At 34.6% G+C, this 41,376-nt stretch carries 28 protein-coding genes; 22 read left to right on the plus strand and 6 right to left on the minus strand.

Translation table 11 applies throughout. The features are described from left to right. Nucleotides 1–724: 724 nt before the first annotated feature. The gene (locus tag NJT12_RS20420; protein ID WP_271337797.1) at nt 725–1,732 is read right to left on the minus strand and encodes an LLM class flavin-dependent oxidoreductase; all 1,008 of its coding nucleotides are present in this window, start codon (nt 1,730–1,732) and stop codon (nt 725–727) included. Nucleotides 1,733–2,016: 284 nt separating this feature from the next. On the opposite strand from NJT12_RS20420, the gene NJT12_RS20425 reads away from it, so the two are divergent. From NJT12_RS20425 to NJT12_RS20465, 10 genes are all read left to right on the plus strand, one after another. Continuing rightward, complete coding sequence (locus NJT12_RS20425) at nt 2,017–3,360, plus strand: sigma-54-dependent transcriptional regulator (RefSeq protein ID WP_271337799.1); 1,344 nt, start codon at nt 2,017–2,019, stop codon at nt 3,358–3,360. Nucleotides 3,361–3,778: 418 nt separating this feature from the next. Then, nucleotides 3,779–4,060, plus strand: a complete 282-nt coding sequence (locus NJT12_RS20430) for a DUF7674 family protein (protein WP_089352131.1) — start codon at nt 3,779–3,781, stop codon at nt 4,058–4,060. Between the two features lie 167 nt (nt 4,061–4,227). Next, nucleotides 4,228–4,305, plus strand: coding sequence for a K(+)-transporting ATPase subunit F (gene kdpF / locus NJT12_RS25195; RefSeq protein WP_016362011.1), 78 nt, complete (start codon nt 4,228–4,230; stop codon nt 4,303–4,305). 107 nt (nt 4,306–4,412) lie between these two features. Beyond that, nucleotides 4,413–6,134, plus strand: a complete 1,722-nt coding sequence (gene kdpA / locus NJT12_RS20435; protein WP_271337804.1) for a potassium-transporting ATPase subunit KdpA — start codon at nt 4,413–4,415, stop codon at nt 6,132–6,134. 152 nt (nt 6,135–6,286) lie between these two features. Further along, nucleotides 6,287–8,320 (plus strand): potassium-transporting ATPase subunit KdpB, encoded by a 2,034-nt coding sequence (kdpB, locus tag NJT12_RS20440; protein ID WP_271337806.1) that lies wholly within the window; start codon nt 6,287–6,289, stop codon nt 8,318–8,320. Nucleotides 8,321–8,446: 126 nt separating this feature from the next. Next, on the plus strand, nt 8,447–9,013 hold the full coding sequence (locus NJT12_RS20445) for a K(+)-transporting ATPase subunit C (RefSeq protein WP_271337807.1): 567 nt from the start codon (nt 8,447–8,449) through the stop codon (nt 9,011–9,013). Between the two features lie 732 nt (nt 9,014–9,745). Continuing rightward, on the plus strand, nt 9,746–10,822 hold the full coding sequence (locus NJT12_RS20450; protein ID WP_271337809.1) for a porin: 1,077 nt from the start codon (nt 9,746–9,748) through the stop codon (nt 10,820–10,822). 218 nt (nt 10,823–11,040) lie between these two features. Continuing rightward, on the plus strand, nt 11,041–12,168 hold the full coding sequence (locus tag NJT12_RS20455; protein WP_271337811.1) for a sensor protein KdpD: 1,128 nt from the start codon (nt 11,041–11,043) through the stop codon (nt 12,166–12,168). 102 nt (nt 12,169–12,270) lie between these two features. After that, nucleotides 12,271–13,992 carry a sensor histidine kinase gene (locus NJT12_RS20460; protein ID WP_271337813.1) on the plus strand — a complete coding sequence of 574 codons (1,722 nt, stop codon included), beginning with the start codon at nt 12,271–12,273 and terminating at the stop codon, nt 13,990–13,992. A gap of 802 nt (nt 13,993–14,794) precedes the next feature. Then, complete coding sequence (locus NJT12_RS20465) at nt 14,795–15,556, plus strand: phosphatase PAP2 family protein (RefSeq protein WP_271337815.1); 762 nt, start codon at nt 14,795–14,797, stop codon at nt 15,554–15,556. A gap of 315 nt (nt 15,557–15,871) precedes the next feature. Here the strand turns inward: NJT12_RS20465 and NJT12_RS20470 are convergent, their stop codons facing one another. Then, complete coding sequence (locus NJT12_RS20470) at nt 15,872–16,645, minus strand: XRE family transcriptional regulator (protein WP_072965029.1); 774 nt, start codon at nt 16,643–16,645, stop codon at nt 15,872–15,874. An 85-nt stretch (nt 16,646–16,730) separates the two neighbouring features. On the opposite strand from NJT12_RS20470, the gene dinB reads away from it, so the two are divergent. The 6 genes from dinB to NJT12_RS20500 all read left to right on the plus strand — a co-directional run bounded on the left by dinB (nt 16,731) and on the right by NJT12_RS20500 (nt 24,505). Continuing rightward, on the plus strand, nt 16,731–17,912 hold the full coding sequence (gene dinB, locus NJT12_RS20475) for a DNA polymerase IV (protein WP_271337817.1): 1,182 nt from the start codon (nt 16,731–16,733) through the stop codon (nt 17,910–17,912). Between the two features lie 3 nt (nt 17,913–17,915). Continuing rightward, nucleotides 17,916–20,978: a DNA polymerase III subunit alpha gene (locus NJT12_RS20480; RefSeq protein WP_271337819.1), complete on the plus strand. Its 3,063-nt coding sequence runs from the start codon at nt 17,916–17,918 to the stop codon at nt 20,976–20,978. Nucleotides 20,979–21,026: 48 nt separating this feature from the next. Next, nucleotides 21,027–22,406, plus strand: a complete 1,380-nt coding sequence (locus tag NJT12_RS20485) for an exonuclease domain-containing protein (protein WP_271337821.1) — start codon at nt 21,027–21,029, stop codon at nt 22,404–22,406. A 47-nt stretch (nt 22,407–22,453) separates the two neighbouring features. Next, nucleotides 22,454–23,254 carry an exodeoxyribonuclease III gene (xth, locus tag NJT12_RS20490; protein WP_271337822.1) on the plus strand — a complete coding sequence of 267 codons (801 nt, stop codon included), beginning with the start codon at nt 22,454–22,456 and terminating at the stop codon, nt 23,252–23,254. Nucleotides 23,255–23,261: 7 nt separating this feature from the next. Continuing rightward, nucleotides 23,262–23,888, plus strand: coding sequence for an alpha-ketoglutarate-dependent dioxygenase AlkB family protein (locus NJT12_RS20495; RefSeq protein WP_271337824.1), 627 nt, complete (start codon nt 23,262–23,264; stop codon nt 23,886–23,888). Between the two features lie 155 nt (nt 23,889–24,043). Next, nucleotides 24,044–24,505 (plus strand): DUF1810 domain-containing protein, encoded by a 462-nt coding sequence (locus NJT12_RS20500; RefSeq protein ID WP_271337826.1) that lies wholly within the window; start codon nt 24,044–24,046, stop codon nt 24,503–24,505. A gap of 283 nt (nt 24,506–24,788) precedes the next feature. Here the strand turns inward: NJT12_RS20500 and NJT12_RS20505 are convergent, their stop codons facing one another. Continuing rightward, on the minus strand, nt 24,789–26,198 hold the full coding sequence (locus NJT12_RS20505; RefSeq protein ID WP_271337828.1) for an APC family permease: 1,410 nt from the start codon (nt 26,196–26,198) through the stop codon (nt 24,789–24,791). 615 nt (nt 26,199–26,813) lie between these two features. Here NJT12_RS20505 and NJT12_RS20510 point away from each other — a divergent pair. The 4 genes from NJT12_RS20510 to NJT12_RS20525 all read left to right on the plus strand — a co-directional run bounded on the left by NJT12_RS20510 (nt 26,814) and on the right by NJT12_RS20525 (nt 30,100). Further along, on the plus strand, nt 26,814–27,245 hold the full coding sequence (locus NJT12_RS20510) for a hypothetical protein (RefSeq protein WP_271337829.1): 432 nt from the start codon (nt 26,814–26,816) through the stop codon (nt 27,243–27,245). Nucleotides 27,246–27,350: 105 nt separating this feature from the next. Then, nucleotides 27,351–27,761: a DUF5958 family protein gene (locus NJT12_RS20515; protein ID WP_271337831.1), complete on the plus strand. Its 411-nt coding sequence runs from the start codon at nt 27,351–27,353 to the stop codon at nt 27,759–27,761. Nucleotides 27,762–28,296: 535 nt separating this feature from the next. Next, a complete protein-coding gene (locus NJT12_RS20520; protein WP_271337833.1) occupies nt 28,297–29,718 on the plus strand; it encodes a sensor histidine kinase in 1,422 nt (473 codons plus the stop codon). Further along, on the plus strand, nt 29,708–30,100 hold the full coding sequence (locus NJT12_RS20525; protein WP_271337835.1) for a response regulator: 393 nt from the start codon (nt 29,708–29,710) through the stop codon (nt 30,098–30,100). The genes NJT12_RS20520 and NJT12_RS20525 overlap by 11 nt, the downstream gene beginning before the upstream one ends. Nucleotides 30,101–30,102: 2 nt before the next feature. On the opposite strand, the gene NJT12_RS20530 is transcribed toward NJT12_RS20525, so the two are convergent. The 3 genes from NJT12_RS20530 to NJT12_RS20540 all read right to left on the minus strand — a co-directional run bounded on the left by NJT12_RS20530 (nt 30,103) and on the right by NJT12_RS20540 (nt 37,052). Next, nucleotides 30,103–31,536, minus strand: a complete 1,434-nt coding sequence (locus NJT12_RS20530) for a peptidoglycan endopeptidase (RefSeq protein ID WP_271337836.1) — start codon at nt 31,534–31,536, stop codon at nt 30,103–30,105. A gap of 355 nt (nt 31,537–31,891) precedes the next feature. Continuing rightward, nucleotides 31,892–34,156: an aconitate hydratase gene (locus tag NJT12_RS20535; protein WP_271337839.1), complete on the minus strand. Its 2,265-nt coding sequence runs from the start codon at nt 34,154–34,156 to the stop codon at nt 31,892–31,894. Nucleotides 34,157–34,280: 124 nt separating this feature from the next. After that, complete coding sequence (locus NJT12_RS20540; RefSeq protein WP_271337843.1) at nt 34,281–37,052, minus strand: bifunctional aconitate hydratase 2/2-methylisocitrate dehydratase; 2,772 nt, start codon at nt 37,050–37,052, stop codon at nt 34,281–34,283. Between the two features lie 454 nt (nt 37,053–37,506). Here NJT12_RS20540 and NJT12_RS20545 point away from each other — a divergent pair, with 454 nt between their 5' ends. Both NJT12_RS20545 and xrtN read left to right on the plus strand, forming a co-directional pair. Then, complete coding sequence (locus NJT12_RS20545) at nt 37,507–40,005, plus strand: XrtN system VIT domain-containing protein (RefSeq protein WP_271337840.1); 2,499 nt, start codon at nt 37,507–37,509, stop codon at nt 40,003–40,005. Continuing rightward, nucleotides 40,005–41,240, plus strand: coding sequence for an exosortase N (gene xrtN / locus NJT12_RS20550; protein WP_271337841.1), 1,236 nt, complete (start codon nt 40,005–40,007; stop codon nt 41,238–41,240). The genes NJT12_RS20545 and xrtN overlap by 1 nt, the downstream gene beginning before the upstream one ends. Nucleotides 41,241–41,376 lie beyond the last annotated feature (136 nt).

Genomic DNA, 41,376 nt, shown 5'->3' on the forward strand with positions numbered 1-41,376 from the left:
TTTCCTTTTCTTCTCATTTCCTAACCAATCTATCAATGAACTTCCGTTGTTTTGCGGGGTGCAAATGTAACATCTGTTTTCAAATCTCACAAGCTTTTCGAAATCTTTTTTAGAAAATAAATTTTCGTTTTGATTAGTAAGGCTTGTCAGTATTTCAGTGAACGTCTGTCGTTGTTGCGGGTGCAAAAGTAGGTAGTTTGTTTAGTAAAACAATACCTTTTTCAAAGTATTTTTAATCTTTTTCTTAAGTTACTGGTTTGGTGTTTTTTACAATCCGATTTCTTTTGAGTTTTCTCCAGATTAACTGGTTTATGCTGGTTTTACCGTAAAGGCGTTGGTTTTGCCACGAAGACGCTAAGACGCAAAGCCTGCTTTTCCTTGTGTTTTCTGGTTTATCGGAATTCCGATTGCTATCTCTGGTAAAACGTTAAGTTCTCTTTATACTTATTGCAAATGTTCTTCTCATGAAAACTACTGCCCTAGCCCCGATAGTAGTGAAAATCCTTTTGTGTCGGGGTTCGGCACAAAAGATTGGAACGGATAGCGGGAAATAGCTCTGGATCTTTATTAAACCCGAAATTCTAAAAAAGCAGGCTTCGACTTTGCTCAGCCGGACATGGTCACTCTTTATATGGCTCATAAAAATAAACCCGACAGGTTTTGGAAACCTGTCGGGCTGGATGATGGAAATCTTACCTTATATATAGGATAGAGAAAAGTGTCCTTATATAGTGTTTATACTATCGATTACTTCTTTTGTAATGTGGATGCTTTTGAGTTTAGCCTGATGATCGAAAATTGGGCCTGTTGCCATTAGCTCGTCTACTTTTGAGTAATTGATGAATTTTTTAAGATCTGTTATCAGTTGCTCTTTGTTTCCTGTGAATGTACATGCGGTCATTTGATTGACATGAAAACGTTCTTCTTCGCTCATGATATCATCCAGAGAATCTACAGGCGGTTGCAAGCCTTTACGATCACCTCGAATTAAGTTTAGAAACATTTGGTACAAACTTGTAGATAATCTTTCGGCTTCTTCATTTGTATCGGCTGCAATGATATTGACGCAAGCCATTGTTTTTGGTTTATCTAAAACGTCTGAAGGCTGGAAATTTTCGCGGTAAAACTCAAAAGCCTGAATCATTTGGCGTGGTGCAAAATGTCCGGCGAAAGCATACGGTAATCCATAAGCTGCAGCTAGGGCAGCACTTTCTGTACTTGAGCCCAGAATCCAGATTGGGACATTTGTACCTTCGGCGGGAAAAGCTCTCACTTTTGCGGTTGCATTTTCGGCAGAAAAGTAATCCTGAAGTTTCGTTACGTTTTGAGGAAAGCGTTGTGCCTGTTCAAAAAAGTCTTTTCTGATGGCTTCGGCCGTTGGCTGATCTGTTCCCGGCGCTCTTCCTAAACCTAAATCAATTCGGTTTGGATAAAGTGTTTCCAGGGTTCCGAATTGTTCAGCTACTACTAAAGGAGAGTGATTCGGCAGCATGATTCCGCCTGAACCTACACGAATGCTTTGAGTCTGACTGGCGATATAACCAATCAAAACTACCGTTGCTGAACTGGCAACGTGTGCCATATTGTGATGTTCTGCCAACCAAAAACGTTTATAACCTAAGTTATCTGCAAGTTGGGCTATTTCTTTTGTTTTTTGAAATGTTTCGCTTGCGTTGCTATCTTGTGTAATGATAGCTAATTCTAATATTGAGATTGAAATTGAGTCTTTCATATATAATGTAGCTTTTATACAAAATTAATTCATTTACTACAAAGCTTAAATTTTTTCATGTTAATAGAATTATAAATTTATCAGTGTTAAATGTTTTAATGCTGTTATATGTAATTGAAATATCGCCATTTGATAGCTTAAAATTTAATTTTATAATAGAAGCCACAACTTTACGATCTTAAAATTATTTTTTCGCAAGAATTTCCTATCGATCAAAAAGTTGAATGATTTAAAACCTAAATTTGTATCTCAAAAATCAATTTCTATCCTAGACTTTTCCTCAAATGACACATAAAATTTTAATTATAGACGACGAAGAAAAACTCAGAAGTCTGTTGGCACGCATTATTAAATCAGAAGGATTTGAAGTTATTGAAGCTAAAGATTTAAAATCCGGTTTTAAGAAACTCGAGCAAACTGATATTGATGTTGTTTTATGTGATGTAAAATTACCTGACGGAAATGGGGTTGATTTTCTGCAAAACATAAAAGGGAGCTTTCCTTTGATTGAAGTTATTTTATTAACGGCTTTTGGAAATATTCCTGATGGTGTTCAGGCGATGAAAAACGGCGCTTTTGATTATATCGTAAAAGGGGATGATAACGACAAAATTATTCCACTTTTATACAAAGCTGTTGAAAAAGTCCATTTGCAGAAAAAGGTGAAGCAACTCGAGAAACGTATTGGAGATAAATATTCTTTTAATACCATTATTGGAAAATCAAAAGGAATTGAACAAGTTATTGACCTTGCAAAAAAAGTTGCCAAGACTGATTCGACCGTTTTGCTTGCCGGCGAAACCGGAACCGGAAAAGAAGTTTTTGCGCAAGCGATTCATGAAAACAGTAATCGCGTTGGGAAATCTTTCGTAGCGCTAAACTGTAGTACTTTCAGTAAGGAAATTCTGGAGAGTGAACTTTTTGGTCATAAACAAGGTGCTTTTACCGGAGCTTTGAAAGATAAGAAAGGGTTTATTGAAGAGGCTAATGGCGGAACTTTATTCCTGGACGAAATTGGAGAAATGCCAATTGAACTGCAAGCCAAACTATTACGCGTTTTAGAAACCAGCGAATATATCCCAATTGGTGATACAACTCCCAAAAAATCAAATTTCAGGTTAATTGCTGCTACTAACAGAGATTTGAAAACAGAAAGTAAGGAACACCGTTTTCGTTCTGACTTGTATTTTCGTTTGAATATTTTTGAGATTACTCTTCCGCCTTTGCGCGAAAGAATAAAAGATATCGCACCTCTGACCCACTCGTTTGTCAAACAATTTTCTGAGAAGACTAATAAAAAGACTTTAGATATTGCTGACGATTTTCTTCAGAAACTAGAAAATTATTCCTGGCCGGGAAATATTCGTGAACTTAAAAATGTTATCGAAAGATCTGTAATTTTAAGCAGCGGTAGTATTTTAACCTCGGATGTTTTACCTTACGAAATGCAGCATCAGCCAGAAAAAGCCACCAAATCAATGTCGGCTTTCTCTATGCAAAGCATTGAGAAGTTGCATATCCAGAAGGTTTTGAATTACACTAAAGGCAATAAAGCGGAAACTGCCCGATTACTGGAAATTGGAATTGCAACTTTGTATCGAAAACTAGAAGAATATAGTATACAATAGACAGAGTAAAAATTCCAAAAATTAAATTCCAAATTCCAATAGCAATGGTAATGGCAAATTTCAACTTTAAATTTCTATAAAAGCTCCAGTGGAACGATGTCTTAATTTTTCTTTTGAAACCAAAGTATGTCATCCGCCGCGGCGGGTTATATGAACGTAATCTATATTTTTCTATAAATATTGCATCCGTCTGGGATTTAAATTCTAAGTTTCAATCACCAGTAATGACATTTTTAATTCCTGATTTTTAATAAAACAAACCTATCATTTTAATAAAAGCTTATCATTTTGATAGGCTTTTTTTATGGCCACTTTTTGGCACAAAACCTCAACGCCTTTATGGGCAATACTTTATCTATTACTACCATTTTTCGGTCTGACTTTTGGCATAAGTGGGAAGAACACAAAATTCATTCTCATGAAAAATCAAGTCACCTCAATCTACAAACAAGCAGAACGTTTTGCAGAGATCACCAAAAAATCTATTATTTCGGGTAATATCGTACGGGCAAAAAAATGCCTAGCTCTTGCTGAACGTCTATTTATTACCGGAAGTATCGAAACTAAAAATGCTATTTCTAATGTGTATGTTTTCTCTGTTTCTTCTTTTATGGAAGTACGTCATTGCAACATTTCACACCTTTTTCCTCAAACGCTTAAAGCAGAATATATCAAACAAATTAATACTTCGGGCGTGTAAAATGTTTAATCGGTTAACTGGTAATCGCAAAAGCCCTAAATCTATAATCTACATTCTAAAATCTAAAATCATCTAATATGTTAATCACTTTTCTTTTACTCGCATTGGCTGTTTTGCTTTTTGCTATTTGTTTTAAATCAGTTGAATTTTTTGAAAAAATCTAAATCATGACTGCACTATTTATTATTGCCCTCGCCGTTTTTGGCTATTTGGTTTATGTATTAATCAAACCCGAAAAATTTTAATGATGTAAAGTTGAATGTTAAGAGTTAGAAGTCAGCTGATGTTTCAACTTTCATCTACATCTTTCATTTTACAAATTACATCTCACAACAAAAATAATCTCAAAATTATGAACACAGAATTACTTGGCGTCATTAGTATTTTTATCATTTCGATAGTTTTAGCCATTCCGCTAGGGAAATATATTGCTAAAGTTTATTTGGGTGATAAAACATTTCTTGACCCGATTTTCAATCCAATTGAAAAACTTATTTTTAAAATCAGTGGAATCAATTCTACTGAAGAAATGAACTGGAAGCAACACTTAAAAACACTTTTAAGTATTAATATGGTTTGGTTCTTTCTTTGCTTTTTTATCTTATTGTTTCAGGGATCGTTATTCTTAAATCCTGATAACAACCCATCGATGAGCCCGGATTTGGCCTTTAATACGGCTATCTCTTTTATAGTGAATTGTAATTTACAGCATTATTCAGGTGAAAGCGGTGTCTCTTATTTATCTCAAATATTCCTGATGTTCCTGCAATTTGTTTCTGCTGGTGTGGGAATGGCTGCTGCAGCAATGGTTTTTACAGCAATGAAGGAAAGAACTACTGATAAATTGGGTAACTTTTATAATTATTTTATTAAAAGCTGTACCCGTATTTTATTACCACTTTCAGCTATTGTAGCTACTGCCTTGGTATTTAGCGGTTCACCAATGACTTTTGAAGGTAAAGATGCTATTACTACTTTACAAGGTGATCATGTTGAAGTTTCCCGCGGACCAGCTGCTGCATTTATTGCCATCAAACATATAGGAACAAATGGTGGTGGTTTCTTTGGTGCCAACTCGGCACATCCATTAGAAAATCCTACTTACTTTACGAATGCTGTCGAATTATGGGCACAATTAATTATCCCGTTTGCGATGATTTTTGCCTTAGGTTTTTATCTAAAGAAAAGAAAATTCTCCTATGTAATTTTCGGAGTTATGACCCTTGGATTCTTATTACTGGTTGTGCCAACTGTTATGAGCGAAATTAACGGGAATCCTGCAATCGAAAGAATGGGAATTGCACAGGCAACGGGAGCGATGGAAGGAAAAGAGGTTCGGTTTGGACCTGCTATTTCAGGATTCTGGAGCATTGCTACAACGGTAATTTCTACAGGTTCTGTAAATAGTATGCACGATAGTTCAATGCCGGTTTCCGGTGCTATGGAATTGCTTGCCATGATGGTTAATGCTTTTTATGGCGGTTGTGGTGTCGGGATTCTGAACTTCTACATTTTTATCATTCTGGCTGTATTTATTTCCGGATTAATGGTGGGTCGAACTCCTGAGTTTTTAGGAAAGAAAATCGAAGCGCGGGAAGTTAAAATTGCTGCTTTTATTGCAATTCTTCACCCTTTATTAATCTTATCCGGGACAGCTTTGGCTTCTTATTTTGCTGCGCATGATACCGCAATGGGATATTGGTTTAACGGAAACGCAACGGGTTGGCTGAACAATCCCGGACATCACGGATTCTCTGAAATGTTATATGAGTATACTTCTAGTGCGGCCAATAACGGTTCTGGTTTTGAAGGCTTAGGAGATAACAATCCGTTCTGGAATATCACTACAGGAATTGTGTTGTTGTTAAGTCGTTTCATTCCTATCATTGGTCCATTGGCTATTGCAGGATTATTGGCTAATAAAAAATATATCCCTGAAAGTGCGGGAACTTTAAAAACTGACACTTCAATTTTTGGAGTAATGGTTTTTGCTGTAATCGCAATTATTGCTGCCTTATCCTTCTTCCCAGCGTTGGCTTTAGGTCCATTAGCGGAATACTTTACTTTAAAATAATGCTCAACAAACATAGCCCGTGGTTTCAACCACGGGGACAAATTATGATATACGTTGCTCTCCAACGGTTGAAACCGTTGGCTATGTTTTATCCTCTAATTGTTTTTCAACGCATAACATTTAACAAATAACATTTAACTTTTTACAAGAAAATGACAACTAATAAATCCAATTCATTGTTTGAAAGTAAGCAAGTAAAAGAAGCCCTAGTGCAATCTTTTGTGAAGCTGAATCCAAAAATGATGATCAAAAATCCGGTAATGTTTACCGTAGAAATAGGAACTGCCATTATGTTCGCCGTTTGTATTTCCATTTTAATGGGAGCAACAGATCAGGGTAGTTTTGTCTATAATTTAATTGTGTTTTTAATTTTATTAGCAACGCTTTTGTTTGCCAATTTCGCCGAAGCTATTGCCGAAGCACGAGGAAAAGCACAAGCTGATAGTTTGAGAAAAACACGGGAAGAAACTCCTGCCAGACAAATTTTGCCAAACGGAGATATCAAAAACATCAGTTCATCAGAACTGAAAAAAGGAGATGTTTTTATTTGTGAATCAGGTGATCTAATTGCAACAGATGGTGAAATTATCGAAGGTTTGGCTACTATCGACGAAAGCGCCATTACGGGAGAAAGTGCTCCTGTAATCCGGGAAGCCGGTGGTGATAAATCATCTGTAACCGGAGGTACAAAAGTATTGTCTGATAAAATTAAAGTAATCGTAACCTCTGAACCTGGCGAAAGCTTTCTGGATAAAATGATTGCTTTGGTTGAAGGTGCAAGCCGTCAGAAAACACCAAACGAAATTGCCTTAACCATTTTATTAGCCGCATTTACTTTAATATTCGTGATTGTGTGCGTTACGCTAAAACCGTTTGCCGACTATGCAAATGCACCCATCACGATTGCGGCTTTTATTTCTTTGTTTGTATGTTTGATTCCAACTACAATTGGAGGTTTACTTTCTGCTATTGGTATTGCGGGTATGGACAGAGCGTTGCGTGCCAACGTAATTACAAAATCCGGAAAAGCAGTTGAAACTGCCGGAGACATTGACGTATTGCTTTTGGATAAAACCGGAACAATCACGATTGGTAACAGAAAAGCAACTAATTTTTATCCTGCAAAAGGCGTATCTGAAGAAGATTTTATAAAATCTGCTGTATTAAGTTCACTAGCAGATGACACTCCGGAAGGGAAAAGTATCGTGGAATTGGCAGGAGCCGAAACTGCCAATAAATTATCTATTGAAGGTGCTACTTTAATCAAATTTACCGCTGAAACGAGAACTTCCGGAGTTATTTTAAAAGACGGAACCAATATTAGAAAAGGAGCTCAGGATGCTGCAAAAAACATTTCGCTTCAGGCTGGAAATACTTTCCCTGAAGATACTGCTCAAAAAGTAATTGATATTTCGTCTAAAGGAGGAACTCCATTAGTGGTGGTTAAAAACAATCAGGTACAAGGTGTTATCGAATTACAGGATATCATCAAAACCGGAATGAAAGAACGTTTTGACCGTTTGAGAAAAATGGGGGTTAAAACGGTAATGGTTACGGGAGATAATCCACTTACGGCGAAATTTATTGCTGAAGCTGCCGGTGTTGATGATTTTATTGCCGAGGCGAAACCTGAGGATAAAATGAACTATATCAAAAACGAACAGAATATGGGTAAACTTGTTGCCATGATGGGTGACGGAACGAATGATGCTCCTGCCCTAGCACAAGCCAATGTGGGTGTTGCGATGAACAGCGGAACTCAGGCTGCAAAAGAAGCCGGAAACATGGTCGATCTTGACAATGACCCAACAAAACTTATTGAGATTATCGAAATTGGGAAACAGCTTTTAATGACTCGTGGAACTTTAACTACTTTTTCTATTGCAAATGACGTTGCGAAATATTTTGCTATTGTTCCTGCTCTTTTTATTACTGCGATTCCTGCGCTTGAAGGCTTGAATATCATGCATTTGCACAGTCCGGAAAGTGCGATTTTATCAGCAGTGATTTTTAATGCGATCATCATTCCAATATTGATTCCATTAGCGTTGAGAGGTGTTGATTATAAACCAATCGGGGCAAGTGCTATCTTAAAAAGAAACTTATTGATATATGGTTTAGGCGGGTTGATCATTCCTTTTATCGGTATTAAATTAATTGATTTGGCTGTAGCACTTTTTATGTAGCTACTAAGGCGCTGAGTTGCTAAGTTTCTAAGTTTTTTTCTTAGTGTCTTAGAAACTTACCGCTCAGAATCTTCAAAAAAAATATTAAAAACTTAGAGACTTAGTCCCTTAGAAACTTAAAAAAAAATGAAAAATATATTTTCAATATTAAAATTCACCCTTCTTATGGTGGTTCTGTTGGCCATTATTTATCCCTTAGCCATTTATGGAATTGCACAATTTGCTCCGAATCAGGGAAAAGGAGAAACTATTTCGGTTAACGGAAAAGTGGTTGGGTACCAAAAAATTGGTCAGAAATTCGATAAATCCAATTATTTCTGGGGACGCCCTTCGGCTGTAGATTATAATGCTGCCGGAAGTGGTGGTAGTAACAAAGGACCAAGCAATGCTGAATATCTGGCTGTGGTTCAAAAAAGAATTGATACTTTTCTGATTGTTCATCCTTATTTAAGAAAATCAGAGATTCCTGCTGATATGGTTACGGCTTCGGGAAGTGGTTTAGATCCTAATATTTCTCCTCAAGGTGCTTTGATTCAGATAAAACGTGTTGCCAAAGAAAGAAATTTATCCGAAGATAAAGTGAAAGCCTTAGTTGAATCTAAAATTAATACTCCAAAAGTTATGGGAACTCCAACAGTTAATGTGTTGGAATTGAATGTGGCTTTGGATGAGCTTTCTAAGAAAGGTTCTTAGGTTCTGAGTCGCTAAGATTCTAAGGTTTTTATCCTGACAGGTTTTCAAAACCTGTTAGGTATGACAAAGTGATGCGTTCATCAATTCTGAGGTTTTCTCCTGCAAGGTTTTCAAAACCTTACAGGTATGAAAAATCAGCATCAACCATTATTCATAGAGTACCACAAACTTCGTCATCCCGAGGAACGAGGGATCTCGACTAGAAACTCGACAAAAATGGCAACGTAGTTTATGGATTATCCTAACAGGTTTTTAAAACCTGTTAGGTATGACAAAGTGATGCGTTCATCAATTCTAAGGTTTTCTCCTGCAAGGTTTTCAAAACATTACAGATATGAAAATCAGCGTCAACCATTAATCATAGAATAACCACAAACTTCGTCATGCGGAGGAATGAAGATCTCCGCTAGAAACTCGACAAAAATGGCGACGTACTTTATGGAGCTTCTTGCAGAGATCCCTCGTTCCTCGGGATGACAAATCTGTGCGTTGATCTATTGGAACGCTAAAATTAAATACCTAACAGGTTTTAAAAACCTGTTAGGATACTAATCACCCTTTTTAGCCTCAAGTGCCCTAGCCCCGATAGTAGTGGAAATCCTTTTTCTTTTTTCTTTAAAAAGAAAAAGATTGAAACGGATAGCGGGATTAGCTCCAAAAAAACCTACTAATAAAATTAATTAAACGTGATAAGTTTAGAGAACTGTCGGGTTTGAATACCACATTAAAAAAATGAAAAAAATTATACTTACGGCTTTAATTGCCTTTGGTTTTACCAATTTACACGCTCAGGAAGAAACAAAAAGTCCATTTACGTTTTCAGGATATGTAGACGTTTATTATAGTTATGATTTCGGGAAACCAGACAATCATACTCGCCCGAGCTTTTTTTACAATTATAATAAAAGCAATGAAGTGAATATCAATTTAGGTTTGGCAAAAGTGAACTATCAAAAAGATAATGTTCGTGGAAATTTTGCCCTAATGGCAGGAACTTATGCCGAATACAACATGGCAGCAGAACAAGGTTTATTGAAAAATATTTATGAGGCAAATGTGGGGGTGAAAATTTCGCAAAGTCATAATCTATGGATTGATGCGGGAATTATGCCGGCACACATAGGTTTCGAAAGTGCTATTGGGAAAGATTGCCCTACTTTGACTAGAAGTATTCTGGCTGAAAACTCACCTTATTATGAAACGGGAGTTAAAATTGGTTATACATCAGAATCTGGAAAATGGTATTTGGCCGGAATGTATTTGAATGGCTGGCAACGTATTGAAAAAGTAAAAGGCAATCAAACGCCTGCTTTTGGAACGCAGGTTACTTACAAACCAACGGACAGGGTGGTTTTGAACTGGAGTACTTATGTGGGAAATGAACAACCGGATATTGACAAAAAATGGCGCTACTTTAATAACTTTTACGGACAATTTAAAGTAACGGATAAAACAAATGTTACGGCTGGTTTTGATATTGGTTCTCAACAAGCGGCTAAAAACAGTACTAAATACGATACGTGGTTTTCGCCTGTTTTGATTTTGCAATACAAACCAACGGATAAAATTCAGCTTGCAGCGCGTGGTGAATATTATAGTGATGAAAAAGGAGTTATTATCGCAACAGGAACTCCAAATGGTTTTAAAACTTACGGATTTTCAGCTAACTTTGATTACTTAGTTACTGATAATGTAATATTTAGATTAGAAGCAAGAAATCTTTCAAGTAAAGATGAGATATTTACAAAAGACAATCTGCCTACGAATACGAATGCGTTTGTAACGACTTCGTTGGCGATTAGTTTCTAGTATTATCAGCCACAGATTTCACAGATTAAACGGATTTTTTTCGCCACGAATTACACATATTTTCACTAATTTTTTATTTAAATATAATTCGCGGAAATTTGTGTAATTCGTGGCAAATAAATCTACACAAAGCCATTTAAAAATCCTTTTAATCTGTGAAATCTGTGGCTAAAAAAAATTAAAAAACTTTATGTCTTAGCGTCTTCGCGGCGAATACTATGGAAAAGGAAAAAGAAAATAACGCACAGCACTTTCTCGATTTAATTCAGAAATCACGAAAAGGAAAGTTTAAGGTCTACATTGGCATGAGTGCCGGTGTGGGTAAAACGTATCGGATGCTGCAGGAAGCACATTCGTTATTGAAGAACGGAATTGATGTGAAAATTGGTTACATCGAAACGCATATGCGAAAGGAAACGCATGAGCTTTTATCTGGTTTGCCTGTGATTCCACGGCGAACCATTTTCTATAAAGGGAAAGAGCTCGAGGAACTCGATGTGCAGGCGATTATCAATCTAAGACCTGAAGTCGTAATTGTCGATGAATTGGCACATACGAATGTTGAAGGAAGCAAAAACGAAAAACGCTGGCAGGATGTTCTTGAAATTCTGGAAGCAGGAATCAATGTGATTTCGGCAGTAAATATTCAGCATATCGAGAGTTTAAATGAAGATGTAAAACGGATTACGGGAATTGATGTTCAGGAACGCATTCCGGATAATGTTTTGCGATTGGCAGACGAAGTGGTGAATATCGATTTGACGGCTGAAGATTTGATCGCACGTTTGAAAGAAGGAAAAATTTATACGGCTGATAAAATTCAGACAGCTTTGACAAATTTCTTTAAATCAGATCAGATTTTGCAATTGCGTGAATTGGCTCTGAAAGAAGTAGCCAGTCAGGTGGTTCGAAAAGTCGAAAGCGAAGTGCCTAATCTACATGCTTTACGACATGAAAAACTTCTGGCTTGCATTAGCAGTAATGATAAAACAGCTAAAATTGTAATTAGAAAAGCGGCACGTTTGGCAAGTTATTACAACGGATCGTGGTATGTTTTATATGTAGAAACACCTAAAGAAAGCAGCATTAAAATTGCATTAGACAAACAACGTCATTTAATCAATAATTTTAAATTGGCGGTGCAATTAGGTGCCGAAGTTATTAAATTAGAAAATAAAAATATTGCAGAAGCGATTTTGATTGCGGTTGAAGAAAAACATATTACAACTGTTTGCATCGGGAAACCACATTTGAATTTATTTAAAGTAATTTTGTCTACAACGATTTTCAGACGATTATTGAATAGTCTGTCTTTATCGAATGTAGACCTTGTTATTTTATCGTAATTTTTTTTACCATTAAGAGATTAAGAAAGATTAAGCTTTGACTTTATGCAACTTAATAACTTAATGGTTCATATATAAAAAACTTGTTTTTAAATAAACGTCATGAGAATTAAAACTAAATTGAATCTGGGAGTTGGATTGTTATTTTTAATGATTATCATACTTTCATTAGTGAGTGGATATTCTGTTTTTTTGATAAAAGCAGACACGGAAAATATTCTGAAAGCGAATTATAATACGCTTGAATATTCGAGAAATATGATTTTGTCTTTGGATGAAACTAAAATGACTACAGATAAGAAGCTACATACTTTTAGAGAATATCTTGCAAAACAGACTCAAAATGTTACTGAACCCGGAGAAAAAGAAGCAACAGCTAATCTAGAGAAAAGCTTTGCTCTTTTAGAAAAAAACAGTTCTAACGAGGCTCTAAAAACACAAATCAGACAAGATATTTTTGCGATTATGAAACTCAATCTCGATGCCATAAAGCAAAAAAGTGATATCGCCAAACATACTGCAGAAACTGCCAATTTATGGATTGCCATTGTGGGAACTTTGTGTTTTTTAATTGCCTTTAATTTACTGATAAATCTACCTAATAATATCGCCAACCCAATTAAGGAATTGACTCAGAGTATTAAAGAAATTGCAAATAAAAATTATTCGGAACGTGTGCATTTCACCAATCACAACGAGTATGGTGATCTGGCAAAATCGTTTAATACAATGGCACAAAAACTCCAGGAATACAACAATAGTAATTTGTACAAATTATTCTTTGAGAAAAAACGACTCGAAACGCTTATTAACAATATGCACGATCCTATCATTGGGCTGGATAATGAAGGTACTATTTTGTTTGCAAATGATGAAGCGCTAAAAATTATCGGAATGAAATCTGAAGATGTTATTGGCCATTCAGCTTCGACATTGGCTTTATCGAATGACTTGATTCGTTCTTTGATTTTGAAAGAATTAGCAACTGATTCTCAGAAAAAACAACCAATGAAAATTTTCGCCCACGGAAAAGAAAGTTATTTTGATAAAGAAACCATCAACATCACAATAACGCCAACCGGAGAAGAAAAAGAAATCAATATTGGCGATGTTATAATTCTGCGAAATATTACCTTATTTAAAGAACTTGATTTTGCAAAAACGAATTTTATTGCAACGGTTTCACACGAATTAAAAACGCCAATTGCGTCTATAAAACTGAGTTTACAATTGCTTGAAAATGCAAAAACAGGTGATATGAACGACGATCAGAAACAATTGGTCGAAAGCATTAAAGATGACAGTCAAAGATTATTGAAAATAACTGGCGAATTACTAAATCTATCGCAATTAGAAACAGGAAATATTCAGCTGAATATCGAAAAAAGTAATCCGTATGCAATTGTAAATTATGCTACCGAAGCCGTAAAAGTTCAGGCAGATCAAAAACAAATTAAACTGATTATTGATGCCGATGAAAATCTGCAAGATGTGAAAGCTGACAGTGAAAAAACGGGCTGGGTTTTGATTAATTATCTTTCAAACGCAATTACCTATTCATCTGAAAAAAGTACAATTATTATCAAATTAAAAAATGAAAATAATCAGATTGTATTTCAGGTGATCGATACCGGAAAAGGAATCGAAACAAGATTTAAAGACAAGATTTTTGATAAATATTTTAAGATACCCGGTAGTCAGAAATCAGGAACCGGATTGGGATTGGCCATCAGCAAAGAATTTATAGAGGCTCAAAATGGTACCGTTGGCGTTGAAAGCAATTTAGGTTTAGGAAGTACTTTTTGGTTTTCGTTGAAGGTTTAGTTTTTTTCTGTAAAACTTTGCAAGGTGTAGTCCCTACGGGACATTTTTACTGATCGCTGTTTTTTTCTACCAATATTTAACTCCTAACGGAGTATATCTCGGAGAGATTTATATTTGGTACAAAATATTTCGTTGTTTTTTCTACCAATATTTAACTCCTAACTAAGTATATCTCGGAGAGATTTATATTTGGTACAAAATATTTTGTTGTTTTTTCTACCAACATTTAACTCCTAACTAAGTATATCTCGGAGAGATTTATATTTGGTACAAAATATTTCGTTGTTTTTTCTACCAACATTTAACTCCTAACTAAGTATATCTCGGAGAGATTTATATTTGGTACAAAATATTTTGTTGTTTTTTCTACCAACATTTAACTCCTAACTAAGTATATCTCGTAGAGATTTATATTTGGTACAAAATATTTCGTTGTTTTTTCTACCAATATTTAACTCCTAACTAAGTATATCTCGGAGAGATTTATATTTGGTACAAAATACTTCGTTGTTTTTTCTACCAACATTTAACTCCTAACTAAGTATATCTCGGAGAGATTATATGTTGGTAGAAAAAATCACCAACCATATATTTGTTCCGTAGGAACTACACCTTTTCAATTGAACATGTTTACTTTGATATTGTCATTGATATTGAACATTTCACCTCCCAATATTTAGCCAATCTTAATCAAACTATCTCATTTAAAACCAAGAAATTAATATTCGCTTAAGGTTAGATTAAGTCCAAAATAGTTAGATCATACATTCGTTATTATTGCAACTTATAACAATAACGCAAGATGTTTTACAAAGCGATTTCTCTGGTATTTTTATTTGGTGTTTTGAATACAAATGCACAACAAAACGACTCCATAACAAAAATTGACAGTACGTCACATCAATTAAAATTCAATTACAAACAATTGATTATTCCCGGTGTATTGATTGGATACGGTGTTATTGGTATTGCAAACGATCAGCTCTTAAGTTTCAATCACCAAATCAAAAATGAAGTTACCGAAGATATTGATAACAAAATCACTATTGATGATTTCTCTCAATATGCGCCTGCAGCTTCTGTTTATGCTTTGAACGCTTTTGGTGTAAAAGGCAAAAACAATATGCGCGATCGCTCTGTCATTTTTGTGACTTCGTATGTTATCATGGCTTCGACAGTTTTAGGATTAAAATCGATTGTTCATGAAGAACGTCCGGACGGAAGCTCGAATAATTCTTTCCCTTCAGGTCATACTGCAACTGCTTTTGCCGGAGCTGAGTTTTTATGGCAGGAATACAAAGACAAATCAATTTGGTATGGAATCGCGGGTTATGCCGTAGCAACCGGAACGGGATTATTTAGAATTTACAACAACCGCCATTGGTTAACAGATGTTGCCGCCGGAGCCGGAATCGGGATTTTGAGTACTAAATTGGCGTATTGGATGAATCCGTATATTACCAGAAAATTATTCAAATCATCCTCTGAAAATAAATCAACTTCTATGGTAATGCCTTTTTATAATGGACAACAATATGGATTGGGTTTTGTGAAGGTTTTTTAGAATTTTTTGCCACAAAGGAGCTAAGGCACAAAGTTTATTTAAAGCTACTCCCGATAGCTATCGAGCAATGTCATTAAGTTAAGCTTTTAAAAAATAAAATCATTGCAGATCAAATCCGTTTTTATCCGCGTTTTTACGAAGTAAATCTGTTTTATCCGCGTCAAAATTAGACGCTGATTTTACTGATTCGCTAAAGCGAAAACGCTGATAAAAACAGATTTTTCTAATTACTTTCTTGATTAAACGGTTAAGTAATTTTACAGATTTCTCCTTAACTTAATGACATTGAGCTATCGGGAGTGGCAAAAAACTTTTCTATGTATTCGACGTATTATTCTTAATCTCCATCACTTCCCTTTTCACCTCCAAAAGTAAATCTTTCATACTTTGAGATTCTGTTTGTTCATGACGTTTATCACTACGGCCAATGTTGCATTCGTATTCCCAGATTTCTAAAATATCTGAGGCTTTTACTTCATAATTCGGGTAAAAACGATTGTCTGATTCCAAAACCAAAGCATTCTTTTTGTTTTTATTGAGACGTTTGTAGACCATTCCCTCATTTTTGGTAATCAGGATATACGTCCTGCCATCCATTACTTCTCCTAACCTTTCTACATAACGGCCAATGATAATCGATCCGTCTTCGTGTGGCGGCATCGAATCTCCTTCTACAGGAAATCCTCGATGTTTTCCCGGTCCTAAAAACGGAAGGGAAACCTGCTGCAGACTCTCTATATATTCCGGATCTGCATATCCGTTTAGATAACCCGCTTTTGCTTTTTGGGATACAATTTCGATATAATTCTCGCCAAAACTATCTACTTGTATGGGCAAAATAAGTCGGTTGCCTTCTAATTTTATCAGGTTTTCTATATTGATTTTACGTATATCCACAGACAGTAGTAAATCAATACTCATATGAAAATATAAAGCAATCTGCTTTAAGATATCATATGGTGCTTCGGAGGTTCCATCTTCGTACTTAACGTATCTTCCTCGGGTAATTCTAAGGTTTTCAGCTAATTTCTCCTGAGATATTTTATGCTTAACCCTCAATGCTCTGATGTTATCTGAAAATAAGGACATAATTAATTTGTTATAATTTGGAACAACAAATATACAAAAAAATGTTATCATCTGTACTAATTTTGTTTCATACAAAAACAAGGAGATGACAAGGGCAATTGTACACATGGATTTGGATACTTTTTTTGTATCCTGCGAAAGACTAACCAACTCAGAATTAAGAGGTATTCCGCTTATCATTGGTGGTGGTGATCGTGGTGTTGTCGCTTCTTGTTCATACGAAGCACGTTATTTTGGAGTACGTTCTGCAATGCCTATTCATATGGCGATGAAACTTTGCCCGCAAGCCAAAATAATGAAAGGTGATATGGAATTATATTCTCGATTGTCACATGATGTTACGCAGGTTATTCAGGAAAAAGCACCGATAATGGAGAAAGCCAGTATCGATGAATTTTATCTCGATATTACCGGTATGGATAAATTTCATGGGAGTTATAAATGGACAGATGAATTGGCACAATCGGTTATTAAAGAAACCGGATTACCCATTAGTTTCTCCTTATCTGTTAATAAAACGGTTTCTAAAATTGCAACCGGCGAAGGCAAACCAAAAGGAAATCTGGAAATTCCGCAAGGAAATGTACAAGCCTTTTTAAATCCGTTATCGATCCAGAAAATCCCTATGGTTGGCAATGTCACTTTTCAGCTTTTATCACGAATTGGCGTTCGTAAAATTCAGACTTTATCTGAAATGCCTCCCGAAGTTTTACAGCAAATGATTGGTAAAAACGGTTTGGATATCTGGAAAAAAGCGAACGGAATTGACAACACGCCCGTGGAACCATATACCGAAAGAAAATCTATTTCTACAGAACATACTTTTTCTCAGGACACAATAGACATTATCATGCTAAAATCGATATTGGTTGGAATGGTCGAAAAATTAGCTTATCAACTTCGATCAGAACAATGGCTAACTTCAACCATCACGGTAAAAATACGTTATGCCAATTTTGATACTGAAACCAAACAATGCAAAATCGCTTATACATCAGCAGATCATATACTGACCAAAAATGTAATGGAGTTATTTGATAAAGTGTATCAGCGTCGTATGCGATTACGTTTGATTGGTATTCGCTTTAGCGGATTGGTTCGCGGAACATATCAAATTGATCTTTTTGAGGATACTCAGGAAATGTTATCGCTTTATGCAGCGATGGACAAAATGAAAAGCCGTTATGGTTTTGATGCTGTAATGCGTTGTGCCGGTGCTTCTTTTAAACCAAATACTAAAGATGAAATTTTAAAACGTATCAAATAAATCATGTATCTCAATTGTCATTCTTTTCATTCGCTTCGCTATGGCACGATTCCTCTTGATAAACTTATCGAGCAGGGCGTTTCTTACGGTGTAAAAGCTATGGCACTTACGGATATTAATACTGTAACCGGAATTTATGATTTTATAAGAGCCTGTGATAAAGTTGGAATTAAACCTCTTGTGGGAATGGAGTTTCGATGTAATCATCAATTTAGATATATTGGTCTGGCTAAAAACGCTGAAGGATTAGGGGAAATGAATCGCTTTTTAACGGAACATAATTTTAGTGGAGAACCTTTACCTGTAATTGCTCCGGAATTTGATTCGGTTTTTGTAATTTATACTTTAGAAAATGCTCCGAAAATACTTCGTGAAAATGAATTTATCGGAATGCGACCTGAGGAAATTTCCAAGCTTTTTACTTTAGAATTTAAAAATAGAATTTCCAAAATGGTAATTCTTCAATCTGTAACTTTTACAAACAAAAGAGAATTTAATCTGCATAAAATTCTACGAGCGATTGATACCAACATCATATTATCGAAGCTAACTGAATCTGATTACTGCAGAACTTCTGAAAAAATGTTGGTTTTAGAAGATCTTTTACCTTATTATGAAAGTTATCCTGAAATTATAGCGAACACGCAGCTAATAATAGATTCATGTCATTTCGAATATGATTTTAAATCTCCAAAGAATAAGAAATTTTACACTAAAAATCGTCAGACTGATATTGCAAAACTCACTCAATTGGCTGAGGAAGGTTTGATTTGGCGATATGGTAAAAACCATACTTTGGCAAAAGCCCGCATTGAAAAAGAGCTTAAAGTAATCGATGAATTAGAATTCAGCGGTTATTTTTTAATTACCTGGGATATCATTCAGTATAGCAACAGCCAGGGTTTTATGCACATTGGCCGGGGCAGCGGTGCTAATAGTATTATTGCCTATTGTTTAGGAATTACCGACATCTGTCCGCTGGAACTGGATTTATATTTTGAACGTTTTTTGAATTTAAACAGAAAAAGTCCACCTGATTTTGATATCGATTGGAGCTGGAAAGAACGCAATACTATTTTAGAATATATCTTTGGTAAATATGGTCGCAATCATGTGGCTTTTTGCGGCACGAATGTCGAATTCAAACACCGGTCAATTTTTAGGGAAGTCGGAAAAGTATTTGGTCTTCCAAAAGAAGAACTGGACATGCTGGCAAAAAATCCCATGGCATTACACGAAACAAATTCTATCGTAAAGTTGGTTCAGGAATACAGTATGATGATGAATAAATATCCTAATCAGCGTAGTATGCACGCTTGCGGAATCATTATTTCTGAAGAACCTCTTACCAATTATACACCTCTTGAAATGCCTCCAAAAGGTTTTCCTATCGTGCTTTTTGATATGCATATTGCCGAAGAAATTGGTTTTGAAAAATTTGATATTTTAAGTCAGCGTGGAATTGGTCATATTGATGACAGCGTAAAACTAATCGAGAAAAACCGAGGAATTAAAGTGAACATTCGGGATACTTCGATCTCTAAAGATGAAGCTGTATGCAATGTTTATCTGGCACAAGGCAAAACCATTGGTTGTTTCTATATCGAAAGTCCGGCCATGCGTGGATTATTGCGCCGGCTTAATTGCGATAATTATAAAATTCTGGTTGCTGCATCTTCTATTATTCGTCCCGGCGTGGCACAATCCGGAATGATGAAAGAGTATATTTTTCGTCATAATTTTCCGGATCAGTTTCAATATTTTCATGAAGTTTTTAAGGAACATCTTGGTGAAACCTATGGTATTATGGTCTATCAGGAAGATGTTATTAAAATTGCTCAACATTATGGCGGTCTTCCGGCTGCTGATGGCGATATTCTGCGTCGCGCCATGTCAGGAAAAGGACGTTCTCTCGAAGCACTTCAAAAAGTAAAAGATAATTTCTTTGCCAGTTGTGCCCAAAAAGGACATCCTGAAGGTCTGAGTCTGGAAATTTACCGCCAGATCGAATCTTTTGCAGGATATTCCTTTTGCAAAGCACACTCGGCTTCATATGCTGTAGAGAGCTATCAAAGTTTGTACTTAAAAGTTAATTATCCTGTAGAATTTATGACCGCGGTTATCAACAATCAGGGCGGCTTTTACAGAACCGAAGTGTATGTACACGAAGCACGTATGTCTGGTGCTACAATTCTTAATCCATGTGTCAATAAAAGCGAATATCAAACTACAGTTTACGGAACTGATATTTATCTCGGTTTTATGCATTTGCAGAGTCTAGAATCGAAAACGGCTCATTTAATTGAATCGGATCGGGAGAAAAACGGTGACTTTCTTTCTTTGGAGGATTTTATCAATCGTATTCCAATTGGGATTGAAAGCATAAAAATTTTGATTTTTATAGATGCTTTTCGCTTTACAGGAAAAACCAAAAATCAGCTTTTGGTTGTTGCCAGTTTACTTTTAAACAATTTCAAACCCGAAAACAGAAGTTTGATGCTTTTACAGGAACCTGTTAAAGAATATAAGCTCCCAACTCTAGAACGTTCTTTATATGAAGATGCTTTTGATGAAATTGAATTACTGAGTTTTCCTGTTTCTTGTACTGTTTTTGACCTTTTGCAAACCAAACATCGCGGCGATATTATGGCTAAAGATTTAGTGGTTCATCATAAAAAACAAGTTCGAATGCTGGCGTATCTAATCTCAAGAAAACAAGTTCCTACTAAAAAAGGAAACATGTATTTTGGGACTTGGATTGATCATGAAGGTACTTATTTTGACACGGCACATTTTCCTGATTGTCTGGCAAAATTTCCTTTTGAAGGTGGCGGTTGTTATCTTTTATTGGGAACTGTCGAAGTTGATTATCATTTTCCGACTATCACGATGACTAAAATGGCCAAAATGCCTTTTATTCCTGATCCTCGTTATATGGATGCTAAAGATCAATACAAAACACAACGAATGATCAAGGAAGACGTAAGTCCTACGCATCGGGAACCTTATCCGCAGGCACATGAAATTAATTTACCCAGACACCGAATGAAATTTCAAAAAACATAATTGAAAATTTGACAAGAATAAGAATCAGTTTTACGTTATATAAATAAGATGAAAAAGCAAGAATATGCCATAGTAGATATTGAAACCACCGGTGGAAACGCCAGTGGCAGCCGCATTACCGAAATTGCCATTATCATTCATGACGGAGAAAACGTGATTGATCGCTATGAAACGCTTGTTAATCCGGAAAAAGAAATACCTATTTCGATTTTTGCCTTAACAGGAATTAATAATGAAATGGTTCGTAATGCACCAATCTTCGATGACATTTCAGATAAAGTTTTAGAAATGCTTACAGATCGTGTTTTTGTGGCACATAATGTCAACTTCGATTATTCTTTCGTTCGCCATCAACTTGAGCAAGCAGGTTTTAAATGGACCGCAAGAAAATTATGTACTGTTCGCGCAGCAAGAAAAATCAGACCTGGTTTTGCATCGTATAGTTTAGGTAAACTTTGCATTTCGCTCGACATACCTTTAGAGAATCAGCATCGTGCCGGCGGCGATGCAGATGCGACTGCAATATTATTTTCACGATTACTCGAATGGGATGATGAAGGCCATATCGAAAAAATGATCAAAAACACATCACAAGATCAGCGTTTACCTCCTAATTTACCTCCTGAAGATTTTAATAACTTACCGGAAAAACCGGGCGTATATTATTTTTATAATGAGGTAAAAAAAGTAATTTATGTAGGGAAAGCAATTAATCTAAAAAAACGCGTGGCTTCTCACTTTAGCGGTCATAAGATCAATCCGCAAAGACAGCATTTTTTAAGGGATATACATTCCATTTCTTTTGAAGTCTGTGGCAACGAATTAATGGCGCTCTTGTTAGAATGTACAGAAATCAAGCATCTATGGCCAACCTATAATAGAGCATTAAAACGGTTTGAACCAAAATTTGGATTGTATCAATATGAAGCCCGCAACGGATACAAATATCTCGCACTTGGGAAACTCAATAAATTTCAGTCGTGCATTGAGCATTTCAGCAGTATAAATGAAGGGACAAATATATTGCGGAGTCTGACAGAACAATTTGAAATTGATTATAGATTTTGTAAATATCTAAGGCCTGAAGACGGAGAATTATTTCAAAATAATGATATAAAAGACTTGCCGGATGTTTCGCACCATAATGAGCAAGTCGACAATGCTATTGATTTTTTATTAAACAACAGGCCTACTTTTGCGATTATAGAAAAAGGAAGAACATCACACGAACGAAGCTGTATCTGGATCGAGAATGGTCATTTTTATGGTATGGGATATATTCCTTTAGATGTTGCGATTACAGATCTGCTAGAAGTAAAAAATTATGCTACACCTTATAAAAGTAATCAATACATCGAGCAATTGATTTTTGCTTATGCCGAAAAAAATCCGCGTAAAGTATTCTTTAACAAACAGTTTCTAAAATAAAAACATGAATTTGTGTAAATATAAAGGCGCAAAAAGCTGTAAATTTAATGATACAACTAATTAAATCTACTATGAAAATAGCAACTTATAACGTAAACGGGGTCAACGGACGGTTAAATGTATTATTAAAATGGCTTGAAGAAGCTAAGCCGGATATTGTTTGTCTGCAGGAACTAAAAGCACCACAGGATAAATTTCCGTTTAAAGCGATTAATGATGCAGGATATAATGCTATTTGGCACGGACAAAAGCAATGGAATGGTGTTGCTATTCTGGCTCTTAATATGGAAATTGAAGAAATAACACGCGTTCTTCCGGGTGATGATGAAGATATACAAAGCCGTTATATCGAGGCTTTGATCAATGGCATTGTGATAGCATGCCTTTATCTTCCAAACGGAAATCCTGCTCCGAGCCCTAAATTAGAATATAAACTAAAATGGTTTCAACGCCTGACTGATCGTGCAGCAACTTTATTAAGTTTAAAAACTCCGGTAATATTGGTTGGAGATTATAATGTCATGCCAACAGAAATGGATGTTTATAAACCTGAAAAATGGGTAAACGACGCACTTTTTCTACCTGAAGTGCGAAAAGCTTTTGCAGCTATTGTGGCACAAGGCTGGACAGATGCAATTCGGAAGTTATATCCTGACGAGAAAATTTACACTTTTTGGGATTATTTTAGAAATGCCTATCAAAGAGATGCGGGTCTTAGAATCGATCATTTTTTACTTAGTTCTGAATTAGTAAAAAAATTGGTTTCCGGGGGAGTTGACCGCTATGTGCGGGGCTGGGAAAAAACAAGTGACCATGCGCCGGTATGGATTGAAATTGACACAAAATAATTGAACAATGACACTATTTAGCGATACTGAATTATTTGCCACAGGTTTAACAGGAAGAAAAGTATTTGACCTGCCTGATGCAGAACTTATTTTGATCGATAATTTCTTTACTAAAGAAGAATCTGATCGTTTTTATGAAAAACTGCTTCATCAAACTAAATGGAGAGAATATGAAATGGAAATGTATGATAAAATCGTTACAGCTCCGCGAATGATTTCCTGGTATGAAGATAAAGATAATGTTGGAGCAGATCAAAACGGACCTAACTGGACTTACGAACTGTTGACTATTAGAGGCAGGGTTGAGAAAGAAACTCAGCTTGATTTTAACAGTCTGTTGCTCAATTTATATCGAGACGGCAATGATGGTATTTCGTGGCACAGCGACAAAGAACATAATTCAGGGCCAAACCCCATTATTGCTTCGGTAACTTTTGGGGAGACCAGAATGTTCCGACTTCGCCATAAATTTCGAAAAGAAATTCCCCAGATAGAGATTCCTTTACATCACGGGTCATTTCTATTAATGGCAGGAACAACTAATAGTTTTTGGCAGCATCAGGTTCCTAAAACAGCCAAAAATGTATTGCCAAGAATCAATTTAACATTTAGAAGAACTAAACGAAGTGAATGATTCTAAATCACTCAAAATGAGTTTTTTTAAGTTCAAAAACGACGAGGAAAATTCCTCCTCTAAAAGTTAAAATACTCAGTACATGAACCTTTTATTAGGCAGAACCTATCTTTTTTACTACTTTTGCAACCTTTTTTTACCTATATATTACCACAATGGCTCACTCAAACAATGATTTATTGCGTTTCTTAGATGCGCAAAACAAACTTTATCTTACTGCTTTTTCTGAAATCAAAAAAGGAAAAAAAGAGACTCACTGGATGTGGTTTATTTTTCCTCAGATTAAAGGATTGGGCAAAAGCGATACTGCAAATTATTATGCCATTAACGATCTCAAAGAAGCAACCGAGTTCCTGGAACATCCCATTTTAGGAAAACATCTTATCGAAATTTCTGAGCTATTTTTGACTTTTAGAAGAAAATCAGCAGATGGAATTTTAGGAGATTTAGATGCACGTAAACTACGCTCTTCTATGACGTTATTTTCTTTAGTAGAAAATACAAATCCTATATTTCAGGAAGTATTAGAAGCATTCTTCTCCGGAGAATCAGATCCATTGACTTTGTCTATTATTAATTCATCTATAAAATCTTCTCTTGAAACTGAAATGGCGTAATTGCCACTACTAATTCATTAGATTATTTAAATTAAAAGACACTACATTTTTTGCTTTTGCAGATTGGTAGTGTTTTTTTTGCCCACAGGTTTTACGGATTAAACGGATTTACGCTGATTTTTTATTACTCAAAATTAAGACACAAAAAATGCCTTGCTAAAAACAAGGCATTTATATTCTGAACTTACTCAAAGTAAAAAATAAGACCTGTATAAATCCGTAAAACCTGTGGGCAATACCACAAACTAAATCTAACCTGAAACTTTAAACCTGAAATAAACTTTTACTCTTTTGGTTTTGTTAAGTAGTATACTGGAATTCCGGTTAACATAATAAAAACTCCCCATCCACATGTTGAAAATTTTGTAATTAATAGCGAAATACAAATTGCACTTGCAATCACAATATACAATAATGGCAAAAATGGATATCCAAATGCTCTGTAAGGTCTTTCTACATCAGGCATTTTTTTACGTAAAATGAAAATTCCATAGATAGTTAGTATGTAAAAAATCAAAACGATGATAATTACGAAATCTAATAAATCACCATATTTCCCAGTCAGACACAAAGCCGAAGCCCAGATGCATTGCGCCCACAAAGCCCAAGCCGGAACACTCGATTTGTTTAAGACAGCTGCTTTTTTAAAGAACAATCCATCAGTTGCCATTGTATAATAAACTCTGGCTCCTGCCATAATTAATCCGTTGTTACAGGCAAAAGTCGAAATCATAATCATAATAGCGATAATCAACGTACCTATATTACCAAAAATATATTGAGAGGCCACCACCGCTACTCTATCAGATTTTGCTGTTGCAATTTCGTCTAACGGAATCACCGCCAAATACATTAAATTGGTCAGTACATAAATAATTGTTACAATAAAAGTTCCTAAAAACAAACTGAAACCAACGTTACGTTTCGGGTTTTTAATTTCTCCCGCAATAAATGTTACACCGTTCCACGCATCACTAGAGAATAATGATCCAACCATAGCAGCCGAAATTCCGCTAATCAAAGCTGTTCCGCTAATAGGCAGCCACGATCCTGTATCTTTATTAAACGAGCGTGTTGTCCAGGCATCTGCCCAGTTAGCGTCCCATACCGAAGCTTTTGCTGCCAATGTTAATCCAAAAATAATTAAACCCAGCAATGATAAAATTTTGATAATTGTAAGAACTGTTTGTAGAATTTTTCCGTTTTTGACACCGCGACTGTTAATAAAAGTTAGTAAAACAATCGTTAAAATCGAAACAATCTGCGCTGCATTAAGTTTAAAAGAACCCAATTCGTATAGAATATTTTCATCGCTTAACGGTATATACAAATAAGCCGCGAACTTTGAGAAAGCTACTCCAACTGCGGCAATAGTCCCAGTCTGAATTACAGCAAAAAAACTCCAGCCATACAAAAAGGCAATCAATTTATTGTAAGCTTCCTTAAGGTAAACATATTGTCCGCCAGCTTTTGGGAACATCGCACTCAGCTCACCATAACTCACAGCGGCAATAATAGTAATCAATCCGGAGATAAGCCAAATTAGCGTTAGCCATCCGGCTGAACCTACTTGTCTGGCGATATCGGCACTCACGATAAATATACCCGATCCGATCATAGAACCAACTACCAGCATGGTACCGTCTAATAATCCGAGTTCTCTTTTAAAATGTTCCTGGTCTTTTTCCTGCATGGTTTTGGTTTTTTGGGTTAGTTAAAGATATACTTTTTTCTGAAATTCCAAATCGTGAAGCTTCAAATTCCAAGTTGCGTATAAATGATCACAATTACGTTTACGGATTTCCATAAAATAATACTTTTTCATCTGTTTAAATTTGACACCTAATACAAGTATTACTCTAATAAGACTAGAAACATCTTAAAATCAAATAATGAAGACTATTAGCTTATTCTCAACTCTTGTGCTACGAATTATTATTCCGTAAATATCAACGAAGACACTCCTATTTTCACTTCTAAAAATGGAAAAGAATCAGTTACTATAATTCCAGAAGGATCTGGTGCATATATTAATAGAAGCGATAAAAAAGAAAGAAAAGTAAAATGGAGAAAATTTAAAGGTTGGGTCATAAATCCTGCATATAGCCATACATTCTTTTCCAGCACTTCAAGCAGCGACAACTCTTCTAATAGTAATTATACTAAATCCTCAACAAGAACTTCGTCTGGAGGAACTGTTCACGTAAAGGGCTATACAAGAAAAAACGGGACTTATGTTGCACCACACACACGAAGTTCTCCCAAAAGAAGATAAACAAAAAAGACATTCCTAATTAAATCAAAAAAAATGAAATTAATAATCCCACTTTTAATTCTTATTCTCAGTTACATACAAAATGAAGGAAAAGAAATCATCATCGAAGATCAAATTCAAAAAGCAAACAAAATCGAAGAAATTGCCTTAAAGACTTTTACTTATGAAGATATTGCCAGATATGCTATGGCATCTATTATGGGACAGCAACCGAAAATAATTTCTGCAATCAAAAAAGGGAATTTATATTATATATCGTATATTAGAAAATCAGATAAAAAGAAATTCGATTATAAAATAAAATTTGATGGAACTAAAATTATTTGGTCAAATATAGATGGAAGATGGAGGGATTCACAATATGATGAAAAAATCACTTTTATCGAAAAAAATAATAAACTCTCTATAATTCAAACTTTTAATGACGGTTCTAAGGATATTCAAGAATATAAAAGGGGTCAATAAGAATTCTAGCTTTTAAACAACTTAAATAGATCTTTTTATATTTTAGCATTAATAAAATGTCACTTGTGTAAGACAACAATTTAGACAAAATCGAAATATTATTTTATGTATATAATGTCCCAACAAGAAGAAATAATTAACAAGATTGCGCAGGACAAAATAGATTTTGATCCTGGCTTACAACTTTTATTAGAAGATCCTGAATACAATTTCAGAAGGCTTTTTACAACTTTGACAAATTATATATTCAACGCTATTCCTGAGAAAACACATTACAATACAGAAACTTATCAAAACGCTATAAAGACAATTCCTTTAAAACCTACTTATACTCCAATTGTACTTCTAAAAAGATTCCCAACACGAATTTCTTTTTATAGATTGGCAGAACTTCCTGAAAATGAATATAAAAAAATAATAACTTCGTTACTTTGGATTTTTAAAATAACAGACACTGAAAGAAGAAATACAGAATGCAAAAATGGTTGTGGACATTTTTGGCATGAACTTAAGTAAAGCTATTTATAACTCAAAGTTTTCTATTTAATCAAAAATAGCAATATCATTAATCTTTTCCAAAACGAAACTAATAAAATGTTTATTGGAGAATTTTGATATGCACCAATTTAAAATTATATTAAAACTGTAGCTTTTTTGTCTATTAAACTAAAAGACAAATTAAGAACCTATTATACTTTAGATCTTAACTTGCAAAACTTTAATGATCGCATATGGCTGCTAGGAATAAATTAATCACATTTTCTTAAAAAACAAAAAATATAAAGCATTAAAAATAACCCCCTTAGATACATCACCTTAATAAAAACGAAATTTAACAAGAAAAAATAGATCATTTGTAAAACAAGATTCTTTTTTTATTAAATTTGAGAGAAGTGATAACAGTCATAAATACCAAAAATCTCATTAACAATTGTTTATTTTTTATTCGCAGAATAATTGAACCTCAACGATTATCAATATTGAATAATTAAACAAAAAAAGACTTTACAAGGCAGAAAATTAGAATCTTAAACCTACAAATCCGAAAATTATGCCCAAAGGTCAGTTTTTAAAAAATTTTCGTCTTTCGAATGTTTTTATTCTTTTAATAATTGTCTTCATTTCCTGCGCTTTACTAATTTGTATCAACTTTTTTACCATAAAAATATTATCGGCCAACAGAGCTTATGTCAATGGCGAATCTCATTATTCTAAAGGCCAAAAAGATGCTTCGCGCCATCTTATAACCTATCTGTATACAAAAGAACCTGATCAATGGAAATTATATACTGAAGAATTAAAAGTTCCTCAGGGCGATGGCATTGCCCGCAAAACACTTTTAGCGGTTGGAGACAATCAGGTAGCAAGACAAGGCTTTATTACTGGTCGCAATCATAAAGATGACATAGATGATATTGTTTGGCTATTTGTAAATTTTAAAAACATATCGTTTTTAGCAAAAGCCATTCACGAATGGGAAGAAGGCGATAATTTAATAGATGAACTTTTTATTATTGGAACACAAATTAATGCTAAAATCAAGTATAATGTATTAACAACAACTGATCAGCAGGAATTTCTTTCTCAAATTAGCAACATTAGTGATAAACTAACTATCAATGAACGTAATTTCTCAAATACTCTGGGAGAAGGAACAAGAAAAATCAAGAGCCTGTTAATCATTGCTAATATTATTTTTATCTTAATTATTATTTTAAGTGTCTGCTCTTACTATTCGATAATGGTAAAAAGACTTCTTGCTTCTAAAAAAGAAATTGAAATTAAAAATGAAGATCTTATAGTCGTGAATCGCGAATTAGATCGGTTTGTTTATAGTGCATCCCACGATTTAAGATCACCAATAACTTCATTAAAGGGCTTGATCGAAATTACACAACTGGAAGATGATATTGACCAAATAAAAGATTACCTGCGTTTGATGTATCAAAGTCTTGCCAAACAAGATCAATTTCTCAACGACATCATTGACTATTCTAAAAACAAGCGCAAGCAGGTAATAATTGAACCTGTTAATTTAAGTGAATTATTTGATGAGGCAATTTCTCAATTAATGCATATTGAAAATGCAAACAAAATTACTTTTACACAAGAATTACTTGTCGATCAAATTCAGAGCGATGGATTTCGTTTAAAGATTATCATTAGCAATTTAATTTCTAATGCAATAAAGTATGCAGATACTAGCAAAGAGGAAATGTTTATTACCATAAAAACGTATGCCGCTGATGACTATAAAATTGAAATTACTGATAACGGAATTGGAATTAGCGATGAATTCAAAGACTCTATTTTCGAAATGTACTTTGGAACCAATAAAAACAAAGGATCAGGATTAGGACTTTATATTGTTAAAGAAGCTGTAGAGAACATTAAAGGAAATATCTCTGTATGCTCAGAAAGTACTATTGGAAGTAAGTTTACTGTAACAATCCCAAAACCACATGGAATCTAACACTACATTCTTATTAATTGAAGACAATTTGATTGATCAGCTGATTATAAAACAATTATTTAAGAAAGTACTTAATATTGATCAAATTTCAATTGCTAATAATGGAAGAGAAGGTCTGGAATGGATTAATAGAAATCAGAAGCAGTTACCGTTAGTCATTTTATTAGATATTCAGATGCCAATAATGAATGGATTTGAATTTTTGAATGAGTTTGACAAACTTAATGATGAGATTAAAAAAGAAACTCAAATATATGTGCTTTCATCAACTTTAGATTCTGATGAAATTCTAAGAATAAAGAAAATCAATTATGTAAACGGTTTTTTAAATAAACCATTCCAAATTGATGAGTTTAAAAACAAGGCTAATTTAAAGGAATAAGACTATTGTAAAACACGATTTACTTGCGAAAAACTTCTTTGGTAATAAGGTTCTTTTGTAGATGAAATTATAACACCGCCATGAGTTGAGGAGTGCACAAATTTAATTTCACCATCAACTACTTCTACAACCATTCCCACATGATTGATATGGCGTCTGCCGTTTGTTTTAAAGAAAATCAAATCTCCTTTTTGAGCTTCTTCTGTCCCCACTTTAGTACCAACGCGGGATTGCTCAATCGAACTTCTTGGTAATTTGATATCAAAATTATTAAAAGTACAAATCATTAATCCGGAACAATCGAAACCAGCTTTTGTGGTGCCGCCCGATCTGTAACGGGTTCCAATATTTTCTGTTGCATTATCAATCAATTGATTAACTAATTCTGAATGATTGCTTACATGAAAAACTGAAGTTGTGTCTTTCTTGAAATCAGAATTATCAGCAACCTGTGTAGTTGTTGATGAATTTTCATTAACATCCGGAGTGATTACTGATCCTGCTGCATCTGCTTTTTCTTTTAAAGCATTAATTTTCAACAAAAAGCCTACTGGCAATTTCCCTTTAATAGATGGATTTTGGCGCTCCAATTCTGCAACCGTTAATCCGTATTTTTTAGCAATAGCATATTTAGTTTCTCTTGGCTGTACCTCAACAACTACATCTACATTTTGTGCAGGTATAATTTCCGGTTTTGCTTCATCATTTTTAATTATATTTTCTGATGTCAAAACAGTATTTTCAGCAATCTGGGTTTCAGATCCAACAGCAATATCCTGTATTTGCTGATCTGCTTTTTCTTTTGAAGTTCTAATTTTTAAAACATACCCTACAGGAAGTTTCTTTTTAATAGAGGGATTTTGTCTTTCCAGTTCTGCGACTGTTATTCCGTATTTTTTAGCAATAAGGTATTTTGTTTCCTTTGGCTTCACTTTAACCTCAACATCTGTTGAAGCAATTAGCTCTGGTTTTTCTGTTTGCGGATTTTTCTTTGTTTTTTCAGTTGAAACAATAGCATTAGACGGAATATTAAGTTTCTGTCCTATTTTCAAACCTTCACTTTCCAATGATGGATTTGCTTTTTTTAAATCATCAACAGAGATATTATATTTTTTTGAAATCGCCCAAAGACTTTCTCTCTCTTGTACTTCGTGCAAACCTGAATTTGAAATTATTGCAGGAGTTGTTTTAGCAACAATTTCATTTTTTTTTGTAGTAGCTTTTTTATTGGTATTCGGGATTAACAGAACCGAATTTAATTTTAGAACTTTAGGTGCATTTGGATTAGCATCTTCAATATCCTTTGTTTTAACACCATATTTTTTAGCAATTACAGTAAGGTTTTCTCCATTTGATATTTTGTGCTTGATAAATTTCTCCTGAGAAAAGACACCAACGCTAAAAAAAAACAACACTATAATTAATCTAAAAACCATACCTATTAAAGTTTAATGAATACTCTTTTAAGTTGAGACAATATTTAAACTCGAAAAAAGTGAATATATTACCTAAAAAGCGAATTTAACTTTTTAAAGTAAAAAACACACCTTTTTTAACATCTAATTTTGTTCAAATTAACATTCTCGAAATAAAAACAGAGCCAACAACTTAGAAATAAGAATATTATAACTACTTCCTCTTTTTATTACCAAAACCAACTTTTAAACCAAAAAACGATAAAAAAATATCTTTTTTTAATAAAGCAAATACCAAAGTTGTCGAGAACCTGCTCTAAATAAGAAACGCTCTGTTTTCACAGAGCGTTTTCTTTGTATATTAAAATCTTAAAGATTAAGCTTTACCGGCAGCAATTAAGTTTAATGCTGAGCCTGCAACAAACCAGCCAATTTGACCGGCGTTGTAAGTATGGTTAGCTAAGATAATATCTTTAGTACCATTAGCATGAACGAATTCTATCGTTAATGGTTTTCCGGGAGCAAAATCTACCAAATCAACGAAGTTAATTGTATCATCTTCCTGAATCTTATCATAATCAGCTTCATTAGCGAATGTTAATCCTAAAAGACCTTGTTTTTTAAGGTTTGTTTCATGGATACGTGCAAAAGATTTCACTAATACTGCTTTAACTCCTAAGAAGCGTGGCTCCATAGCAGCATGCTCACGTGAAGAACCTTCACCATAATTGTGATCGCCCACAACAATAGATGGTACTCCGGCTGCTTTGTATGCACGAGCAACAGCAGGAACCGCATCGTAAGTACCCGTTAATTGATTTTTAACTGAATTTGTTTTTTGGTTGAATGCATTTACTGCACCAATTAGCATATTGTTAGAAATATTATCTAAGTGTCCGCGGAAACGTAACCATGGTCCAGCCATAGAAATGTGATCTGTTGTACATTTACCGAAGGCTTTGATTAACAGTTTAGCACCTGTGATATTTTTACCATCCCAAGGATCAAACGGAGCTAATAATTGCAAACGTTCAGATGTTGGACTTACGACAACCTGAACTCCGGAACCATCTTCAGCCGGAACCTGGAAGCCCGGATCTTTAACATCAAATCCTCTTGGAGGCAGTTCATCTCCTGTTGGAGCTTCTAACATTACTTCTTCTCCATCTTCATTGATAAGAGTGTCTGTTAATGGGTTAAAACCTAAATCACCCGCAATTGCCATAGCAGTTACCAATTCTGGAGAACCTACGAAAGCTAAAGTATTTGGGTTACCATCTGCACGTTTTGAGAAGTTACGGTTGAATGAGTGAACAATTGTGTTTCTCTCTTCTTTTTCTGCTCCTTCTCTGTCCCACATACCAATACATGGTCCGCAGGCATTTGCAAAAACGGTAGCACCAATTTTTTCGAAAGTATCAATAAATCCATCTCTTTCGATTGTATAACGAACTACTTCTGAACCCGGAGTAATTGTAAACTGAGATTTAGTTTTTAAGTTTTTAGCACTTACTTGTCTTGCCAAAGAAGCTGCGCGAGCAATATCTTCGTAAGAAGAGTTGGTACAAGAACCTATTAAACCTACCTGAATTTGCAATGGCCAGTTGTTTTTGATCGCTGCTTCTTTCATTTTAGAAATCGGAGTAGCTAAATCCGGTGTAAAAGGACCGTTTAAGTGTGGCTCTAATTCAGTTAAGTTAATTTCGATAACCTGATCAAAATATTGTTCCGGATTAGCATAAACTTCCGGATCTCCTGTTAGGTAAGAAGCTACTTTATCTGCAGCATCTGCAACATCTGCTCTGTTTGTAGAACGCAGGTAACGACTCATTGAATCATCATAACCAAAAGTTGAAGTTGTAGCTCCAATTTCAGCACCCATATTACAAATAGTACCTTTACCGGTACAAGACATCGAAGTTGCGCCTTCACCAAAATATTCAACGATTGCACCTGTACCACCTTTTACAGTAAGAATACCGGCAACTTTAAGGATAACATCTTTAGGAGCTGTCCAACCGGATAATTTACCAGTTAGTTTTACTCCAATTAATTTAGGGAATTTAAGTTCCCAAGCCATACCGGACATAACGTCTACAGCATCAGCTCCACCAACACCAATAGCGACCATTCCTAAACCACCTGCATTTACAGTGTGAGAATCGGTACCAATCATCATTCCGCCCGGGAAAGCATAATTTTCAAGTACTACCTGATGAATAATTCCTGCTCCTGGCTTCCAGAAACCAATTCCATATTTATTAGAAACTGACGATAAGAAATCGAAAACTTCATTACTTTGTGTTTTTGCCCTTGCCAAATCTGTTGCAGCATCAACTTTTGCCTGAATCAAGTGATCACAGTGTACCGTTGTAGGAACTGCAACTTTAGATTTTCCGGCGTGCATAAATTGCAACAATGCCATTTGAGCTGTTGCATCCTGACACGCTACACGGTCCGGAGCAAAATCAACATAATCTACTCCTCTTCCAAACGCCTTGGTTGGATTTCCATCCCAAAGGTGATTGTACAAAATTTTCTCTGTTAAAGTAAGTGGACGACCAACAATTTCTCGTGCTTTATCAACACGACCTGGCATGTTGTCATACACTTTTTTAATCATTTCAATATCAAAAGCCATAAGTTATAATTGTTTTTGTTTTTTTTATTTGATCATCACAAGTTACAAAAAATTGAGGAGCTAGAAAAGAAAAAGCCCGAGTTTGTGACTCGGGCTTTTCAATTATCATTAACTAATCATATGATTACATTACTAACTGTTTGTTAGATGGCGCAAACTTAGTCAGATTGATACCTTCTACTGCAGTTGTATATTCCTCTAATGTTGGAGTTCTTCCAAGGATTGTCGACAAAACTACAACTGGTGTTGATGAAAGTAATGACTCTCCTTTTTTACCATCAGAGTCTTCTACAACTCTTCCCTGGAAAAGACGTGTAGATGTTGCCATTACTGTATCTCCTTTTGCTGCTTTTTCCTGGTTCCCCATACAAAGGTTACATCCCGGACGCTCTAAGTACAACATATTTTCATATTCTGTACGTGCTGCACCTTTAGGAGCACTATCATTAAATTCGAAACCAGAGTATTTTTGCAAAACTTCCCAGTCACCTTCTGCCTTAAGTTCGTCTACAATGTTATAAGTAGGCGGCGCTACTACAAGCGGCGCTTTGAACTCTACTTTGCCTTGTTGATCTTCTATGTTTTTTAGCATTTGAGCCAAAATTTTCATATCTCCTTTGTGAACCATACAAGAACCAATAAATCCAAGATCTACTTTTTTCACTCCTCCATAAAAAGAAAGAGGTCTGATAGTATCGTGAGTATATCGTTTAGAAACATCAACGTTGTTTACATCCGGGTCAGCAATCATTGGCTCTATAATCTGATCAAGGTCAATAACAACTTCTGCATAATACTTCGCATTTGCATCTGGAGTTAAAGCTGGTTTCTCAGCTGATTTAATCTCTGTAATTCTCTTATCTGCTTTATTAATTAAGCCTTGTAGAACTTGTTTTTCATTGTCCATACCTTTGTCGATCATGATCTGGATTCTGCCTTTTGCAATCTCCAGTGATTCAATTAGAGTATCATCCTCAGAAATACAGATAGAAGCTTTTGCTTTCATTTCTGCAGTCCAGTCTGTAAAGGTAAATGCCTGATCAGCATTAAGAGTCCCAAGATGAACCTCAATGATTCTACCCTGGAATACATTCTCTCCACCAAATTTCTTAAGCATCTGAGATTGTGTAGCATGAACTACATCACGGAAATCCATGTAGCTTTTCATATCTCCTACAAACGTAACTTTCACTGATTCCGGAATTGGCATTGAAGCTTCACCCGTAGCAAGTGCAAGAGCAACTGTTCCTGAGTCAGCACCAAACGCAACACCTTTAGACATTCTTGTATGCGAGTCACCACCAATAATGATAGCCCACTCATCTATTGTAATATCATTTAAAACTTTATGAATTACATCTGTCATTGCATGATAAACACCTTTAGGATCACGAGCTGTGATAAGACCAAAGTTGTTCATAAATTTCATTAATTTTGGAATATTTGCCTGCGCTTTTTTATCCCATACTGATGCTGTATGACAACCAGACTGATATGCACCATCAACGATTGGCGAAATTACAGTAGCTGCCATAGATTCTAATTCCTGAGCAGTCATAAGACCGGTCGTATCTTGAGAACCCACAATATTAACTTCTACACGAACATCTGATCCAGCGTGTAACACTTTACCTGCAGGTATACCAACAGCATTTCTGTTGAAGATTTTTTCTACTGCCGTAAGACCTTGTCCCTCATAAGAAATCTCTTTTGACGGAGCAAATACAAGAGGAATCTCAATATCTAAAATTTTTGCTGCTAATGTCTGTAGTTTTTTACCAAATACAATTGCGTATGATCCACCAGCTTTTATAAATTCCATTTTCTGAGGAGTAAATGCCTTAGAAATGTCAATTAGCTCTTTGTCGCCATTATATAGTTTCTTGGTTTTAGTATTTATTGTAAGTACTGTACCGGTAGCAACAGAGTATGCTTCTTCCAGAATTGGCTCATTATTTTCATTGCGAATAATGTTACCATCTGCGTCAAGCTTTTTTACCCAGTTTTTAAGATCTAAACCAATACCACCTGTAACGTCAACAGTTGTTAGGAAAATTGGAGAAATACCGTTTGTACCTCCAACAATTGGAGCAATATTTACAAATGGAATGTATGGACTTGCTTGTTTACCTGTCCAAAGTGCCACGTTGTTTACACCTGACATTCTGGATGAACCTACACCCATAGTTCCTTTTTCTGCAATCAACATCACACTTTTATCAGGATGTTGTGCTTGTAGTGCCTTAATTTCTTGTTGTGCCTGAGGAGTAATCATACACTGACCATGAAGTTCGCGGTCAGAACGTGAGTGAGCCTGGTTACCAGGAGATAGTAAATCAGTCGAAATATCACCCTCTCCGGCAATAAAAGTAACTACTTTAATTTCTTCTACAACATCCGGCAGTTTAGTAAAAAACTCCGCTTGTGCGTAGCTTTTAATAATCTCGATAGCGATTGGGTTCTCATTTTTAAATGCTTCCTTTAAACGATCCGTGTCTGCCTCATAAAGGTAAACTTGTGTTTTAAGAACATTTGCCGCTTCTTTTGCAATAGCCGCATTATCACCAAGAGCTAAATCCAGAAGTACCTCAATAGAAGGTCCGCCTTTCATGTGTGACAATAATTCAAAAGCAAAAGCAGGTGTTATTTCTTTTACTACAGACTCACCAAGGATGATCTCCTTTAAAAACTTAGCTTTCTCACCGGCAGCACTTGTTGTTCCTGGTATAGTATTGTAGATAAAGTGTTTAATAGAGTCTTCTCTATATTGGTTATCTAAATCTTTAATCTGAGCGATGATTACACTTAACAATTCCGCACCATCAATTGGTTTCGGATGAAGTCCTTGTTCTTTTCGCTCTTCAATTTCTTTAATATAATCTTTGTAAATATTCATTTCATTATCAAAAGCCATAGTAAATAGGTATTTTTATTTTTTTGTACGCAAATTTAAAAATTAAAGCCGAGAATTAAAAAGAATATAACAGAAGTCGCCTTTTTAAAAATTATTATTGCTAAAAAACGATTTTGACTGCTTGTTTTTATCAAAATATCAGTTTTTCATTAAAAAAATAAATTATTGATATTTTAAAATCTTTTCTTTAACAAAGTCGAAATTTAATGTTACAAACGAAGTCAGATTTTATCCCGTTTTTCACTAAGAACCTTTCTAAATTAGCATTTACAACGTTATAGTTTTTAATTGTACGTCTTCGCTGCATCATAATTAAAAGAAAACTTAGACTGCATTTTTAAAAATTTTACATCAGCCAAATAAATGAAATAAAAAACGTGTAATTCAATTTTTCTTATAACTTTGCAATTCAAAGTACTTTTAAATAAATACAACTATGAAATACAAATTAGAAATTTTAGAATATTACACTCAAAAACCTGAAGTTGTAATTAGCTTAATCGTAACTGTTATTAGCAGTCTTCTATTAATGGGCACGCTTCTTTTTAAAGAATTACGATTTCACAATTTTGATTCAATTGCGATACTGAGTCTAATTTTTGAATTAGTTTACGGAGCTGGTCTTTCTTTTATAATTCTTAGAAAAAAAGAGACCTATATTCACTTAACCCCATTCTTAATCCTCAATTGGTTTATTGGATGTTTCTGCCTAAATATTTTTATCCCAGTTTTTCAAGATCTGCCAATTTGGGTTTATTTCGCAACTCTTGCTTTCTGCCTTTCTAATTTTTTCATTTACAGAAATTCAGACGAAAGCCGCAATATTGCCATTCCGTTTTTTATAAATGGTTTGTCATTTGGAATCATTTTATATTTCACAGCATATTTAATTCCTGTTATGCCAATTTCTTTTGTCGGAATAATAGCCTTAGGATTAGGATTCTACGGTTTAGTTCCTGCATTGGTATTAATTATTCATACAGCAACAATTGCCCGATACCTGAACAGAAATAAAATATATGCTGTTTCTTTTAGTGCAGGCTTCTTACTTATATTAATAAGTTTAGCTGTTTTTACGATAGGATTAAGTATTGAAAGCAGAAAAATAGCTCAAACAGCGAGACTAAATTCATTTGATCAAAATGCAGATCTTCCTAATTACATTACGATTTCACAGCATTTAAAACCTAATTTTTTTAACGAAATTCTATTAAAAAAAGACATCGTCTACATTCCGCTTCACGATCTGTTTTCTTTTGGAGGTTTCAATTCATTTGGCAGCAAACAATACAATGATAAAAAAACACACAATCCGTTTATCTCTATTGCCTATTTATTTTGTAAAGATCTTAATCTAAGTAACGATGACAGAATAAATATCCTGAAATCAAACTTTGACAAACGTTTAGAAACTGAGGAGCACTTATGGAGCGGCGAAGATTTATTTACCAAAACGATCAAAGAAGATGTAAAACTTTATCCCGAAGCTCGTTTGGCTTATACCGAAATTACAATGAAGATTGAATGTTCTAAGGATTCATGGCGAGATCAGGAAGCCATTTATTCTTTTCAACTACCGGAAGGCTCTGTTGCAACATCTCTTTCGTTATGGGTTAACGGAATTGAAAGGAAAGGTGTTTTGACTACTAAAGAAAAAGCTCATAAAGCATACAAACAAATTGTTGGTGTAGAAAGCCGCGATCCATCATTAATGCAATGGAAAGAAGGAAACAAAGTTGTTGTTAGAGTTTTCCCCATAAATCAAAAGAATCCACGAACATTTAAATGCGGTTTTACAACTCCGCTAAAAGTCGAAGATAACGAAATGAAATACCAAAGTCTCTCTATAAAAGGCCCGAATATTTCAAATGCAGAAACTATTTCAAGAATTCAGACTGTTGGAAATACAAAAATCGTGACCAGTAAAGATTTTGAACTTAAAAAGGATTTTTACATCAATCAATCAAAAGGCCTAGACAACTGGGAAGCTTTGATGCCTTTGACCAAGCCTTTGCAATCAAGTTCGTTTACGTGGAAAAACAAAGTTTATGAAGTAAAAGACATCCAGAAAACTGTTATTCCTTTTGCACCCGTAGAAATCATATTGGATTTGAACAGCAGCTGGACTACCAAACAAATAGAATCTCTTGTGAACTTAAATAAAAAAAATGTATTTGTTTTTGTAAACGGAAAGAAAGAAGCAATCAATAATGATAATTTCAGGGCTATAGAACTAGAATTTGAAGATCTCCATTATTCTTTACTGCCTCTTTATAAAATTACCCAAAACAGCTTAATCATCACAAAATGCGGAACTTTTTCTGCCAATTTTGAAGAACTTGAAGACTCGAATTATTTAAGAAGAATAAGAACCGAAACTAAGCAGCAAAACCTAAAGATAATTAATATATCATCTGATATCAATCCGTTTTGGCAAACTGCCAAGGAGCAAAAATATGTAGATTACTATCAGACTAGTCTAAAAAATACTTTACAACTAATCAATGAGAATCAATTTGTTTTATTTAAAAATGACATCAATAGTGTCAATATTGAGCCGGCGAATATTTCTATTACCCAAAACCCTCAAAACAATACTTTAAAAATTAATGGTCCGGACCATATTTACAGAATGTACGCTTTTGGAAAAGTTCTTGAGGAACAGGTAAAAATCCAGAACGACACATTAACCAGTAATTCATATGTAGAACTGGCAAAAGACGCAAATATTGTCACCCCTATTTCATCTTTAATTGTTCTTGAAACTGATGATGATTATAAAAACAATGGAATTGAGAAAAACGTAGATACTTTAGGAAATGCTTCTATCAACAATGACGGATCAGTTCCTGAACCTCATGAATGGTTATTAATCATTCTTGGATCAACAATGCTTTTCATTTATTATGCAAAAAACAAAAAGAAAGCGATTTAATGAAGCTACTACTTAAATATAAAAAAGCAATTGTGCTATTGACTCTGATTTGCTTATTGGTTATAAACTCGAATATAGTTATATCAGGTCTTGACAGCAATCTTTTTGGAATTGTATTTTCTATAGTATTATTTCTTATCGGGGGTAGAAAAACTTCATTTAATATGAACTACCCTCTTTGGGGTCTCATTTTTCTATTAGAATTTATAAGCTATCGTTTGCACACTAAATCTTTGCATTTTTTAGCTTTGGCACTTTTAGCATGTTTCATCTATTATAGTTTTACTCAAAAATTTTCATTCATTGCTTTTATCTGTATTCTATTATTCTCGTCGCTTTTTAATACTTTTTTCGATTATTTGACTGTAGAAATCAAACAGTCTCTTTGTTATGTTGTTTATTTAACCTTAAAAAATTTCATTCCGATTACTAAAATAGAAGGCGTGAATTTCTACATCAATAATGCAAAAATTACAGTCGACACTGCATGCATGGGATTATCTATGTTCAAAACAGGTTTGCTTGTTGGGGCTTTTTTACTAACATTAGAAGAACGAAAACAACAAAAGTACTACAACGTAAAACAGATTTTCCTTTTTTGCTGTCTTGTGATCGGATTAAATATTATTTCGAATTACTTTAGAATCATAACATTAATTCTATTTAATTGTACCGAGGAAAATACGCTGCATCATACAATAGGTTTGCTTTGCTTTGCATTTTATCAGATCGTGCCAATGTTGTTTTTCATTCGTTACTTAAAACCTAAAAAGGAAGAAATTGTACATACAAATCTTGCCCAATTTACTTTTATTCCAATTATAATAGGGTTCTTAATACTATTCGTAACGAGTGTAGAGATTAAAAAAGAGATTAAACATGATTTACTTGAGAATCTAAATCCTGAATACAACACCAAAGATAGAATATGGGTTAATAATGAAGTTTATAAAATCGTAACTCCGGAAAAGCTTATTTATATTAAAACTCCATCTCACAATCCTTTAGTTTGCTGGACAGGAACTGGCTATAAAATTATTGAATCAAAAATGATTAAGAGAAATAATGAAAAAGTATGGATGGTTCGAATGGAGAAAAATAACATTCAATATTCATCTTATTGGTGGTACGAATGCGATCACAAAAAACATACTTCGCTTGTAGAGGTGCTTTTAATAAAACTTTTTTACAACAAATCTGTACGTTTGATAAATGAAACGAGTACTACCAAATGACATAAAAAAAGTCTGATCATAATTTACGAGGGCACTGAAAAACATCCCTTATTTTTGATCAGGTTTATTTTTTAGACAATAAAAAACGCTTATAACAGGATTTAAAAATATCCGTTATAAGCGTTTTTCGTTTTAT

Source organism: Flavobacterium azizsancarii (assembly GCF_027980145.1).
Lineage (GTDB): Bacteria > Bacteroidota > Bacteroidia > Flavobacteriales > Flavobacteriaceae > Flavobacterium > Flavobacterium azizsancarii.

Excerpts from the sequence above, each read along its gene's own strand:
- NJT12_RS20420 (WP_271337797.1), bottom strand. The coding sequence starts at position 1,732 with ATGAAAGACTCAATTTCAATCTCAATATTAGAATTAGCTATCATTACA.
- NJT12_RS20425 (WP_271337799.1), top strand. The coding sequence starts at position 2,017 with ATGACACATAAAATTTTAATTATAGACGACGAAGAAAAACTCAGAAGT.
- NJT12_RS20430 (WP_089352131.1), top strand. The coding sequence starts at position 3,779 with ATGAAAAATCAAGTCACCTCAATCTACAAACAAGCAGAACGTTTTGCA.
- kdpF (WP_016362011.1), top strand. The coding sequence starts at position 4,228 with ATGACTGCACTATTTATTATTGCCCTCGCCGTTTTTGGCTATTTGGTT.
- kdpA (WP_271337804.1), top strand. The coding sequence starts at position 4,413 with ATGAACACAGAATTACTTGGCGTCATTAGTATTTTTATCATTTCGATA.
- kdpB (WP_271337806.1), top strand. The coding sequence starts at position 6,287 with ATGACAACTAATAAATCCAATTCATTGTTTGAAAGTAAGCAAGTAAAA.
- NJT12_RS20445 (WP_271337807.1), top strand. The coding sequence starts at position 8,447 with ATGAAAAATATATTTTCAATATTAAAATTCACCCTTCTTATGGTGGTT.
- NJT12_RS20450 (WP_271337809.1), top strand. The coding sequence starts at position 9,746 with ATGAAAAAAATTATACTTACGGCTTTAATTGCCTTTGGTTTTACCAAT.
- NJT12_RS20455 (WP_271337811.1), top strand. The coding sequence starts at position 11,041 with ATGGAAAAGGAAAAAGAAAATAACGCACAGCACTTTCTCGATTTAATT.
- NJT12_RS20460 (WP_271337813.1), top strand. The coding sequence starts at position 12,271 with ATGAGAATTAAAACTAAATTGAATCTGGGAGTTGGATTGTTATTTTTA.
- NJT12_RS20465 (WP_271337815.1), top strand. The coding sequence starts at position 14,795 with ATGTTTTACAAAGCGATTTCTCTGGTATTTTTATTTGGTGTTTTGAAT.
- NJT12_RS20470 (WP_072965029.1), bottom strand. The coding sequence starts at position 16,645 with ATGTCCTTATTTTCAGATAACATCAGAGCATTGAGGGTTAAGCATAAA.
- dinB (WP_271337817.1), top strand. The coding sequence starts at position 16,731 with ATGACAAGGGCAATTGTACACATGGATTTGGATACTTTTTTTGTATCC.
- NJT12_RS20480 (WP_271337819.1), top strand. The coding sequence starts at position 17,916 with ATGTATCTCAATTGTCATTCTTTTCATTCGCTTCGCTATGGCACGATT.
- NJT12_RS20485 (WP_271337821.1), top strand. The coding sequence starts at position 21,027 with ATGAAAAAGCAAGAATATGCCATAGTAGATATTGAAACCACCGGTGGA.
- xth (WP_271337822.1), top strand. The coding sequence starts at position 22,454 with ATGATACAACTAATTAAATCTACTATGAAAATAGCAACTTATAACGTA.
- NJT12_RS20495 (WP_271337824.1), top strand. The coding sequence starts at position 23,262 with ATGACACTATTTAGCGATACTGAATTATTTGCCACAGGTTTAACAGGA.
- NJT12_RS20500 (WP_271337826.1), top strand. The coding sequence starts at position 24,044 with ATGGCTCACTCAAACAATGATTTATTGCGTTTCTTAGATGCGCAAAAC.
- NJT12_RS20505 (WP_271337828.1), bottom strand. The coding sequence starts at position 26,198 with ATGCAGGAAAAAGACCAGGAACATTTTAAAAGAGAACTCGGATTATTA.
- NJT12_RS20510 (WP_271337829.1), top strand. The coding sequence starts at position 26,814 with ATGAAATTAATAATCCCACTTTTAATTCTTATTCTCAGTTACATACAA.
- NJT12_RS20515 (WP_271337831.1), top strand. The coding sequence starts at position 27,351 with ATGTATATAATGTCCCAACAAGAAGAAATAATTAACAAGATTGCGCAG.
- NJT12_RS20520 (WP_271337833.1), top strand. The coding sequence starts at position 28,297 with ATGCCCAAAGGTCAGTTTTTAAAAAATTTTCGTCTTTCGAATGTTTTT.
- NJT12_RS20525 (WP_271337835.1), top strand. The coding sequence starts at position 29,708 with ATGGAATCTAACACTACATTCTTATTAATTGAAGACAATTTGATTGAT.
- NJT12_RS20530 (WP_271337836.1), bottom strand. The coding sequence starts at position 31,536 with ATGGTTTTTAGATTAATTATAGTGTTGTTTTTTTTTAGCGTTGGTGTC.
- NJT12_RS20535 (WP_271337839.1), bottom strand. The coding sequence starts at position 34,156 with ATGGCTTTTGATATTGAAATGATTAAAAAAGTGTATGACAACATGCCA.
- NJT12_RS20540 (WP_271337843.1), bottom strand. The coding sequence starts at position 37,052 with ATGAATATTTACAAAGATTATATTAAAGAAATTGAAGAGCGAAAAGAA.
- NJT12_RS20545 (WP_271337840.1), top strand. The coding sequence starts at position 37,507 with ATGAAATACAAATTAGAAATTTTAGAATATTACACTCAAAAACCTGAA.
- xrtN (WP_271337841.1), top strand. The coding sequence starts at position 40,005 with ATGAAGCTACTACTTAAATATAAAAAAGCAATTGTGCTATTGACTCTG.